The organism is Shewanella sp. BJSY2023SW001, assembly GCF_047314685.1.
GTDB classification, from domain to species: Bacteria; Pseudomonadota; Gammaproteobacteria; order Enterobacterales; family Shewanellaceae; genus Shewanella; species Shewanella indica.
The window spans coordinates 115343-169234 of record NZ_JBKORF010000036.1 but is presented as its reverse complement, the minus strand read 5'-3'; the positions used below and the strand labels follow the sequence as shown (position 1 = coordinate 169234).

Here is a 53892-nt window from a genome sequence, read left to right as displayed (position 1 = left end):
TTAGAACGATAGCGATTCCTCCCGTAGTCATTGTTGGTGAAAAGCTTCCTGATTTTATCAAGATTCCACTTAGAGACTCTTTCGAAAAATCCCACTTGTTTGGTCAGCCGCTTGTTATGGATGAGTTTATTAATCAGTTAAATATTCACATTCCTAAAAAGTATCATCCATTTAATGCTGATATGAAGTGGGGTACGAATGAGTTTAAAATTGTACTGAAGAACGAAGTAACTAATGATGAGAAAGAAGAGATTCAGCTTATATGTGAGTCTTTAGGTCATCAGGGGTTTGATTATATTTTCGAGGTCAATCCAGAGATTAGTGATTATCCAGGAGTAGTCGATTTCAATACTAACTCTAGACATAATCTTCAAATTATAGCTAGCGGTCTAATTCAAAATCAGTTTTCTCGAAATATTTNAGAGTTTTGGGTTGAAAATAGGAAGAATATTTTTAGTGGTAATGATGTAAATCGTAATAATATATATTTGCCTAATGATTTTTTGAGGGGCACTAAATGCTTCGTAGATGCTTCAGTATTTGAGCGCAGAAACTTGAGGGTATATTTATCTCTTTATGAGAAGATTGTTATAGCGCTGCCATTTAAATCTAAAGAAAGAGATTTTTATGGGATGTTTGGTATAAATCCACTTGAGTTAAAGGAGCTTATCACTAGAGGTAGGTTGCTTTTTGTTGTGCCACAGAATTTAGCAAGATACTCGCAAAGCCTATTGCAGGAAATTATAGAGGCAAACCCGAATTCAATAATATTCTCTAGACGATTGGCAGCAACAGCAATTCAGGGTATTCAAAAGAAGACTGGCATTGTTGGTTCCACGTTTTCAAGTGATGAACAATATGATTTTCTCTATTATTGTGCGAGGTCTAATAACGAAGGACTCAAGTTTTTAGCAAAGTCTCTTTCTGAACAATGGCAGTTTTCAGAGTATATGATAGATAAAGAAGGCGCTGCCTCTGTTTTTAGGGCCGGATTTTCTAATTTGGCTACTAAGCTATTTGAAGCTAAAGGAAAGGATTTATCCATTGAGCTTGCTACAGCCAGCTCTAGCTTTGAGTTTGCTCAAGGATTAAATGCACATCACTTTCCATTTGATTCCGAGCAGTATTCAGAGGTTGCGGCTTGCGAAGCTGTTAGCAGTCTTTATAGTGGAGTGATTGACAACTCTCAGTTTATTAGAGAGTCTGAAATTAGCATGCTCTTGGAGAATGTTTTAGCAATTAATAATGATATGAATGTACTAGAGCTGGATGATGCTCTTACTAGCAATAGCCTTAGAGCCATCCCTGATATATTGAAAGGTTACTCCAATTTAAGTAATGATGAGCTAAGTTTAAAATTGTATGAACTTAGAAAAGAGCTCATGCAAATAGAAAGAAATAGAGGAAATTTAGCAGCTTTAGATTTCACTGGAGCATTTTGGCCATTAGTAGCCGGAGCAGCCATGGAATACAATGGTGTTCCTGGTGGTGCTTATGTATCTCTTGGTGGCTGGTTGTTAAAGGCATTGTGCCATTATAGTGGTCAGTCAAAACTAGCTGATAATCCTATATTTACACGGTTATCTAGCATTAATCACAGAGTGTCTCAAGACGCTATTATCATTAAAAGGTGTCGAGACTCTATTGGGAAGTATTAATAATTTATTTCTGGTCTACGGGGGGAAGTTGGTTGGTGGAGACTAAAGAGCGTGGTTTAGAAATAGAGAATAAATTACATGATATTAAAAAAATACAGGACAGCCATATCTTTTTGATGTTTCACACTGATGCTAAACCCGCGAGGTGATCGCCAGCGTGTCAAAGGATTACCGCAGCCCAAAAACGTGGCTGGGCAGTGAAGATGAAAACGTGCTCAAGCTGCTATCTGAACTCATGGGAACGGTAGCCGAGCTGGCAACCATCTGTGCCAGTCATACCCACAGCACCAGCCCGGCACCGAATGAGGCTGGAGACTTCTCCGGCAAGGCGAGTGCAGCAGCCGCGCAAAAGGCCAGGCTAGACCCAATCACCAAGTAAACCATAGATCCGTCTTTACTCGATACCGGCTCAGCTCCCACCAGGAACCTGAGCCGTTTTTCATATCAGCACACAGCAAAGCCCCACCCAACAATCAAAACTGACGATGCTGCAGTACAGACGCGGCTGGCTATTCTGGCCACGTAAACCACCACCTACGCAATTCTACGTCACGAAATCCGCACTCTTCCTCACCCTCCTGCGCGGTTTGCACCTCAAAATTTTTTCAGTTTTGAATTTGTTCAGTTTATGGCGCCCCCAAGCGCAGACACTGGGCCGGGGAAAGGATCGGAGATCTGAAAAGATCGCGGTTAATTTCACTGTTTTACAGTTCTACTAGGTTGGATTGACCATGGGTGCAGGCGTAAAAGCCGCAGCAGCACGGGGTTTTGCGTGGATTCCGTAAGGGTATGAGAGAAAGCCAGAAAACGGTGGCCATACTAAAGCAGTTGATCAATAAGACATTAAAAGGATCCAGAACTGAAAAGGATGGATGTGGCAGCACCAGTAATTTCTCTGCTGCCACTTTGCTGCCATTCCTACTAAATTGGCAAAGAAAAAGGGTTAGCATTTCTGCTAACCCTTTGTTTTATTTGGTGGAGGCGGCGGGACTTGAACCCGCGTCCGAAAAACCTACGCTCAAGGCGCTACATGCTTAGTCTCTCTTTTATTTAACCGGTTGAACTCCGAAAGACAGGATTCCAAACGGTGAGCCTGGTACTGTTTCGCGGTTCACCCCCAGACAAGGTTCCCTCGCTAGCACTATGTAAGGTGACCATCAAATCCACTGCCCATGTGCGAGACCTGTGGTAGATGGCTAGCGGCCTTAAGCTGCTAGAGCGTAGTTATCGTCGTTTGCAACTATAACTGTGCGGCTTTTTACGAGGCCAACCGCCCCTCGGCATGCTCCCGGAGTTTCGCGAATCCCGTCGAATCCAGAATCGCCCCCGTGATGTATCGATTGTAACCCCTTTACCACCTGCTTACCAAGGCTTTAATTAGCAAAGGACAATCACTTGCTGGTTATCCGTACAATTGGCGTGCGAAATAACAGCAAATATCAGTTACTTGCTCTTCATGACCCGGGCTTTTTCGATAGCCCAGTCACGTTGTTTAATATCGTCGCGTTTATCGTGGGCTTTCTTGCCCTTACCCAAGCCTATCTCAACCTTGACCCAGGCCCCTTTACGCCAGTACATGGAGATGGGCACTATGGCGTAACCCTGCCTTTCAACCAAGCCGGCCAGACGGTCCAGTTCACGGCGATTAAGCAGCAGTTTACGCATGCGGGTTGGGTCGCAGACCACATGAGTCGATGCCGCGCTGAGTGGGGTGATATTACAGTTGTGCAGGAAGGCTTCGCCATTTTTCAGCATGACAAAGCTTTCCGACAGATTCACCTTGCCGGCGCGGATGGATTTGACCTCCCATCCCATTAGGGACAGACCGGCCTCGAATTTTTCATCGAAGCGATATTCAAAGGTCGCACGCTTGTTCCGGGCAATGGTTGCCGGAGCGTTTGCGGATTTTTTTGCATTCTTCTTAGCCATAGGCTGGCTATTATACGCAGCAGCAGCCAATTTGGAATTGGCCTGGAAGAATATTTTGAGTTGCGGGCAGTAGCTTAGGGTTTTGTTGCTGGCTTTTTGAGCGCTTACAGAGGTAGAACTCATTGCGATGGAACAAAGGATGCGTTTTTTGACCGGCATGCTAAAATCCGGGTCTGTTTTGAGTCAGCCAAGAGTATCAACCAACGGATGCCACAGATTTCCCGCAGTGTTCTGGTACGTTACAGTGCGATGCAGATGTACCAGCTAGTCAATGATGTCGAGTCCTATAAAGAGTTTCTCCCTGGTTGCGTTGGCGGCAAGGTGTTGGAGTTTGATGGCAAAACCATGCTGGCGTCGGTAGATATCAGTAAAGCCGGGATCAGCAAGACCTTTACCACCCGTAATCAGGTGGTGGAGGGTAAAAGTATTGAGCTGCAACTGGAGAATGGCCCTTTCAAGCATTTGACCGGTCATTGGTATTTTACCGAGTTGGCAGAAGATGCATGTAAGGTGGAGTTTGAGTTGAATTTTGAGTTCTCCAGCGCCTTGGTGGGTATGGCATTCGGCAAGGTATTCAAAGAGCTGGTTACCTCTATGGTTACGGCTTTTACTCAAAGGGCGAAGGAAGTATACAGTGGCAAGTGAACAGGAAAAATTCAGTGTCGATGTTATTTATGCCTTACCGACACAACAGAAAGTGATCAGTGTTTCCGTGACGCCGGGTACCAGTTTTATCGAGGCTGTGCGTCAGAGTAACATCCAGGCTTTTTTCCCTGAGATTGACTTGGAAACGGTGAAACTCGGCACCTTCAGCCGTCAGGTCAAACACGATGACGAAGTTGAACCCGGGCAGAGAATTGAAATCTATCGTCCTTTGATTGCCGACCCTAAAGAGGTACGCCGTAAGCGTGCCGAGAAGGCCGCGGAGGAAGGGCGGATCAATAAAGTGACCGGCGCCAAAATCAACTGAGTTACTTTGCTGAATCCAAGACATTAAAAAAGCGCCTGTTGGCGCTTTTTTAATGTCTTGGGTTCAAGTTTAGGCGTAAGCCATTACTTACGGTCCTGTTCGTGTTTATTCATCTTGGTTGGATCCTGCTCTTCAACCAAAGGTTTTTCATCGCCGCGTTGCTGTGGGATCTGCGGCGTCAGCTCAGGGCTGTTGGCCATTGGCAGGCTACTTTGTTCCAGCGGGGTATTGAATTCATTACTCAGTTCGTAATCCCCTGTGACCTTGGCCAATTGATCGCCACTAAAGTGCAGGATCAGTTCTTTATGGGTAATGCTGGCATCACGACCACTCTTGTAATGGTAAACATAGTACCAGGTATCATCCTTGAAGCTGTCCCGCAGTACAGGACGCCCAAGCACAAATTCCACCTGCTCCTTGGTCATGTCGATGCGTAGCTTTTCCACCTGCTGAGGCTCCATATAGTTGCCCTGTGGAATATCAGGCTTGTACACCAGCCAGTCAAAGACACTGCAGGCACTGAGTGAGAGGGTGAGCGCACTAACGCTCAGCAGGGTAAGACTTTGCTTTTTAATTGACATTGAATGTGCTACTTCATGAAAAACTGTCGGCCATAATACCCAAGCCCAGCCCGTGCTGACAAGGGCTATTGACTCGGCGCTTGAGGCTTCGACAACATAAAAGTGACTTGGTTCGTCTCGCTGTTGCAAAATTGTTGTTTTGGCTCAAATTAACCTCTGGAAAATAGAATAAATTCACGGGAGGGGCTTATTTTAGTCGCTTCGGACAAAATCGGTGCCAGATCGACTAACAAGAAATTTTGAACTCGCTTTACCGGCTTGCAATAAGCCTGCTGCAGCATTGAAAACCATTTGTATTTAAAAGACTTATTTTTAAATACGTTCAAAATTTCGGTTATCAAGGCCCATAAAGCTGGCTATACTGAAACTCCCGTGATAGGCCCAAGTAAAAGCTGCTTTGGGTCATTTAAATCATCCATGCCTTTTATCCCTGTATATAAGTGTGGCAAACAACAGCCTTCTATTGCTATTTGTTAAGGAGTCTCGATGGAACAGGCCGGCATCTTTACCTCAGTGCTCATGTTTTTGCTCGCTGCCGTGGTGTTGGTTCCACTTGGCAAGCGCTTTGGTATAGGCCCCATACTTTCTTACCTTGCCGCCGGTGTACTGCTTGGACCGGGCGGTATTGCTGTGGTTTCTGAGCCGGCAGCTGTGCTTCATTTTGCCGAGCTTGGGGTGATCCTCATGCTGTTTGTCATGGGGCTTGAATTGACTCCTGGCAAACTCTGGGAACTTCGCAGTGCCATATTCGGCCTCGGCAGTGGTCAGTTACTGCTGTCCTGGGCAGTGGTCAGCGCTTTGGCATTCGGTGTCGGGCTTTCCATCGAAGCCGCTATTATTGTTGGCGCAGCGCTATCCCTGTCTTCTACAGCATTTGCGGTGCAATTAATGAATGAGCAGCGACTGCTCACCACACCAGTAGGTCGTGACGCCTTTGGGGTGTTGCTGATGCAGGATCTGGCGGTGATCCCCATGATGCTGCTGATTGCCTATCTGTCGCCAAGCGGCGCCGATCCGGCTCATCATGCCGTGCCCTGGTATTGGACTTGTTTGGCGCTCTTGGGATTTTTGCTGGTGGGGAAATACCTGCTTCCCAAAGTATTGCAGTTGGTGGCGGCCAGTGGGGTGCGCGAAGTGCTGACGGCGTTTTCGTTATTGCTGGTGATGGGCAGCGCGGCGCTAATGGCCTGGCTAGGGCTTTCGGCCGGTATGGGGGCGTTTTTGGCCGGTATCATGCTGGCCAACTCGGGTTATCGCCATCAGCTTGAAACCGATATTGAGCCTTTCAAGGGCTTGCTTTTGGGGCTGTTTTTCATGGCTGTAGGCATGACCATGGATCTGGGCTTACTGCTGAAGGAGCCTTTGGCGTTGTTGGGGATCCTCTTTGGCATGCTGGCGGTGAAGACTTTGGTCCTTATGTTGCTTGGGAAGTTTAGACACCATACCTGGCGCAGTGCCATGGTGTTGGGGTTGATCTTGGCCGAAGGCGGTGAATTTGCTTTTGTACTACTTTCCCAGGCACAGTTGTCAGGGCTTTTATCTGAGAAAATCAGCCAGATGTTGGTATTGGCTATAGGCTTGTCGATGGCGATAACGCCTTATTTGCTGAAGTTGTTCAGGTTGCTTGGCAAACCGGTGGAAGCGAGCCGTTTACCTGATGTGATAGAAGGGTCAGAAAGTGAAGTGGTCATCGCCGGTTTTGGCCGTATGGGGCAGATCACCGGCCGTATTTTGGCATCCTCAGGGATCCCGTTTGTGGCGCTGGATAAAGATGCCCGTCATGTGGACGTGGTGCGCCAATTTGGTGGTGAAGTGTATTTTGGTGATGCCAAGCGGCTCGATATGCTGTTTTCGGCCGGTTTGCCCAAGGCGCGGGTGATCCTGGTAGCGGTCAACAATGTGGAAGATTCATTGCAGATAGTGACTCAGGTGAAGACGCACTTTCCTCATGTGGCCGTGGTCGCCAGGGCCCGTGACCGTAACCATGCCTATCGTTTGATGAGTCTTGGGGTGACGTCGGTATTTCGGGAAACCTTCGGTTCGGCCCTCAGTGCCAGTGAGAGTGTGTTGCAAACACTGGGACTCAGTCAGGTTCAAGCCAATGAGCGGGTGAAGATATTTGCTGAGCACGACAAGGCACAGGTTGAGGCCGGGGCCAAGCACAAGGACGATCTTAAGGCGCTTATTCGCTTGTCCAATAAGGGCAGGGCAGAGCTGGAGTCCTTGATGCGGGCTGATAAAGACAAGGGGCTATAATGGAAGGCACGAACAAGTCCTATGTGCGGTCTGGGGTGGCGTACTGACCGGCAAGCTAAGCTTTACAACAGAGACCACCGCGAGGAATTATTCGTATTTTTAAGCGTGGTCGAGTAAATGATAGTTTGTCTTAAGTTTCTTGCTTGGATGCTTGTTTTAAGTTTTGGGCAGTTTTTATTCGGCTTATGGTGAGTTTAGTTTAGTCAGGTTCTATACCCGATCATTACTGTCTCAAGCCTTATTGGGGTGACTGTTTCAAGCGCACGGTTGTAGTTTGGCGTGGATAAAGGGCTGATAGATATTAAAGAGGTACAAAAAATCCGATGACCAGAGGTCATCGGATTTGGACTTTTAACCACTTAGATTTAACGCTTGTCCAGTTCCACGAAGTCGCGGGAAGTCGCACCTGTGTAGAGCTGACGTGGACGGCTGATCTTGTGACCAGGCTGATCCAGCATCTCTTTCCAGTGGGCAATCCAGCCAACAGTACGAGCCAGGGCAAAGATAACGGTAAACATGGAGGTTGGAATACCAATCGCCTTCATGATGATACCTGAGTAGAAGTCGACGTTTGGATAGAGCTTTTTGGAGATGAAGTACTCATCTTCCAGGGCGATACGCTCAAGTTCCATGGCAACATCCAGCAGAGGGTCGTTAACTTTGAGTTCGGCCAGCACTTCGTGACAGGTTTCACGCATCACTTTAGCGCGTGGATCGAAGTTCTTGTAAACCCTGTGACCGAAGCCCATCAGACGGAAAGGATCATCCTTGTCTTTGGCGCGTTCGATAAACTCAGGGATGCGATCCACAGTACCGATTTCTTCCAGCATACGCAGACAAGCTTCGTTGGCACCACCATGGGCAGGACCCCACAGCGAAGCGATACCGGCAGCGATACAGGCAAATGGGTTAGCACCCGAAGAGCCCGCCAGACGCACGGTTGAGGTTGAAGCGTTCTGCTCGTGATCGGCGTGCAGGATAAAGATGCGATCCATGGCACGTTCCACAATCGGGTTCACCTTGTATTCTTCACAAGGTACAGCGAACATCATCGACAGGAAGTTACCGGCATAGCTCAGGTCGTTGCGTGGGTACACGAACGGCTGTCCTATGGAGTACTTGTAGCACATGGCGGCAATGGTTGGCATCTTGGAAACCAGGCGGAAGGCTGCAATTTCACGATGACGGGCATCGTTGACATCCAAAGAGTCCTGATAGAAAGAAGACAAAGCGCCTGTCACGCCACAAAGCATGGCCATTGGGTGAGCGTCACGACGGAAGCCTCTGAAGAAGGAGGCCAACTGCTCGTGCACCATGGTATGAGTTTTAACTGTGTAGGCGAATTTTTCATACTCTGCCTTACTTGGCAGCTCGCCGTACAACAGCAGGTAACAGAGATCCAGGTAGTCGGATTCTGTCGCCAGTTGATCTATCGGATAGCCACGGTGTAACAATACACCCTGCGCACCATCGATATAGGTAATTGCAGATTCACAGGAGGCCGTCGCGAGAAATCCTGGATCAAAGGTAAAGTAGCCTTTACTGCCGAGTTTACTGATATCGATTACGTCGAAACCAGCAGTTCCTTGTTTCACTGGCAGTTCAATCGAGTCGTTCCCTGGTAATTCCAATTTGGCTTTTAAATCAGCCATACCCCGTTCTCCTTACTTCATTCTTATGTGAGTGCGGCATGTCAAACGGCCATTACTTTACAGCCAATCCAGATCACATTTCAATTTAAATAAGCGTTTAAATTCGTTAGACCATGGTATAGGTAAGACCAATTTCCCTGATAACACCAGCACTTATCCTGTAAAAAGGGCAAAAAAACAAAATTTGGATAATGTGATGTTTGTATTTGACATTTACGACGAGTATACTTGCTGCGGCTCGCAAGAGCTACAAACGGCGGGCTTGGTTAGCATATCACTAATTAACTAATTTTGTGTGTTGTCAACAAGTTAGCTTTTTGTTTCAACCTTCTATTGTGAAACCCTTCTCTGTGACTTCAGTCACAGAACTGTGTAAGAGCAAAATCGGTTCACATAACAAAAAAAATGCTCAATGGAGCTGAGTGAGCAGAACGTGAAAAAGCAAAGACCTGTCCATTTAGATCTGCAGACCATTCGCTTCCCGGCGACTGCAATTGTGTCCATTCTGCACCGGGTATCCGGTGTGATCATGCTGTTCGCTGTTGGTATACTTCTCTGGTTGCTGAACGCCTCGCTGGCGTCGGCCGAGAGTTTCCAAGGCGTACAATCTCTGTTAGACAACTTCGTGGTGAAGTTTATCCTGTGGGGCATTCTGACCGCACTGGCTTATCATTTGCTGGGCGGCTTGCGTCACCTGGTAATGGATACCGGTCGTTGGGAAGAGCTACCTTCGGGTAAGGCATCGGCCAAGGCAGTATTTGTCCTGACCGCAGTGTTTTCTGTATTAGCGGGGATCTGGGTATGGTAACCAATGCAGCGAGTTTTGGACGCAGTGGTGTTCATGACTTCATCCTATTACGCGCAAGTGCCGTCATTCTGGCCGTTTACACTATATTCTTGGTCGGATTTGCAGCTTGCAGTTCACCTCTCACCTACGATGTCTGGCATGGGCTGTTTGCTTCACTGCCGATGAAAGTCTTTACTCTGCTGGCGCTTATTGCGCTGCTTATCCATGCCTGGATCGGTATTTGGCAGGTACTGACTGACTACGTCAAAAACGTAGCACTGCGTGGGGTTTTACAGTTTGTCTTTGTCGTGACCGCCTTTGCTTATCTGGCGTCGGGCATAGTAATAGTGTGGGGTGTTTAAGTGGCTATTCCAGTACGCGAGTTTGACGCTGTCGTGATTGGTGCCGGTGGTGCCGGCATGCGCGCAGCACTGCAGATTTCTCAAGAGGGCAAGAGCTGTGCGCTCCTGTCCAAGGTTTTTCCTACACGTTCTCACACGGTTTCGGCCCAGGGCGGGATCACTGTTGCTCTGGGTAATGCCCACGAGGACAACTGGGAACACCATATGTATGACACGGTAAAAGGTTCCGACTTTATCGGCGACCAGGATGCCATCGAGTACATGTGTCAGACCGGCCCTGAAGCGGTTATCGAGCTGGAGCAGATGGGTCTGCCATTCTCACGCTTTGAAAACGGCACTATTTATCAGCGTCCTTTCGGCGGTCAATCCAAGAATTTCGGTGGTGAGCAGGCGGCCCGTACCGCGGCTGCGGCTGACCGTACCGGCCACGCGCTGCTACACTGCCTGTATCAGCAGAACGTTAAGAACAAGACTCAGGTATTTTCCGAGTGGTATGCCCTGGATCTGGTTAAAAACGAAGACGGTGCCATCGTAGGTTGTACTGCAATCGAAATTGAAACCGGTGAAATCGTTTACTTCAAAGCCAAGGCCACTGTATTGGCTACCGGCGGTGCCGGTCGTATCTTTGCTTCTACTACCAATGCCCACATCAACACAGGTGATGGTGTTGGTATGGCTGCCCGTGCCGGGGTTCAGCTGCAGGACATGGAAATGTGGCAGTTCCACCCAACCGGGATTGCCGGTGCCGGTGTTCTGGTGACTGAAGGTTGTCGTGGTGAGGGTGGTTACCTGCTCAATAAAGACGGTGAACGCTTCATGGAGCGCTATGCGCCCAACGCCAAAGATCTGGCTTCACGCGACGTGGTTGCCCGTTCCATGATGACAGAGATTCGTGAAGGCCGTGGTTGTGAAGGTCCTATGGGCCCACACCTGAAGCTGAAGCTGGACCATCTGGGCAAAGAAACCCTGGAAGCGCGTCTACCTGGTGTATGTGAACTATCCCGTACCTTTGCTCACATAGATCCCGCCGATGGCCCAATTCCGGTTATCCCAACTTGTCACTATATGATGGGTGGTTTGCCAACCAAGGTATCCGGTCAGGTGATCCATAAGAACGCCGATGGTACTGAAGAAGATATCAAGGGTCTGTTCGCCGTGGGCGAAATTGCTTGTGTATCGGTTCACGGTGCTAACCGTTTGGGTGGTAACTCACTACTCGACTTGGTAGTGTTCGGTCGTGCAGCCGGTCAACATCTGGGTAAAGCGCTGGATGAAACCGCAGATCCCAAAGCTGCGACTGAAGCCGACATTCAGAAGTCTCTTGAGCGTCTGAATCGTTGGGAAAGCAATAAAGACGGTGAAGATCCAGCGGTTATCCGTAAAGATCTGCAGATGTGCATGCAACTGAACTTTTCGGTATTCCGTAGCGGTGATGCCATGGCCGAAGGCCTGAAAGAACTGCAGAAAATTCGTGAGCGTCTGGCCAATGCCAAGCTATCTGACAACTCCAGAGAGTTCAACACTCAGCGTATCGAGTGTTTGGAACTGGATAACCTGATGGCAACAGCTATCGCATCTGCTTACGCAGCCAACTTCCGTACCGAGAGCCGTGGTGCTCACAGCCGTGAAGACTTCCCTGAGCGTGATGACGCCAACTGGCTGTGTCACAGCCTGTTTGACCCAGTCAACGAAACCATGTCCACCCGTGAAGTGAACATGGCGCCCAAGACACGTGAAGCCTTCCCGCCGAAGAAGCGTACCTACTAAGGAGTTGCGAAGATGAAATTGGATATTGCAGTTTATCGCTACAATCCTGATGTAGACACTAAACCCTACATGCAGGATTACAGCCTGGAAGTGGCCGAAGGCACCGATATGATGGTATTGGATGCCCTGCTCAAGCTTAAAGAGCAGGACCCAAGCCTGTCTTTCCGTCGCTCTTGTCGCGAAGGGGTTTGTGGTTCCGACGGCATGAATATGAACGGTAAAAACGGTCTGGCCTGTATCACGCCTGTATCTGCATTCAAGGGCAAGAAGATTGAAATCCGTCCTCTGCCCGGTATGCCTGTGGTGCGTGATTTGGTGGTTGACCTGAGTCAGTTTTACAAGCAATACGAGAAGATCAAGCCGTACCTCATCAATGATGAGAAGAAGCCGGCCCGTGAACATCTGCAGTCACCGGAGGAGCGTGCTCACCTGGATGGTCTGTATGAATGTATCATGTGTGCTTGTTGTTCTACGGCTTGCCCGTCATTCTGGTGGAACCCGGATAAGTTTGTTGGCCCCAGTGGTCTGCTGCATGCCTATCGTTTCTTGATAGACAGCCGAGATACTGCGACCGAGGAGCGTCTGAGCGAGCTGGATGATGCATACAGCGTCTTCCGTTGCCACGGCATTATGAACTGTGTGGATGTTTGTCCGAAAGGCTTGAACCCAACCAAGGCCATCGGACACATCAAGTCCATGTTGCTGAAGCGGGCTGTATAAATGCAAGACGACGAGCTTAATCCAATAATTACATAGGCTCGTGGGGAGTCACTTTCTCTGGGCAGAAAGTGGCTCTTTTGTGTGTAAAGGACTACAAAAGGCCGTAACATCCGGATGTCCCAGGGGCGGCTGAGACCCTGCCAAGGCAGGGAAAATATGGCTAAGCACGTGTATCAAGTTTGAAAGGATAAGAAATGCACCAAGGCAGCATGAAAGCCTGGCTCGAATCATCTCACTTGAGTGGGGCGAACTCGACCTACGTTGAAGAGATGTATGAAGCCTACCAAGAAGACCCCACCTCGGTATCTGACGACTGGCGTGCGGTGTTTGAGCAACTCCCTCCCGTGAACGGTGCCTCTGCTGATGTACCCGAAGCTTCTCACTCCAAGATCCGTGACTATTTTCGCTCCCTCGCACAGGAAGGCCGCAGTAAAGGTACCAGCCGCGTGTCCGATCCTGATGTCGATGCCAAGCAGGTAAAAGTTCTGCAATTGATCAATGCCTACCGTTTCCGTGGTCACCAGAGTGCCAATCTGGACCCGTTGGAACTGTGGAAGCGCGACACAGTTGCCGAATTGGATCCGGCGTTCCACGGCTTGACCAGTGAGGACATGGAGCGGGAATTCAACACAGGTTCTTTTGCTTATGGCGGTGACACCCTGAAACTGGGTGAGCTGGTGAAGGCGCTCAAGGCGACCTATTGCGGCTCTATCGGCGCCGAATATATGCATATCACCGACACCGAAGAGAAACGTTGGATCCAGCAACGTCTCGAACCTTCACTGGGTAAGGGCAGCTATGATAAGGCAGTCAAGACCCGGATCCTTGAAGGATTGAATGCCGCCGAAGGCATGGAAAAGTATTTGGGTGCCAAATTCCCCGGCGCCAAGCGCTTCTCCCTCGAAGGGGGTGATGCACTGGTGCCTATGATGCGCGAAATTATCTATCGTGCCGGTGAAGCGGGTACCAAAGAGATAGTCGTGGGCATGGCTCACCGAGGCCGTCTTAACGTTTTGGTTAACATTCTGGGCAAGCGTCCTGCCGAACTCTTTGACGAGTTTGCCGGCAAGCATCATGAGACGCTGGGTTCAGGGGACGTTAAGTACCATCAGGGCTTCTCTTCCGATTTTGAAACACCCGGTGGCAATGTTCACCTGGCATTGGCGTTCAACCCCTCACACCTGGAAATCGTTAACCCGGTCGTGATGGGCTCGGTGCGCGCCAGATTGGATCGCCGCGGCAGTGAAGATGGCTTGCAGGTAATGCCAATTACCATTCATGGTGACTCGGCCATTGCCGGACAGGGCATTGTGCAAGAGACATTTAACATGTCTCAGACCCGCGGCTTTAAAGTCGGCGGCTCTATCCGCATCGTGGTCAATAACCAGGTGGGCTTTACCACCTCCAACCACCAGGATGTGCGTTCTACCGAATACTGTACCGATATCGCCAAAATGGTTCAGGCGCCAATTTTCCATGTTAATGCCGACGATCCTGAGGCCGTAGCTTTTGTCTCTCAGTTGGCCGTGGATTACCGCAACACCTTTAAGCGTGATGTGGTTATCGAATTGGTATGTTATCGCCGTCACGGCCACAACGAGGCCGATGAGCCCAGTGCGACTCAGCCACTGATGTACGCCAAGATCAAGAAGCACCCAACGCCACGTAAGATCTACGCCGACAAGTTGATTGCCGAGAACAGCATTGCGGCCGACGATGTTACCGCCATGATCAATAACTATCGTGATGCCCTGGATCAAGGGGATTGTGTGGTCAAAGAGTGGCGTCCAATGACGCTGCACACTGTGGACTGGACTCCTTATTTGAACCGCGAATGGGATGAGTCGTTTGAATCCGGTATGACGCTGGAGCGTCTGCAGAATCTGGCCGACAAGATAAGCTATGTACCTGAGAGTCATAAGCTGCACTCACGGGTTGCCAAGATATACAACGACCGCGTTGCGATGGCCAAAGGCGAGAAGCTGATGGACTGGGGCTTTGCCGAGACTCTGGCCTATGCCAGCATCCTCGAGGACAAGCAAAGAGTCAGGATCACCGGGCAGGACTCGGGTCGTGGCACCTTCTTCCATCGCCACGCCGTGCTGCACAACCAGAACGATGGTACGACTTACCTGCCGCTGCGCCATGTGGCGAAAGAACAGGGCCCTATCGACATCACCGACTCTGTGTTGTCTGAAGCCTCAGTGCTGGCGTTCGAGTACGGTTATGCCACAGCTGAGCCGGGTGGCCTGACTATCTGGGAAGCCCAATTCGGTGACTTTGCCAACTGTGCCCAGGTGGTTATTGACCAGTTCCTGTCATCCGGTGAGCAGAAGTGGGGCCGTCTGTGCGGTTTGACCATGTTGCTGCCACACGGCTATGAAGGTCAGGGGCCTGAGCACTCAAGTGCTCGTCTGGAGCGTTTCTTGCAGCTGTGCGCCAACCACAATATGCAGGTTTGTGTGCCTTCGACTCCGGCTCAGGTCTACCACATGCTGCGTCGTCAGGTGGTGCGTCCAATGCGTCGTCCGCTGGTGGTTATGTCTCCCAAGTCGCTGCTGCGTCATCCGCTGGCAGTGTCTTCCCTGGACGAGCTGGCCAACGGTCAATTCCAGAACGTTATCGGTGAAATCGATACTCTGGATGCCGCCAAGGTTGATCGCGTAGTGTTCTGTAGCGGTAAGGTTTACTACGAGCTGCTGGAGCGTCGCCGCAAAGAGAATATCGATAATGTCGCTTTGGTGCGGGTAGAGCAGTTGTATCCCTTCCCACACGAAGAGATGGCAGTCGCCCTGAAAGATTATCAGCATGTGACCGACTTTGTTTGGTGTCAGGAAGAGCCTCAGAACCAAGGTGCCTGGTATTGCAGCCAGCATCATTTCTGGGCAGCCATTCCAAAAGGTGCCCAGCTCAGCTACGCTGGCCGTGACGCCTCTGCAGCGCCGGCTTGTGGCTATCCTGAGTTGCATACGCATCAGCAGGAATCACTGATCACTAGCGCATTAAAACTGAAGTAATAGAAATTTATACAAAAAGGAAAGCTTTCCATGAGTATCGAAATCAAGGTACCTGTACTGCCCGAATCTGTTGCCGACGCGACTATCGCCACTTGGCACGTTAAGCCTGGTGAGCCGGTTTCCCGTGATCAGAACCTGGTTGATATTGAAACAGATAAAGTGGTGTTGGAAGTTGTAGCACCCGAAGATGGTCAGATCAGCGAACTGCTGTTCCAGGAAGGGGATACCGTCCTGGCCGAACAGGTTATCGCCAACTTCGTCGCCGGCGCTGTTGCCGGTCAGGAAGTGAGCAAAGAGCAGGCTGAAGCCGCAGCCCCTAAGGCTGAAGAAGCCGCGGCAGAAAACAACGATGCCCTGAGCCCATCAGTACGTCGCCTGATAGCCGAACACAACCTGGATGCCGCTAAAATCAAGGGCACAGGTGTGGGTGGCCGTATCACCAAAGAAGACGTGGAAGCCTTTGTTAAGTCAGGCTCTGCCAAGCCGGCTGCAGCTGCTGCCACAGCACCTGTGACCCTGGCGGGCGATCGCAGCGAGAAACGCGTACCTATGACGCGTCTGCGCAAGACTATCGCCACTCGTCTGCTGGAAGCCAAGAACTCCACCGCCATGCTGACCACCTTCAACGAGGTCAACATGAAGCCTATCATGGACATCCGTAAGAAGTATCAGGAAGTCTTTGAGAAGAAGCACGGCATCCGTCTTGGCTTTATGTCTTTCTACGTGAAAGCAGTAACCGAAGCGCTGAAGCGTTATCCAGAAGTCAACGCTTCTATCGATGGCAGCGACATCCTGTACCACAACTACTTCGATGTCAGCATCGCCGTTTCCACGCCTCGTGGCCTGGTAACGCCTGTGCTGCGCGACACAGATACCATGAGCCTGGCCGATATCGAGAAAGCGGTTCGCGAACTGGCTATTAAAGGTCGTGACGGCAAGCTGACAGTGGAAGATATGACAGGTGGTAACTTCACTGTGACCAACGGCGGTGTGTTTGGCTCTTTGATGTCGACGCCTATTCTGAACCTGCCACAGAGCGCAATCCTCGGCATGCATGCCATCAAGGACCGCCCAATGGCAGTCAATGGGCAGGTGGAAATCCTGCCCATGATGTACCTTGCTCTCTCATATGACCATCGCATCATTGATGGTCGTGAGTCAGTTGGCTTCCTGGTGACTATTAAGGATCTGCTGGAAGACCCAACTCGTCTGCTGCTGGACTTGTAAGCGCCGCCAGACAATAACCTCGTGACTGGCCCCTCGGGGCCGGTTGGATTTAAAACGTAGTATACGGATAGATCATCATGAATTTGCATGAGTATCAGGCAAAAGCCCTATTTGCCGAATATGGTTTACCAGTGTCAGAAGGCTATGCTTGTGACACAGCTCAGGAAGCTGTTGAAGCAGCCGGTCGCATTGGCGGAAACATGTGGGTAGTCAAGTGCCAGGTGCACGCTGGTGGCCGCGGTAAAGCAGGTGGCGTTAAAGTCACTGGCGATAAAGAAGAGATCAGAGCCTTTGCCGAACATTGGCTGGGCAAGAATCTGGTCACTTATCAGACTGATGAAAAAGGTCAGCCGGTTGCCAAGATCCTGGTTGAAAGCTGCACTGATATCGCCAACGAACTCTATCTGGGTGCCGTTGTCGACCGTGGCACTCGCCGCGTCGTGTTTATGGCTTCTACCGAAGGTGGTGTGGAAATCGAAAAGGTGGCCGAAGAGACCCCTGAGCTGATCCACAAAGCCATTATCGACCCTATCACAGGTCCTCAGCCTTTCCAGGCGCGTGACCTTGGCTTTAAGCTGGGTCTGAACCCAACTCAAATCAAGCAGTTCACCAAGATCTTTATGGGTCTGGCGACCATGTTCCTGGAGCATGACTTTGCCCTGCTGGAGATCAACCCTCTGGTGATCACCACAGAAGGCAACCTGCACTGCCTGGACGGCAAGATTGGCGTAGATGGTAACGCTCTGTTCCGTCAGCCAAAGATCAAAGACATGCATGATCCTTCACAAGACGACCCACGTGAAGCCCACGCAGCCAAGTTCGAACTGAACTATGTGGCTCTGGACGGTAACGTAGGTTGCATGGTAAACGGTGCCGGTCTGGCCATGGGTACCATGGATATCGTTAACCTGCATGGCGGCAAGCCAGCCAACTTCCTCGACGTAGGTGGCGGCGCGACCAAAGAACGTGTTGCCGAAGCCTTCAAGATCATTCTGTCTGACAGCAATGTGAAGGCCGTTCTGGTGAACATTTTCGGTGGTATCGTGCGTTGTGACATGATCGCCGAAGGTATTATCGGTGCAGTGAAAGAAGTCGGTGTGAAAGTGCCTGTGGTTGTGCGTCTGGAAGGTACCAACGCCGAGCTGGGCTCTAAAGTACTCGCCGAATCAGGTTTGGATATCATTGCTGCGACAAGTCTGACCGACGCTGCTCAGCAAGTAGTTAAAGCTGCGGAGGGCAAATAATGTCTGTTTTAATCAACAAAGATACCAAGGTTATCTGCCAGGGTTTCACCGGTGGTCAGGGGACTTTTCATTCTGAGCAGGCGATTGCCTACGGTACTCAGATGGTCGGCGGTGTGTCTCCTGGTAAAGGCGGCACCACTCACTTGGGCTTGCCAGTATTCAACACAGTGAAAGACGCTGTTGCCGCCACCGGCGCCACTGCATCTGTTATCTATGTTCCTGCGCCTTTCTGTAAAGATGCTATCCTGGAAGCCATAGATGGCGGTATCGAGCTTATCGTTTGTATTACCGAAGGTATTCCGACGCTGGATATGCTGCAGGTAAAAGTGAAGCTGGAAGAAACCGGCGTGCGCATGATAGGTCCTAACTGCCCAGGTGTTATCACCCCCGGCGAATGTAAAATAGGCATCATGCCAGGTCACATCCACAAGCCAGGTAAAGTGGGTATCGTTTCCCGCAGCGGTACTCTGACTTACGAAGCCGTTAAGCAGACTACTGACGAAGGTTTCGGCCAGTCTACCTGTGTGGGCATTGGTGGTGACCCGATCCCTGGTACCAACTTCATCGACGTACTGGAAATGTTCCAGAACGATCCTCAGACCGAGGCCATAGTGATGATAGGTGAAATCGGCGGTACTGCCGAAGAAGAAGCGGCGGCTTACATCAAGGCCAACGTTACCAAGCCAGTGGTCTCTTATATTGCCGGTGTGACTGCGCCAGCAGGTAAGCGTATGGGCCATGCAGGCGCCATCATTGCCGGTGGTAAGGGTACTGCTGCCGACAAGTTCGCCGCTCTGGAAGCAGCTGGCGTGACTACCGTACGCTCGCTGGCCGAAATCGGCAGCGCGCTGCGTGAGAAAACCGGCTGGTAAGCACAGTCGTTAAGCTCACAAAAGGCGCCGCGAGGCGCCTTTTTTATTGGCTGCTGTGATGAAGCTCTGATGCCTCCGGCTGGATATTTGATTGGGAAAAGGTTAGATTGGGGCTTGGCTATTCCTTCGGGGAGTCTTGGTGCATTAATGTGCTAAAAATATAAAAAATTCAAATTGTTATTAATCATCTCTCTTGGGGTTGTCGCTTTGTTGTTATCCGGAGCCGAGTAGTGGGCTGCGCCAAGACAGCCACTGACGCGGGTATCCGAGCCAACTCAGAGGGTTTGATTTCGTGTTAACACCATTTCAGCGCCGTATTGGTTCGCCCGATGCGGCGCTGAAGTGCAATTCGGGGGCGAAAGCGTTCGAAGATCAAGCTGAATTTGTCTGAAACGCCTGTCAGGCGATTTTCAGCGATTGGGTATTGGCGTCAACCCTCAATGGGGGAAGGGATGACCCGATGTGGGGCCGCTCAGGCGGCTTTTCTGAAAAGTAGAGGATTGCTGTGAGTACACAACCTAATATAGTAATTTCTGAAGTGGATATGGATCGCCTGGAGCGTTTGCTGGAGTCATTGCCGGCGAATGCCTTTCCCGGCCATCAAGCACTCGAGGCTGAACTGGAGCGGGCAGAAATCAGGCCATCCAAGGAGATGCCGGATAATGTAGTAACCATGAACTCTGAAGTCCGTTTTCGTATGTCTTCCTCAAATGAAGAGTTCACCTTGCGCCTGGTTTATCCAAAAGATGCCGATGGCAGCGCCGGTAAAATTTCGATTCTGGCACCTGTTGGCGGCGCCTTGTTGGGTTTGGCCCAGGGAGATGAAATCGAATGGCCGGGTCCCGGTGGTGGCATGGTGAAAGTGCGGATTGAAGAGATCATCTATCAACCGGAACGTTCTGGTGATTTTCACCGCTAGGCACCGGAGCCGGTAAGGCTTTGGATGGATATGAGAGTGATAGTTCTTCAGGTCACTCGGAATGTACCAACGACAGGGAAAGGAGATAAAGATGAAGCAGTACTTTGTCCACAATGGTTTTTCTGCCGGCAGCGGTAAATTACCGGCGGATCCACAGTTGATCAGTGAACATGATGCCGACAAGCTGATGCAGTTTGCCGGTCTGGAGCCCAAGCATGTGGGTAATCTGACGCCTCCGGCGCAGTTCGCCGAAGAGGGAGACTGGTTATTCCGGCTTTTCGCCAATAACCGTTTTCTTTGTTATGCGGACCCGATGCTTTTCAGTCATGCCTGCCCAAGGAAGAAGGGTGAGCCTTTGGCTTTGAATTGGTAATTTCAAGATTACCGACAATAAAAAACCAGCGCTTGGCGCTGGTTTTTTTAATTATCACTCTTGGCCGTGATCGCACTTGTCGTTGGTGCAGACGCCATAGAGGTAGAGGCTGTGATTGGTGAGCTTGATATTGTGTCGCATGGCAATTTCATGCTGACGACGCTCGATAAGGTCATCAGAAAACTCGATCACTTTGCCACAGCTCAGGCACACCAGGTGATCATGATGATGTTGGGTGGAGAGTTCAAATACGGCTTTGCCACTTTCGAAGTGGTGGCGGCTGACAATGCCGGCATCGTCAAACTGATTTAATACCCGATAAACAGTAGCCAAACCTATCTCTTCGCCGATATCCAGCAATTTCTTATATAAGTCTTCGGCACTGATATGCTGGTTTTCCGGTTCTTGCATCAGCTCCAGGATTTTGACTCGTGGCAGGGTGATTTTCAAACCCGCTTTCTTCAGCGCTTGATTTCCATCTGTCATGGCTAATCTCTTGATTGCAGAACCCTTGGTATTACACATAGGTTCGTCCGTGGATAATAGACCCCATTATATGTGTACTGTTCTAAAACTTAAACCTCTGATCCGGCTTTTGGTACTTCTGTGGGGTAACTTAGCTATAATCGGCATAATTTTGAATAAAAACAAGCAATTTAAGCATACATTTTGTATGGTTATACCAAGGCATAATTGCGCTGTTGAGTCGCTATTGGCAGGATGGCAGAAAAACAAAAGGATACCAGATGCATCGTCGAATCGTGATTTTAACCGGCGCCGGGATCTCTGCCGAGTCCGGTTTACGTACCTTCAGGGATCAAGATGGCCTGTGGGAAGAACATCATATCGAGGATGTGGCGACTCCTGAAGGTTATGAACGTGACCCTGAGCTGGTTGAACGTTTTTACAATGGTCGTTGGCAACAACTGCATTCGGGCAATATAGAACCCAACGCTGCTCATACGGCGCTCTCTCGCCTTGAGCAAGAGTTTGAGGGGGAGCTGCTTATTGTCACCCAAAACATAGACGATCTGCACGAGAGAGCAGGCTCCAGGCGCTTGCTGCATATGCACGGCGAGCTTTCCAAAGGGCGTTGTCCGCGCTCCCGGCAAACTTTTACATTGCACGAACCCTTCGGGCCTGAGAATACCTGCACTTGCTGTATTCCAGCTCAGCGTTTGCGGCCTCACGTGGTTTGGTTCGGTGAAATGCCTCTGGGAATGGATAGAATTCACGATGCGCTGGATCACTGCGATCTCTTCATTGCCATTGGCACCTCTGGCACTGTCTATCCCGCTGCCGGTTTTGTCGATAGCGCCAATCACCATGGTGCGCTCACCGTTGAGGTCAATCTGATGCCGGCAGACAGACACAGCCAGTTTCAGATCCATTTACAAGGAAAGGCCAGTGAGATGGTAGCGCCACTGGTGGAGCGTATTCTTGCGGGTCAGTCTATCTGTAACCAAACCGGGCATAACTGATGCCTGAGCCACGTACTATCGATGGTAACAGTCGCTTGGCGATCATAATGCGCGGTCTGCCGGGTAGCGGCAAATCCTACTGGGTTCGTCAGTTTATCCAGGAACTATCTGTAGAGCTTGTACAGTGTATTACTGAGAAGGGCCTTTGCTCAACCGACCGTTTCTTTTATCGAAATGACCGTTATTGTTTCGATGCTGCGCGTTTGGCGGAATTTCATCAACTCAATCTGAGTCGTTTCATCGAGGCATTGGCAACCGGGGTGCCTGTGGTTATCTGTGATAATACCAACATGGCGCTGTGGGAGTTCGCTGCCTATCAAGCGGCTGCGAAGGCCTTGGGTTACCGAGTGCATATTCAGCAGATTGGTGATGTGCGTTGCAAAACACATCTGCAAGAGTGTGCCGAGCGAAATAAACATGGTGTCAGTCTTAAATCCATTCAAAGAATGGCCAGCCAATTTCAGACAATTGAAAAATAACTTCTTGGCGGGAATTAAAATATCTGGTTTCAGAAATTGCAATATATCGGTATAAAATGGTTCTACTAAAGAAATAGCCGAGTTGACTTTTATTTAAAACAAAGACAGCCATTAATATTGTTTTTATTTTTAAGGTTGTTTTAATAATAACATTAGTGTTAATTTGTTTCCTTGTTATATCTTGTGTCTTTGCTCACTCTTTTATTTTATTTTTGGTCATAATATCTTCACGGGTCAGGATAGACCCATTAATCATTATTATAACTTTCGCTTGAGTTTCGGGAGTCGAGGTTGTTCGCCATAAAACAAAGGCTGAGCAAACAGTATGCCTGTGCTTGGGTAGGAGAGAAAGATGACCATATTTAAAAAGAAAAGAGTTGCTTTGATGGTGATGGCAATACTGCTTGCAGGCTGCAGTGATGGTGATGATGGCCGAGATGGTGCGCCTGGTGAGCCAGGTAAACCGGGGGAACCGGGAAAACCCGGGACGAATCCTCCAGTAACCCAATCGGTTGAAACCCAAGTTAAAGTGATTAATTATACTTTGGGTGAGGGGACAATTACCTACGAGTTTGAAGTGACGGATGAAAATGGTAATTTAATTAATGACCTTACCAATGTTCAGGCCAAAGTGGCTGCTTTGACTGCCAAAGGTTTTATTCTCAATCGGGATGAAAATCCAATTAATAATGTAGAGGACAATGTTCATGTCGGCGGCGCGGTAACTCAGGCAACAGAAGGTGCCAAGTTAACTCAAGTAGATGATGGACATTATATATTTGAAGCGCCGATGGCAGGTGTTAATGCTGCCACTGAAGGCATTGTTTGGCTGCGTGTTGGCGGTAATGATGCCATTGCCCGTTCAAAGGCATTGGTTGTCAATAAGCCGGAGGGTCAATTCAGTACTACCACTGAAGCCTGTTATGCCTGTCACGTGGACTACTCCCAGAGCCCACGTCGTCACGCCGGCTATGTGGCTGAAGGCATGGACGGTGAAGTAGATTTTATTGCCGGCTGTTTGGTTTGTCATGGCTCAGTCAGCAAAACAGTGACCAACGATGAGGGATTCTCTATCGGTGGTTATGCCAGCAATACCTTATCCAGGATAGGTCATATCAATCACAGGGAGTTCAGCAAAGACTTCAGCGTGCTCAACTGCAGCAGTTGTCATACAGATGCGCCTATTAACAGCAACTTTACCGGCCCTGGTTGTATCGATTGCCATGGTAAAGAAGGAACCCCGATAGGCGATATAGTGCCTTCAAATGGCCTGGATTTCCGTGAGCTGCATGAGCAGAAGGTGGGGATCACCAAGTTGCAAGCACTGCGAGCGGCTTACACAGTTGAACTTTCTACTCCTGAAACCGATGGTGCCGGTGGTTGGTGTTCTACCATCAGTGTCAAGGATAAAGAGGGTAATCTGGTCAATATCAGCAACAACTATAATGCCGAACCTTCCAATGCCGGTTATGTTGCCGCCAAGCCGATAGTCTATGCCGGCGCATATCTGCATGCCTATGACAACCATGGCCTGGTGGGCCGCCCGGGCACCCGTAATTCAGAAACCAAGACGGATAATGCCGATGGCACCCGCACTGTGTGTTATGCGGCGGCCAACATAGCCGCAGGGTATGAGAATGCCGGTTATATGTTCTCGGCGCGGGTGACTTTCTCCAGCGAAGGTTGGCAGCATTATGATGACAAGGTACGTGGTCAAACTCGCGATCGCATTCGTGCCAATGGCTATGACGGCTCCATGGGGGTCTCCTTCACAGCTTACTCAGATGTCGTCAATCCGGCCGATGGCAGCAAGATCTCCGGCTTTGATCGGCGTCAGGTGGTGGCCGACAGCAGCTGCATTACCTGTCATAACGATGTGACTGCCTTCCACAAGAACGGTGAGTTCGATAACGGTGGTAAGGGTTGTATTGCTTGTCACGGCAACGGAATGGCCCGTACCAGTGCCGATTATGGTGCCGGCTTCGGTCCCATGATCCACAGCTGGCACTGGGGTAAGGGGGCAACCGTCGGTGAAGTGGCTCAGGATGCCGATGGTAACTGGAGTCAGACAGGAAAAGCCAACGGCGCCGCAGCGATTGCACCGGCCAGCAGTTGTGTGGCCTGTCACCAGGATGGCCTGTCGCTGGCCGCTGTGCCCAACCAGTATATTCTGGAGCCCGGCAGCAAGATGACCAGCCCGGTCACCGCAAACTGTTATGCCTGCCACACCAGTGATTCAGCCAAGGCACACATGAGCCAGAACGGCGGTGATATCAGCGTGGATATTCCGGCGGTTGAGTGGTTCAAGCAGCCAAGTGCCGAATCCTGTGCGACTTGTCATGACACAGGCAGAACCTTTGGTATCGATAAGTACCATAAGTTCTAATTAGCGTTTTATTGAGTAAACATTCCCTGCAAGGCTTGGTTTACCTCAAGACAAAGCGGCTCATTTGAGCCGCTTTTTTTGCTGTCCTGAGTAGAGTTGAGGTGTAGCGGGCTCAGCCGTGACTGACGAAGGCGCTGTCATCTTGATTTTGCTTGCTCGTCAGTGCGGCCACTTCCAGCATGGCCCGGCTCAGGCAGCTCAGCTCTTCTGCGCTGATACCATAGGGCGGCATGATATAGATGAGTTTACCAAAGGGGCGGATCCACACGCCGCGGGCAACAAATTCGGCCTGCAGCGCGGCGGTATTGACCTGTCTGTGCATCTCCAGTACGCCGACGGCGCCAAGCACCCGTACTGCTTTGACTTCCGGCAGTGCTGCTGCCGGTGCCAGTTCCTGTTTAAGCTGAGTTTCAATGGCCTTGACCTGAGCTTGCCACTCACCGTTTGCCAGCAGGGCCAGGCTGGCGCGGGCAGCACTACAGGCCAGAGGATTGGCCATAAAGGTTGGCCCATGCATAAATACGCCGGCAGGGGAGCTGTCTATGCCGGCCGCCACTTTATCGCTGCACAGCGTCGCCGCCAGACTGATATAGCCGCCGGTGAGCGCCTTACCGACACACATGATGTCCGGCGCTATGTCGGCGTGTTCGCAGGCAAACAGCTTACCGGTGCGGCCAAAACCTGTGGCGATTTCATCCAGGATCAGCAGTACATCGTACTTGTCGCACAGGGCTCTTGCTGCCTTGAGATAGTCGGCGCTGTAAAACCACATGCCACCGGCACCTTGCATTATGGGTTCGAGGATCAGCGCGGCGGTTTGTTTGCCGTGTTCGGCCAGCATGGCCTCGAGTCCGGCGATGTCATCTGCTTTAGCGGCTTCACCGAAGGGTGTACTCGGCGCCGGGGCAAACAGTTGCCGGGCCACATTGTCACCAAACATGGTGTGCATGCCGCCCTCCGGGTCGCAGACGCTCATGGCGGCGAATGTGTCGCCATGGTAGCCCTGCTTGACCGTCATGATGCGGTTTTTTTCTGTCTTGTTTTGTCCTTGCCAGTATTGCAGTGCCATCTTCAGCGCCACCTCCACCGCAATGGAGCCTGAGTCAGCCAGGAACACCTTGGTCAATGGCTCCGGGGTAATAGTGATGAGTTGGCGACACAGTTCTATGGCGCTCTCATGGGTGATCCCTCCGAACATCACATGGCTCAGGCGTTTGAGTTGATCTTCCATGGCGCTGAGAATTGCCGGGTGGCTGTAACCATGGACGCAGGCCCACCAGGAACTGGTGCCGTCGATGAGCTCGCGACCATCCTCCAGCGTCAGGCGTACGCCCTTGGCGGCTTTGACCCCATAAACGGGTAGGGTGTGGCTCATGGAAGTGTAGGGATGCCAGATATGCTGACGGTCAAAACGATAATCTATGCTCATATATTAACCAAAGGTAAACCTGTGCAACTGGTTGGCGTTGACAGTGAGAGTGTCGCGGGTATGCTAACGAAAATAATTCAGGCCTTCAAGCAGCCAACTGAACCCGGAGCCCGATGGATTAATCGGCAAAATCGGCTTCAGCAACAAATAGATCAGACTCAGGTAACACAGAATATGTCCAATACAGAGCTGCGCCATGACTGGCGCCGCGAAGAGGTTGAAGCCCTCTTTGCCCTGCCGATGAATGATTTGTTGTTTCGTGCCCACAGCGTGCACAGAACCCATTTCAATCCCAATGAAGTTCAGGTCAGTCGTCTGTTGTCAATCAAGACGGGGGCCTGTCCGGAAGACTGTAAATATTGTCCCCAGAGCGCCCGCTACGACACAGGGTTGGAAAAAGAGCGTCTGCTGGAGATGGAAAAGGTACTGACAGAGGCCAGAAGTGCCAAGGCAGCCGGGGCGACCCGCTTCTGCATGGGAGCCGCCTGGCGTAACCCGCATGAGCGCGATATGCCTTATCTCAAGCAGATGGTGCAGGAGGTTAAATCCCTGGGAATGGAAACCTGTATGACTCTGGGTATGCTCAGCGAAAACCAGGCCAACGAACTGGCCGAAGCCGGGCTGGATTACTACAACCATAACTTGGATACCTCGCCGGAATACTATGGTGACATCATCACCACCCGCACCTATCAGCAGCGGTTGGACACCCTGGCCAATGTGCGCGCCGCCGGTATGAAGGTGTGCTCCGGCGGGATTGTCGGCATGGGCGAGCAGGCCACCGACAGGGCGGGTTTGCTGCAGCAGTTGGCCAATCTGGAGCAACATCCCGACTCTGTGCCTATCAATATGTTGGTCAAGGTGGCCGGTACGCCGCTGGATAGCCTGGACGACCTGGATCCACTGGAGTTTGTGCGCACCATAGCCGTGGCCAGAATCATGATGCCTTTGTCGCGGGTTCGCTTGTCGGCCGGGCGTGAAAATATGACAGATGAGCTGCAGGCCATGTGTTTCTTTGCCGGGGCCAACTCGATTTTCTATGGGTGCAAGCTGTTGACCACCGCCAACCCGGAAGAAAATGACGATATGAGCCTGTTCCGCCGTCTGGGATTGACCCCGGAGCAAGGCAAGGCCGCCACGGTCGAGGAAGAGGGCGCCGAAATAGCCCGCGTCGCGGCCAAGGCAGAGGCTATCAATAACAAGGCTCAGGGACAGTTTTACGACGCCGGAGCCCTGTAACTTGACCTCATTGCTGGACAAAATGGCCCACCGCCGTGAGGAGCTTGCGCGCGGCGGCTTGCTCAGGCAAAGGCGCTGCTTCGCTGCAGCGCCCGGCCGTGAGCGACTATTGCATCCTGTTGCCCATGCAACAGATAGTGGCAAACCATTGCTGGATTTTGCCGCCAATGATTATCTGGGCCTGGCCCGTCATCCCAAGGTCATCTCTGCGCTTGCCAAGGGGGCAACTCTCTATGGCTGCGGCAGCGGCGCTTCACCTCTGGTTTCAGGTTACAGCGAGGCGCATCTCAAGCTGGAACAAGGTCTGTGCCGGGCACTCGGTGCAGAAGCGGCGTTACTGTTCAGTTGTGGTTTTGCCGCCAACACTGCGCTGATGAAAACCCTGTTTAGCGCCGAAGATACAGTGATTGCCGACAAATTGGTGCACGCCTCCATGATAGATGGTCTGCGCGACTCAAAGGCCAAAATACGGCGTTTTGCCCATAACGATATGGCGGCCGCCACAACGCTTTTGGCCCGGCATCCCGGCAGCGCTGTGCTCACCGAAACCGTGTTCAGCATGGATGGCGACAGGGCGCCGCTTGGTAAATTGAGCCACTTGTGCCAAGAGCACGGCAGCCCGCTTATTCTCGATGATGCCCACGGCTTCGGCCTATTTGAGTCTTCACCCTTGCCGGTATTTGCCCGCTTGGTGACATTTGGCAAGGCGCTAGGTGGTCAGGGCGCGGCGATTGTGGGCTCGCAGGAATTGATAGACTATCTGGTGGCCAATGCCCGTGAATACATCTATTCCACCGCGCTGTCACCGGCCTGCTGTATGGGCGTGCACGGGGCTCTGGAGCTGATCCAGCAAGAGCCTTTGCTCGAGCGCCTCAACGCCAATATCGCTTTGTTTCGCCGCAGCTGCCAAGCGGCGGGGATCTCCTTGATGCCATCTGAGTCGCCAATTCAACCTCTGTTGGTGGGAGAGAGTGGCAGGTGTATGGCGCTGGCGGCAAGGCTTTTGGAACGCGGCTTCCTGGTGGGGGCGATTCGGCCACCCACAGTCCCCCAAGGCAGTGCCAGACTGCGTATTACCCTGAGCGCCGAGCACAGGGAGCAGGATATACTGGCCTTGGCCTCGGCACTGGCGGAGCTGATGGCATGAGCAACATGAGTCATGAGCCTCTGGCCAATCATACAGGCCTGGTGCAATCCGTGCCGCTTGGTGACGTCGCCGGGCGTTTTTCCAAGGCGGCAAGCGCTTATGGGCGCCACAATAAGGTGCAGCGTCTGACGGCCGAAGCCTTACTTGACTGGAACGATTGCCTACACTCAGGAAAACTGCTGGATATAGGTGCAGGTCCGGGCACGGCTTTTGCCACGCTCGGCCCCCAAAGCGTGACCGCCCTGGATATCGCCAGCGGAATGCTCAAGCAGCTGAAGGGAAACTTCCCCTATTATCAGGCTGTTTGTGGCGATGCCGAGCAGCTTCCCTTTGGCGACAACAGCTTTGATGCGGTTTATTCCAATCTGGCGCTGCAGTGGTGCGGCGATATTCCGGCCGCCTTGGCAGAGATTTTTCGGGTTATGCGCCCGGGCGGCTCGGCGCGCCTTGCCATAGTAGCCCGCGGCAGTTTGCCCGAATTACAGACGCTGGGGCTGCGAGTCAAGGCGTTTGCAGCCGAGGATATGTTGGCGCAAGCGCTGGGCCAGCATCCCTGGCAGAGCTTGCACACGCAAAGCCGCACCTTCCAGTGCCACTTTGCCAATCTCAGGGAATTGCTTTACTCCATCAAGGGGGTCGGCGCTTCAGTCGGCGCAGACAAAAACTCAGGCGCCGGGCTCAAGGGAAAGGGTTTTTGGCATACACTTAACGGGCAGGCCGAGGTCCTTAGAACGGACAAGGGATTGCCGCTGACATACAGGATAGTAATGGTTCAGGCTCGAAAATAACCATTGATGTTTTGGCTGTAGGGGTAGTTCAGCGATGATTTTTTTTGTAACAGGTACAGATACCGACAGTGGCAAGACTCAGGTCGGAGCCGCTCTGCTGCATAAGGCACGAGTCGAGCATGGCTTGAAAACCTTGGGGGTCAAACCTCTGGCCTCGGGTTGCCATAACACTCCTTACGGGCTGAGAAACCCGGACGCCCTGGCCTTGATGGATGAATCCACTCTGAAACTGCAGTACGACAAGGTAAATCCTTTCAGTTTTGAGCCGGCGATTGCCCCTCATATTGCTGCCGCCGATCTCGGCCTGGATATCAGCCCAGAGGCGGTACTGGCGGCGCTGGATTTTACCCAGTTTGCCATGGCTGATTTCTGCCTGATAGAAGGGGCCGGCGGTTGGCGTTTGCCTTTGGGGGAGGGGCGTTTCTTATCGGAAGCGGTGCAGGGACTGGCTCTGCCCGTGATTCTGGTGGTCGGAATGAAGCTTGGCTGTCTTAATCATGCGGTGTTGACCCAGGAGGTGATCCGCGCCGATGGACTTGAAATCGCCGGTTGGGTCGCCAACCGCGCCGAAGCCGATATGAGTCGCTTCGATGAAAACCTGGCCAGCCTTAAAGACTTGATGCAGGCGCCGCTGTTGGGAGTGGTGCCGCATCTGGCTCATCCCAGTGCCGAGGCCATGTCTCAGCACCTGGATTTGAGCCCTCTGCTGGCCAAAGCGCATGCTTGAGCCCTGGAGTTAAAAAGCAGCAAGGCCCCGTGGGGCCGAGGTTTTTTTAGCTCAATAGATTGGAAAGATCACTGCCTACAGGCACGGGGATCTCCTGCTCTACACCGCTGAACAGATAAGCTTCCTTATCTCCCAAAAGACTCAGTTTATTGTCCTTAAGCAACAGGGCGCTGCCTTCCTGGATGGCCAGTACCGGCGTCTTGGGATCGACACAAGTAAACTCAAGCAAGCGCTGGGCCCGGGTTTCACCATTATGCCCCGGCGTTTTGTAGTTGCTGTAATGCGGATTGATTTGCAGTGGCAGCAGGCCAAGGGCACTGAATGATGGCGGCTCTATAATAGGCATATCATTGGTGGTACGTATGCTGAGGCCGGCAATATTTGAGCCTGCACTCCAGCCGATATAGGGTTTGCCGGCGGCGACTTCCTCTTTGATCAGATGCAGCAGGTCGTAGCGGTACAACTCATGCAACAGGTGGAAGGTGTTGCCACCGCCAACCAGAATGCCGTCAGCATCGCGAATGGCCTGCTTGGGGTCGCCATGTTGATGGATAGAGGAGATATCCAGCCTCAATGGTGCCAGGCCATTAACCACGGCTTCCAGATAGTTGTCGTAGCTCATGCTGACACCGGCATAAGGGATAAATATCCACTTGCGGGCTTTTTCTGCCATGGGCTCAATATAGGGCAGGGCATGTTCCAGGTAGGGGGTATCGCCAGCGCGGGAGCTGCTGAGCAGCAGGGTATTTATTGTCATAATCGTCGCTGTCCTTCAGATTGATTTGCGTTGCTTGATGGTAACAAAAAGCCTTTACACTCAACAATCGCCACAGGTGCTTTTGGTCGCGTTAAAAAGCCGCACTCGGCAATTGATTAAGTTTGATTTAATCAACTCTACCTAGACTGCTTCCTCTGCGTAGCCGGGGCGTTTAGGCAGAAAGCTAAACAATAATTTACCTTTTTCCTCTTGAATTCCCGCCAAGTGGACATATTATGTCTGCAATGACGCAATTCCGGTACAAGGGTACCTTACAGGAGCTGATATGAAGCGTGTATTTCTATTGATTTTGACTAACCTTGCCATTCTGTTGGTGGCATCGATTGTCATGTCTATTTTGGGTGTCAATACTCAAACCATGGGTGGCTTGCTGGTATTTGCGGCGATCTTCGGTTTTGGTGGCGCCTTTATCAGTTTGGCGATTTCCAAATGGATGGCCAAGAAAACTATGGGTTGTGAGGTGATCACTCAGCCCCGTGATAACACAGAGCGTTGGTTGCTCGAGACCGTAGCCCGTCAGGCGCAGCAGGCCGGGATTAAGATGCCGGAAGTGGCTATTTACCAATCGCCTGAACTGAACGCCTTTGCTACAGGCCCAAGTAAAAACAACTCTCTGGTAGCCGTGAGTACAGGCTTGCTTTACGGTATGAGCGCCGATGAAGTCGAAGCCGTACTGGCGCACGAAGTCAGCCACGTGGCCAACGGTGACATGGTGACACTGACCCTGATCCAGGGCGTGGTGAACACCTTTGTTATCTTCGCCGCCCGCGTGGTTGCCGGTATCGTCAACAACTTTGTTGCCAGCAACGATGAAGAGGGTGAAGGCTTGGGCACTATCGCTTACATGGCTGTGGTATTTGTGCTGGATATGCTGTTTGGTATTCTGGCATCCATTGTGGTGGCATACTTCTCCCGCATTCGTGAGTTCCGCGCCGACGAAGGTGCCGCTCGCCTTGCCGGTAAGAACAAGATGATTGCGGCCCTTGAACGTCTGCGTACCGGGCCGGAAACCGGTGCCATGCCGGCCAATATGTCGGCCTTCGGTATCAATGGCAAGCGTTCAATGACTGAACTCTTTATGAGTCACCCACCGCTTGAAAAGCGTATTGAAGCGCTGAGAAACCGCTAATAATTCAGCGATACTTTCTCTAAAGGAGACCTGTTGGTCTCCTTTTTTATGCGCTTGAAACGCTTATTGATACAGATGTTTATAGGTAAACAAAATGTAAAATTCCGTAATTAACCGATGGTTACATGATTCAGCGCACATTTTGCTTTTGCGCAAGTTGTTAAAGTGGCGGCGACTCAGAATTAGTTTGCCAATTGGCAAAAGCTTGGCTAAGTTAATCCAAGTCGTGCTATTTACTGATAGTGAGACAAAGGTCATACCTGACATAAGAACCTTTGCTCGACTGTCATCATCGGAGGATATTATTGTGAGCAAGAAACTCTTAAGTGTGTTGTTCGGTGCCGGTTTGGCCGCGCTGGCCATGTCACCATCTGCTTTTGCAGAAGATCAGAAACTGTCAGATTTCCACGCGGATATGGGTGGCTGTGAAAGCTGTCATGCCGATGGTTCCCCTTCAGCTGATGGCGCCTATGAATTTGAACAGTGTCAGAGCTGTCACGGTTCGCTGGCAGAAATGGACGCGGTACACAAGCCACACGATGGCGCTTTGATGTGTGCTGACTGCCACGCTCCCCATGACATGAACGTAGGTCAGAAGCCTACCTGCGATAGCTGCCACGATGACGGCCGTACTTCGGAAAGCACTCTGAAGTAAGCGCATATCGCACGAATGACAACGCCGGCTTGATGCCGGCGTTATTGTTTCTGGCTTGTGCTTATCTCTGGCTCTGTGTGGTGAGCCCATATCACTGTCAGTCTTTATCCAGCGGCGTTGTTGGCAGATATTTATTGCCGGAAAACATAGCTGAAATAATACCGGGCTGACGCTTACGCTCGGCGTGGATCACCGCGGCTATATGCAGCAATACCAAGAGAAGTAACAGATATACGCTGTAGACATGGACTTTCCCTGCCAAGCCTTTGGCGCCCTTAATCGCTGCAGCCTTGTCTGGATTAACGCCTGTGTCATCGTAGGGTTTGAGACTGGCAGGTTCAACCCCATCCGCGGCGATATATTCCTGAACCATGCCGCCCAGTGGTGGATAGAAGATGTCAGTACCGGCTCGCACTAAACCTGTCACCATGATCAGGGTCAGCAGACCAAACAGAGCGATAACCGCCAGTTTGCCTGCCGGATTATGGCCGAGATATTGTGGATTTTCGCCTTTCTTGAGGGCTGCGCGATAGCCTGCCAATTCCCCTTTCTTTGGGAGTAGTTTACCTAGACGCGCCTTGATGGGGCCGAATAATCCCCACAACAATCTGAATGCCAGGTTGATGGCAAAGGCATAACCTATCCAGACGTGCAGTGTCTTTAAGCCGATTTTCGCATCGAGACCACTGATCCCAAAGTTAGATTTGAACATCATTATCCCGCCGATGGTCATCATCAGCAGCACCAAAAGTAGGTTTATCCAATGAAAAAGGCGAGTGGGAAGATCCCAGGCCTTATAGCGAGACAGGCGCACTTCGCCCGCAGTATTTGTTTCCATGTTTGATCCCCCAGATCTGTTTTACCCCTTTATGTTAATGCCTGGGGCGGCGCTTGTTCAGTTAACTCTTATTCATTTTGAGTTTTTTGGCAGAGATCTGTACTTCCGTTTCAAGCAGCTGTCTGATTTGATGCTTATGTTTCGTTAATGCAAATTTCGCGGGTGTTTAGCTGAGGGCAACCTATGTTCAAGGTGATGCACTGGCTGGTGGTTTCCAGAACTGCTCTGTTGACCGAGCTGATGAATATCCCTTGGCCGCAGGAGTTTCTGATACGCTTGTCCTGCTTATCTCCCGATAGATGGACACTGATGTGATGTCGACACTCTGTTGCTGGATTTGGTTACAGTGGCGTTGGCCTTGGGCTATAAGATTCTTAAACAGGTCGCCAGGAGTCGCGGTCGCAAAGTGGTATCCCCAAAAGGGTGGAGTATGAATGCCTGCTGTTGCCGTCTGCGGTCAAGAACCATCTTTAGCGGGTATTTCGCAAACTGAATTTAAGCAACCGGGCCCAGGTGATGACCTGGGCCCAGCGTCACTTGATGGCCGCTGTGGCCGAGAGTTAGGGAAGGTGCGAATAAGTCCTCGCGGCACTCTGGCTTACACAGCAATTGGCGTTCAAGGCATCTGACTGAAGGCATGCCGGGGCCTGTCGAAGTCGGATAACGTAGAGAGCCGGTTGCTGTGAAAGCCCCAAAGGGCGTGGCTTACAGGCCTGCCTGCTGTGTTATGCTTCTTGCAAAGGACTAGGGCCATTTGCTGCGAACCACGCCTTGCATCCAGGCCTGTAAGCCGACGCAGAGCACGCATGGGACTTGTTCGCACCTTCCTTAACCCAGCCAGGCCTTGGCTTTGGCTGGTTCGGTGAGCTTGAGTGACACAGTATCTATTGCCGCCGGTTTGATAGGCAGCAGGCCTGTCATCAGCTCATCACGGCGGAAGAAGTGCAACTCCAGACTATCGCCGGGCTCATATTGTTGCAGTTCATTTTCAAATTGAGCGCCGACCTGCAGACCATTGGCGGCGATTAGCAAATCCTGAGCCGCGAGCCCGGCGCTGTGAGCCGCGCTGCCGTTGGTCACACTTACAATCCTTAATCCCAGGGCTTCAGCCTTGTAGCGGGCTCCCAAGCCGATTTTTTGCCCCTCAACATCCCCGCCGCCCTGATCCTGAGCGCCTTGGGCACTGCGAAGCTGCATCTCGATTCCGAATTGCGCCAGCAGGGGCGCCAGTGGCAACTCTTGGGTATTATCCAGAAAGGCAAATTCTGCGCTGGCATCCCGGCCAAGCAGCTCCTCATAGAGGCGGCGATGGGAGTCATCTTCAGTGCCTATCCCCTGGCTGCCAAAGGCCTGCCACAGCTTTTGCATCAGGTTATCCAGTGTGTATTTTCCCTGGGTTTCCAGTCTCAGAGTCAAGTCCAGATACAGGGCAAACAAAGCTCCCTTGGTGTAATAGCTGACGATGGCGTTGGCGGCGTTTTCATCCTGTTTGTAGAACTTGGTCCAGGCGTTGAAGCTTGATTCTGTCAGGCTCTGCAACTGCCTGCCCGGCATGCGATATACCCGGGTCATGGTCTGGGATAGCATCTCCAGATATTGCTCACTGGAAACCCTGTTGGCTCTGAGTGTCATCAGGTCATCATAGTAGGAAGTGATGCCTTCATAAGCCCACAGCTGACGGGTGTAGCTCTCGGCTTCCAGCGCGTAGGGAATAAAGCTGGCCGGCTTAATGCGTTTGACGTTCCAGCTGTGGAAGTATTCGTGACTGCAGAGCGACAGATAAGTGCGGTAATCCTTATTGACCGGCATCTCCATACTCAGCGGCAGATCTTTGCGGGAGCAGTGCAGGGCGGTGGAGGCTCTGTGTTCCAGCCCTCCAAAGCCATTGCCCAATACCTGAGTCATAAACAGGTAGCGCTCAAACGGCGCTTCACCGAAGAGGCGGATTTGGCTCTCGCAAATAGCCTTGAGATCGTCAAGCAGCCTGGGCATGTGGCAGCGGTGACGCCCTGTCAGTATCACATCATGGCGCACGCCACAGGCCTCAAAGCTGCCGTGGGTAAAAGTGCCCATCTCCACCGGATGGTCGATAAGCTCATCATAGTTGGCGGCGCTGAAACGGCCGAACTGCCACTCTTCACCTTCGATTCGACTCAGGGTTGTTGCCAGTTGCCAGTTGGCTTCCTCTTTGGGAGGCAGAATTTCCAGCTCCAGCGGCTCAAGCTCTTTGCCGGCCACCGCAAGAAAGACGCTGCTGCCGTTGAAAAAGCCGTGGGTCTGATCCAGGTGGGCGCTGCGCACCGACATATCCCAGGCATAAACCGAGTAGCGCAGTTGCAGTGATTCGGCATTGGAATTTATCTGCCAGCGCTGCTTGTCGAGCTGAGTAATGCTGAGTGGACGCTCCAGCTCATCAAAGGCTTGAATATCTATGATATTGCGACAAAAATCGCGAACCATGTAGCTGCCTGGGATCCAGCATGGCAACCAAAGTTCCTGTCTCGGGGCCGGAGCCTGAATGGTGATTTTGACCTCGAACAGGTGAGCGTGTGGATCTATGGGGCAAATCTGATAACTGATCATCTGATATCCGTATGAATCGTTGGCGAGTGCCGGGAGCCAAATTGGTTCATCTCCGGCTGAGCATGGCGACAATGCTGCCAAAAAAGCCAGGCCGCGGCAATTACTTGCCGAGTTTTAACAGGCTTGGGGGGCAAATCGCCGCGGCCGATTACATCTCTGGGCCGAATGGTATTATACTGCCAAGAACACAGTGATTTGGCCCTTGGGCCGAGTCTGAACCGATACACCGGAGAGTGGCAAAATGGCCGAAGAAACCATATTCAGCAAAATTATTCGCCGTGAAATACCCACGGACATACTGTATCAGGACGAGTTGGTGACTGCCTTTCGGGATATCAATCCCAAGGCTCCCACCCATCTGCTGATAGTGCCCAATCATCTGATCCCCACAGTCAATGACGCCAAGGCCTCCGACGAGCAGGCCATAGGCCGTATGGTGACAGTGGCCGCCAAGTTGGCCGCCGAAGCCGGGATCGCGAAGGACGGCTATCGTTTAATCATTAACTGTAATGAGCATGGCGGCCAGGAAGTGTTCCACATCCACATGCATCTGCTTGGCGGTAAAGCCTTGGGGCCTATGGTGAGTTCAGCGTCATGAAAGTCAATCCGGAGTTTTTCCCGCTGACGACCCTGGCGAGCCGTTTTGTCAACCAGTTGGCCCAGTGCCGTCGCCTCGGGCTCAAGGTGCATGAGGGCAGTGAACACCATGTACTGATAGAGTTGCCTTACAGCACCGAGCTGGTGGGTTACCCTGAAACCGGAGTTATCCATGGTGGGGTTATCACCACTTTGATGGATACTGCCAGTGGCTGCGCCGTGGTTTGTGCCATCAAGGACAAATACGGTTCGCTGGAGATCTCGCCGACTCTGGATCTGCGGGTCGACTATATGAAGCCCGCCGAGCCCCACAAGCCGGTGTATGGTTTTGCCGAGTGTTATAAGTTGTCATCCAGCGTCGCGTTTACCCGGGCCATCGCCTATCAGGACAGCATAGACGACCCCATCGCCCATGCGGTTGGCTCCTTTATGCGGATAAGCCCTGAAATGATTGGGGACACTTTCCGTAAGGCACTGATGGGTGAGGAGACGAAATGACAGATCCCAAGGCATCCCTGGATGTAAAAAGCATAGTTGCCAAAGTGACAGAAACCAATGATTTCAGTCATTTACTTGAGCATGTTCCCTACGCCCGCTTTATTGGCATGTTGGTAGAACGGTTTGGCGATGAGCTGGTGTTTCGCTTGCCGGCCAAAGATGACAACATAGGTAACCCGGTACTGCCGGCCATTCATGGCGGCGTGATAGCCGGGTTTATGGAGATGTCGGCCATCATCCAGCTTATGGTGTTTATGCAAACCAGTAAGGTGCCTAAGGTGGTTGATTTTTCCATCGACTACTTACGTGCCGGTTATCATAAGGATAGTTTCGCCGAGTGCCGAATAACCCGTCAGGGACGGCGAGTGGCCAATGTCAATATCGACTGCTGGCAGACCAACCGCAAGCAGCTGATTGCAACCGCCCGGGCACACTTTTTGATTGATTGAGAATAAGGGATTGGCAGATGAAAAAAGTCTTGGTAATAGCAGCAACCCTGCTGGCTCTGGCAGGCTGCGCCAACCATACGGCCGGGGTGTATGCCAGCTCGACCGGTGAAAGTCGCATCGACAACAGCAGCTTTGCCCGCTCGGTGAGTGTCGGTGACTTGATGGCAAGAGGCGAGGGCGGCTTGCTCAGAGGCACTGCCACCATCAGCAGCAAAGTCGCTACCGATATGCGTGTTCAGTACAAATTCACCTGGTATGACGCCAGCGGTTATACCCTGGATGATGAAGGTGTGTCCTGGAAGTCGGTCAAGCTGCATGGTAAACAGCAGTTGCAGGTGAGCGCCGTGGCGCCGAATCCGACTGCCAGTCGTTTTGAGATCTATGTGCGCGAGGCCTTTTCAAACTAAAAGTTGCAACCTCGGCACCACTGCCGCCCGAACCATTATTCCAGTTGATGCTCAACGAACGGGACTATTGGTGTGGGCGGTTTTTTATCCCCCCAGATACAATTTGGCAACCTGGCTCACTTTTGTTGGTAACTCGTGTATACTGGCCCTCGCCAAGGGGTGTTTACCGCATTGCGGTTGACTGAGATGTCGTATGACGAACCCTTAGAACCTGATCCGGCTAGTACCGGCGTAGGAATGGGCCACAATTCGTGCACTTTCAACTCGCTTTCTTATTGCCGGATCTCAAACTGTGAATATTTGAGGTCCTATGTCCAAGTTTACCGTACCTACTCTGCTCGCCAGTACCATTCAGATGCTGCTGTGGGCACCCGTTCATGCCGCCGATAATCCCGGCGTTGAAAAGCAAGATGAGCAACAAGCCATGGAAGTGATAGTCGTCAGCGGCGACTTTCGTGGCCTGACGCTGGAGAAGATGCCCTCCAGCGTGACTGTTATCGACGAGCAGCGCATTGAAGATCAAGGCGCCGAGCATTTCGAAGATATGCTGGGTAACGTAGCCAACTTCAACTGGTCAGGTGCCAGCTCCCGGCCAAGATACTTCCAGATCCGCGGGGTCGGTGAGCAGGAGCAATACCAGGGAGCGCCCAACTCCTCTGTGGGCTTTATTATCGATGATATCGATCTCTCCGGGCTGGGCAGCGTTTCCAGCCTGTACGATCTGCAGCAGTTTGAAGTGCTGCGTGGCCCTCAGGGCACCCGCTATGGCGCCAATGCCCTGGCCGGTCTTATCTATCTCAAGAGCAATGATCCCACAGACGTATTCGAGCACGGCGCCGAAGTCTCGCTCGGTAATGATAATCTGCAAACCTTCAGCGGCTTCAGTTCCGGCCCAGTGACAGATTCCGGCAAGCTGCTCTATCGTGTGGCGCTGCAGCAACACAAGCAGAACGGTTATCGCGACAACCTGTATCTGGGCCGTGACGATACCAATGAGCGTGATGAATTCAGCGGCCGTATCAAGCTGCGCTGGTACGCCACCGACAAGTTGCAGGCAGACTTCACTCTACTGCACGCCGATTTTGACAATGGTTATGATGCCTGGACTCTGGACAATAACGGCTTCGATACCATTACCGATGCGCCGGGCGTCGACAAACAGCGCACCACGGGTTCCAGCCTCAAGCTGAGTTATACCGGCTTTGAGGCTTTTGAGCTGGTGTCCCTGTCAAGCTATGCCGCCACAGATCATCACCACGGTTACGACGGTGACTGGGCCAACCCGGATTACTGGGCCGGAAAAGAGTGCGGCGGCGCACCCTGTGAGTACGATTACACCTGGGATAAGCGTGGCGAGCGGCGCACTCTGTCACAGGAGTTCAGATTCAGCTCCAACGAGGCCGGGCGGATTTTCGGCGGCAGCACCGACTGGCTGGCCGGGCTCTATTTTATGGATCTCGATGAGGACAATGATCTCTACTCTGAATACAACGGCGGGCCGGATGAAGTGCTGACTTCCCGCTACAGCGCCAGTAACTATGCGGTGTTTGCCCAGTTGGACTCAGATCTGGGGGCGGGCTACAGCCTGTCTATCGGTGCTCGTATCGAGCGACGTGAGAGTGACTACAGCGACAGCAATGGTGATGCCTTTAGCCCATCGGAAAACATGTGGGGCGGCCATATCGCCCTATCCAAGGCGCTGGCTGAACACCATGAAGCCTATGTTCGGATAGCTAGAGGCTACAAGGCCGGTGGTTTTAATATGACGCTGCCCCAGGAGCTGGCCGACAAGAAAGAGTTCGATACCGAAATCCTCTACAACTATGAACTGGGGCTGAAATCCAGCTGGGCCGATGGCTTGCTGGATACCCGTCTGGCACTGTTCTTTATGGACAGGGAAGATCAGCAGGTAGCGGCCTCACTGCAGGATCCTGTCGATCCCCAGCGCTTTATTCTGTTCACCGAAAACGCCGGCAGCTCCAATAACTATGGCGCCGAGCTGGAAGCCAACTGGTATCCCACAGATTCACTGCAGTTCTACACCAGCCTTGGGTATCTGCAGACAGAATACGGTGATTACCTGTATCAGGATAAATATGGCAACCCTGTGGATCTCAGCGGCCGGGAACTGGCCCACTCGCCGAGATGGACCTATAGTCTCGGCATGACCTGGCGCAATGACATGGGCTGGTTTGCCAACCTCAACAGCAGTGGCAAGAGTGCGTTCTACTACTCAGACAGCAATGATTCCCGCTCTGAAGACTATCAAGTGGTCAACGCCAAGCTGGGCTATGAGGCAGACAAGTGGTCGGTTTACCTCTGGGGCCGCAACCTGTTCGATGAAAAATACGGCGTGCGCGGTTTCTACTTCGGCAATGAGCCGGATCAAAACTGGGCCGAGAAGCAATATATCCGCTACGGGGACCCACGCCAGATTGGTGTGACCTTCAACGTCAAATTTATCTGATGGCATAAGCCGTTGTCGGCCGGGGCGTGTTGCAGCGCCCCGGTTCATTACAGGAGATGTAAAATGAAGTTAACTGCCGAAATCAGCATGTATCCGCTCCACGATGAGTATCTGGAACCTATTCAATGGTTTATCAAGCGCCTGGACAGTTATGCCAACATAGAGAGAACCACCAATGCCATGGCGACTCAGGTGTGCGGTGATTATGCCGAGGTGATGGCCATGCTGGCCACCGAGATGCAGGCAGCGCACGAGAAATTTGGCAAGGCGGTGTTTGTCTGTAAATTTATCGGTGGTGAGCTGAACTTGGGCCACAGGGAATAACCCATGAGTGAATTCTGGCACTGGCTCGCCGAGGCCGGCTCTCAGGCCCAGGGCATGGGCGCCTGGGAAGCGGTAGCCGTGGTATTGGCCTTGGCCTATCTGCTGCTGGCCATGAAAGCCAATATCTGGTGTTGGGCGGCAGCCTTTGCCAGCACCGCCATCTACACTGTGCTGTTCTGGAAAGTCGCGCTGCTGATGGAGTCAGTGCTCAACGTCTATTACATGGCGATGGCGCTGTACGGATACTGGCTCTGGCGCCGGGGTGGGGAAAACCATCAAGGAGTGGCCGTGACCTCCTGGCCCTGGCAGCGGCACCTGGTACTGATTCTGTTGACTGGGTTGGTGTCTCTGTTTGTCGGTCATATGATGGCGACTTTCACTCAGGCAGCCTTCCCCTACCTGGATGCGGCAACCAGCTGTTTTGCTGTGATGACGACTTTTCTGGTGGCGCGCAAAGTGCTGGAAAACTGGCTCTATTGGGTGGTTATCGATCTGGTGTCCATCTATCTCTATTTAAGCAAGGGCTTGATGTTGACCTCACTCTTGTTTGTGCTCTACGTGGGGATGGCGGTAGCCGGATACTTTATCTGGCGCGCCAGAGCCCAGGAATCCCGCGGTCGCGACTCCTCACAGCTTGAAAGCGGCGCGGCATGAAAGGCAAACCGCTGACAGAACTTGAGGCCAGTCTGGGTGAAGGTTTGAGCTGCGAGCTCAACGCCGCCCTCAAGCGGCTACAGTTGTGGCCGCTTGAGGGGGCCAAGCCGCTCACCCTTGGGCTAAGCAACCAAAACTGGCTCTTGCAAGCCAGCAGCGAGTTATTGGTGCTGAGAGTCAATTCCCCGGGCTCAGACCGTATCTGCGACAGAAACAACGAACTGGCATGTTGGCGGGTTGCCGAGAAGGCGAATTTGGCACCAGGGCTGATTTGGGTCAGCGCTGACAAGGGGTTATATCTGAGCCGCTTTATCGAACAAGCGCCGCAAGCCAACTGGCAGCAGTTACTCGCATCCAAAGGCGCGGCCGAGATCGCAAGCGCGGCTCATAATGCCTTTGTTAATCGCAACAGCTTCTCTGGCCTGCCTGAGCGCAAACATGATTCTAAGCATGATTCTAAACATGAGTCTAAACATGAGCCTAAACATGAAGTTGGCTCAGGCGCTGTATTGGGAGCCAGGCAAGGCAAATCACCTCAGGCCTTACTGCTGGAGTTGCTGCTGGGGCTGAGGGCATTGCCGGCCCCCAAGCTCGAAATCAGTGTTGCCGAGCAGTGGCGCATCTATCTGGAGCGGCTCGATGACATGGCACTGAGCCGGGGGCAGCCTTCAAGCTGGCAACAGCGGCTCATGCAACTTCATTCGGCCCAAGGGTTATTCGAGCAGTGCAACACTCGGCTGGAGGCCTGCCTGCTGAGGCTGCAGTATTGTCACAGGGATCTCAATCCTCATAATTTGCTGCTGGCCGAGAATGGACTCAAGTGCGTCGATTTTGAATATGCCTGCGCTTCCCACCCGCTGTTTGAGTTGGCCGGGGTGCTGTCATCCCATCAACTGAGCGCCGAGGGGCAGCAGTGGCTCATTTATCACTATCTTGAGCAGCATCCACATTTAACCGACGATGCCCACCTGGCCGTGGCTGCAGCCGTCGATGTCTACTGGCTGTTTGCCTGCTGCTGGGCCTTGCAGATGGCCTGGGACAATCAGCAGCAGTCTTATCTCGACTGGTTTGATGACTTCTGGCATCTTGTAAAGCATCAATGAGTCAGGCAGGGAAGCGGTCGCCTGGCCTTAGCCAACTTAAAGTATTTAATGGATGAAACGCATTGTTATTGCCCTGGCGCTGCTTATTGCGCTCAGTGCCTGCTCCACCAAGGTCAGCTATTATTTCCTCGATTGGGCCATAGAGTGGCAGCTGGAAGATTATGTCACTCTCGACCGGCAACAGGAGCAGGCGTTTGACGCTATTCTCGACCCTTTTCTCGCCTGGCATCGCAGCCAGGAGTTACCCAGATACAGTGCCCAGTTAAAAACGCTGCAAACCGAGCTTGCCGATGGCACTTTAACGCCACAGAGTTGGCGTCGTCATGTGGATACGGCAAGAGATCACTGGTTTCGGCTGTTTGCCCAGGTGTTTGACGATCTTTTGCCCCTTATCGCTTCTTTGAGTGACCAACAGGTCGCCCAGGTGATTGCCAAACTGGAGGCCGATGAGCAGGAGCTGGTGGATGAATACAAGGACAAGAACCAGGAACAACTGATTGAAGATGCGGATGAACGGCTGGAGGAGCTGTTTGCCGATTGGCTGGGGCGTTTGAGTGAGCAGCAAAAGGCCCTGATCCATGAGCACAACAGCCGCCGACTGGCGACCCTGGATATGTGGCTCGAGTATCGTCACGAGTGGCTCCGGCAGTTCAAACAAGCCTTGCTGCAACGCAGTGATTCTGACTTGTTGGCGCAGCGCTTGCGGCTGCTGATAACAACGCCCGATGAGCTCAAGTCAGATGTGCACAAGCAGAAATTGGCGCAGAACACTGAAAACTTCGGCATGCTGTTATTGCAATTGCACCAGAGCCTGAGTGAGCGCCAGCAAAAACACTTCAAGCGTAAGCTGGGCAACTTGATTGACGATCTGGATGAACTGAGTCAGGCATCGCCTTGAGTTGGCACAGCCCTGAGCTTATGAGGCAGACATAGCCCTGAGCTTATGAGGCAGACATAACCCTGAGCTTATGTGGTCGTAAAGCGGGTCTTTGGTCTGTAGAACGGGCATTGGACCATTTGCCCGCGAACCACGCCTTGCATCCAGGCCCGTAAGCGGACGCAGAGCAGGCATGGGACTTGTTTGCAGCTTCCTAAAGTAAAGACTGAAATAAAATCGTTTATTGTCGGGTCAACTGCAACATGACAGGAATACTCCCCGAATAAGGAGGTTTTCATGCAAGCCATCATTCAAACCTATGCGGCATTTTTCAAATCCCTGCGCCACTTCGATGGCCTGGCACCTTTGGCGCTGCGGCTCTATCTGGCGCCGGTGCTGGTGCAGGCCGGTTACAACAAACTCAGCCACTTCAGTGACACTGCGGCCTGGTTCGGTAATCCGGACTGGGGGCTGGGCTTGCCCATGCCTGAAGTGATGGTGGCGCTGGCCGCCGGGACCGAATTTTTTGGTGGCTTGCTGCTTCTGCTCGGGTTGGCCACTCGGCTGGTGGCTATCCCCATGAGTATTACCATGTTGGTGGCGGCCTTCAGTGTGCACTGGTCCAACGGCTGGCTGGCGATTGCCGACCCCTCATCCTGGCTCGCAAACGACAGGGTGATGGCTTCGGTGGAGAAGCTTGAGCGGGCCAAGGGGATACTGCAGCAACACGGCAATTACGACTGGCTTACCAGTTCGGGTAACCTGGTGATCCTCAACAACGGCATTGAGTTTGCGGCCACCTATTTCATTATGCTGTTGGTATTGCTGTTTATGGGCGGCGGCCGTTACACCAGTGTGGACTATTTTATTGGCCGTAAATGGCTGCCCAAAACCGCTAACGTCGGCTGATTGTTGCTGAGTCCCGGTTTTTTAACTCTGGCGATCCGGGGCGGATTTGGTATCCTGTGAAGTCATTGATATCTCAGCTGAGGATCGCGCATTGGACGCACTTACTCTTCTTCTTACCCGACAATCATGTCCACGACTGCAGGCTCCGGCGCCGAATGAGGCGCAACTGAAAATTATCCTGGATGCCGCGGCCAGAGTACCGGATCACGGTGGCCTGACGCCCTGGGAATTTATTATTGCTACCGGCGAAGGACTCAATCGCCTGGCGGATATTTTTGTGGCGGCTGCAACAGCAGATGGTGCCGACGAGGGATTTATCAACAAGGCTGCCGGTATGCCGCTCAGGGCGCCTATGGTGATAACCGTGGTTGCCAAGACCAAAGATCATCCCAAGGTGCCTGAGCTGGAGCAGCAATTGGCAGCCGGCTGCGCCGTAATGGCGATGCAGCAGGCCGCATTTGCCCAGGGACTTGGCGGAATATGGCGCACAGGTGCCTTTGCCTTTGACTCTACTGTCAATACGGCGCTGGGGCTTGATGGCAGCGATCAGATAGTGGGCTTTCTCTATCTGGGCACCCCTGTGGTTGAAGCGCCGCTCAAAGCCACCAAAGAGGGCAGCGCCTTTGCCCGCTATCTCTGATTGCTGCAGGACACTTAATGGCGGAGAATTTGCCATGAGCTAAGCTCATGGCATCAAGCTATTACATTCAGTTGCCTGTGACCGCAACCCCCACTTCCAGGCGTTCAAACCAGTCGAGAAACTCCGGTATCTGCTCGCCCCTGAATATCCGTCCGTGCTGCGGACATAAATAGTCCAGCTCCAGTTCTCTCACTCTGGCTATCCAGTCCTGTTTGGCGCGGTTGGAGGGCATCCATCTTTGATGAAAAAAGCGCATCTTCTCGGTATGACGGCCAAAGTCATCGACAAACAGCCCGGCATCCGTGTCTTCCAGTGCCGCACCTATATCGCCTGACATAAGTATCTTGCCGACAGGGTCGTAGACATGAAAATTGCCGGAAGCGTGCAGATAATGCGCCGGAATAAACTGCACCTCTACGCCATCGAGCGTCAGCTTGCCACCTTGATCTTTAATGGCCTGGTATTGGATATGCTCCATCCCGAAATGGCGGATGAAACCTTCCCAAATCCAGGGTGCGTGCAGCTGGGCCTGCTCCAGCGTCTGATCCCACAGCCCCAGGGAGGAGATGATATCGGGATCCTGATGGGAGGCGAATAGATGGGTGAGTTGCTCTATGGGGATGTGACAAACCACATTGGCCAGCATGGGGGCAAATAGCTCTATACCACCCGGGTCCATCAGCAAAGCCTGCTCGGCAGTGACCAACATATATTGATTGGTGTCTATGATGCCGTCGGGTTTGTCCGGATCCCGGCCAAAATAGATCCATTTGTGGCTATGGGTTTCCAACAAGAGTTGGCTCTTCATCCCTGTACTCCCTTATTGTTCAAGTAATTGAATCGCCTTATCTACCTGAGTGCGGATCGCGCCGGCAGCAGCATCGACCCGGTTGGCAACATGGTTGAAAGTGGCCTGATCGGCGGGTTTTATCCGGCAGGCTTCGATGCGGCACAGCGAGGCCAGTACTTTAGCGGTTTTCAGCTGCTGGCAGAGTTCTTCCAATTGCAATTCAATGTCCAGGCTCAGGCGTTTGCACTGCTGCTCAAGGGCCGTAAAGTGTTGGCTGTTCTTCTCCAGCGCCGGCATGATGCTGTCGCCATAACGGGCTTTGCGGGCTTTCTCCCTGGCGCGGGCAAATTGCAGCATCGCCTGGCGGACTCTGGTCTGCTCGCTGGTCAGGCGGCTGATGGTCTGCGCCAGATAATTGATTTTCGCGGCTGAGTGGGTGGTGAAATGCGCCAGTTCGTCGATGGAGTGGGTCAGCGCCTTGAAGCCCAGTGCCATGCTGCCGGCACGAATCGATGCCGCCTGGGCATTGCTGGCGATGATATTGATCTCTTTGCAGTGGCCCTGAGTCTTTTCCAGTTCGGCGGCTATGATGGCGGCACGAACATAGAACTGACGCGTTGGTTGACGTTCTGATCCCATAATTCACTGTTTTACAGTCATAATCCTGTTTGAGAGTATAGAAGATAATTCACTTCCCAACCGGCACGAGCCGATTTTTCCCGTCAATGGATTCAAGCCATAACTCAAGCGCTTGAATTTGCACCTTGTTTAGCTTGAAGAACCGCTTTGAGAATAGATACTTAGTGTTGTAACCATATGAATTAAAAGTTTTATTTTGATTGTCAGCCTAAATCGAATGCTCTAGTATCCGCAACTATCAGAACCAGCCCCTGCTTTATTCTAGTGGGGGCTTTTTAGGTTGTGGCTTTGTCAGTACGCAGGCAACAACAGCCGCAGCATTTCAGAGAGGATACCCATTTGGTTTCGCTGTTAAATGATGAACTATTGGACAGGATTGCCGATGCACTTACAGACAGGGGATACATAGTGCTTGAGGATGTGCTGCCGGAGACATTGAGCCGCGCGTTGCTGGATAAGGTTAACCACTCGCCGGTAGAGAGTTTTCGCTGGGCTGAAATCGGCCGTGGCAATGAGCGTGTTCGCGAACAGGAGATACGTTCAGACAGGATCCGCTGGTTGCATGAAGCACAGCAACCGGATGCCGACTATTTGGAGTATATGGCCTACTTGCGTCATGGGCTTAACCAGCGCCTGTTTATGGGGCTATTCGATTATGAAAGCCATTACGCCTTTTATCGCCCTGGTACTTTTTACCGTAAACACTTAGATGCGCTGCGGGGCAGTCGCAACCGGATCTTGACCACGGTATTTTTTTTGAACCCCGATTGGCAACAGGGTGATGGCGGTGAGCTGATGCTCTATGAAGAGGACGACGCTTTGCTTGAGCAGATCCCGCCGAGAATGGGCACTCTGGTGATCTTCCTGAGCGAGCGTTTCCCCCATGAAGTACTGCCAACCCATAAAGATCGCGCCAGCATAGCCGGTTGGTTTCGGGTAGCCGGTAGCTATGAACTACCATAAATAACACTACTGGCATGTTGCCTCTGGGCGGTATTTTTGAGCACAAGCTAAATCCAGGGGCATCAGGCTTATGCAGTAGCTTCAGCTAACACTCGGTGAGCGCAGAATCTCTTCATCTACCCAATGGAGCAGTTTTTTGATGGCTTTGGATAGCACTTGGTTCTGGCGCACTATATATCCCAGGCTGGCCGAGGGGAAACTGGGCAGTGGCGTCATGCAGGACTGTAGGTTGAGTTTGGGATGCAGGGCAAAGTCCGGCACTATGGCAATACCGAAACCGGCTTCGGCCCAGTCTATTTGGGCATCCACGCTGCCCACTTCCATGATGCGATATTCCGGTAGTTTGAGCTCGGGAAGCGCCGGGTCAATCAGATCCCGGGTGCGGGTATCATGTCCCAGCAGTATCAAGGTAGGTGCTTCCTGCGGGCTTGGGACTTTACCCTTCTGCCAGGTCTTGAGATCATTGCCCAAGGCGTACCATTTTACTTGTTTCAGCTCGGTAAAATGCAGCGGCTGACTCTCTTTTTGCGCCATAACAAAGCCGAGATCGGCCTTGGCACTTTTTACCAGGTCTGCTGCCTGGGAGGATGTGGTGTTCAGCAACGTCAGGTCGATGCCGGGGAATTCGGTTTTGAACGACTGAAAAGGGCCTATCAGCAGCCATCTGGAAATGATATCGCTGGCGGCTATGGTCATGGTGCCCTGGCACAGATCATTGATGGCGTTGAGATCGGCCTGGCAGCTTTGCAGCTCCATCAGGGTGTTGTGTGCACTCCTTAACAAGCGCTCACCGGCTTGGGTCAGCCGAAATGGATTACGCTCAATCAGCTTTACCCGGGTGGTTTGCTCCAACTGCTTGATATGCAAGCTGACATTGGGTTGAGTCATATGCAGCTCATTGGCTGCCTTGCCGAAGTGTTCCAGGCGGGCCAGGGTGACAAAGGTCTTAAGCCAATGGAGTTCGAGCATAGCAGCCTCTTTAAGGGTTTTTTAAACGGTACTTTTGACGTTTGAGGGGCAGGCGCTTTATGGTTGGCGGCTTGGTCATGGCAATTGCCCACTATCTTCGATTCCGATGCAAAATATCCTGATATGGATTTCTTATCAAGCTTATAATGATTATTAATTTTTCTTATTCATGCCGTGGTCATAGGATAGACAGGTTTTTGTTTAGGAGAACTGGAAATGTCGTCTATTGTTGTAGTTGGTGCAAACTGGGGTGATGAAGGTAAAGGCCGTATCGTGGACTATCTGGCAGATAGCGCGGCGGCGAGTATACGTTTTCAGGGCGGCAACAATGCCGGCCACACAGTTGTGAATGACTTTGGTACATTCAAACTGCATCAACTGCCTAGCGGCGTATTCAATCCAAGTTGTTTGGCGGTATTGGGTCCCGGCATGGTGATAAGCCCGGCGCCACTTTCCGAAGAGATTGCCGAGGTGAAAGCCGCCGGCGTCAATGTCAATCTGTGCATTTCCGACCGGGCGACTCTGTGCCTGCCAATCCACGCCATTGAAGATACTCTGGAAGAAGAGCGTCTCGGTGACGGCGCTTATGGTTCTACCCGCCAGGGCATTGCCCCGGCTTACGGTGACCGGGTAATGAAAAAAGGCATTCTGGTGGGTTGGTTGAAGCAGCCTGAAGTACTGCGTGAACGTATCCAGTTTATGCTGGACTGGAAACTGCCGCAGCTTAAGGCGCTGTATCCCTCTTTTGAATTTTCGCAAACCGCAGAAGAGATGACCGCCTGGTTGCTGGAAGTGTCTGCCCCTTGGCGTGATGCCATCTGCAACGTGAGTGAGCCGCTGAAAGCGCTGCAGGCAAAAGATCAAAACCTGCTGTTTGAAGCCCAGTTGGGCGCGGGTCGTGATCTGGTTTACGGTGAATACCCTTGGACCACTTCTTCCAACGTGACCGCTGCTTATGCCGGTCTTGGCAGTGGTTTACCGGCACTGCGCCCCGAGCGGGTGATTGCGGTAGCCAAGTCCTTCAGCTCCTCCGTTGGAACCGGCACCTTGATCACCGCCATGGAAGAGCAGGACAACTTCCGCGAAGCCGCCAATGAGTACGGCGCGGTAACCGGGCGTCCCCGTGATATGGGCTATTTCGATGCTGTGGCCACCCGCAACGGTGTCGAGCTGCAGGCGGCGACCGAAGTGGCGCTGACCAAGCTGGATTGTTTGAGTGGGATGCAGGATCTGAAAATCTGCATCGATTATCAGGGCGATCACAGCGAAAACCCGATTTGGCCACAAACCTCTGCTTTGGCGCCTGTTTATGAGCAGATGGAAGGCTGGAGCGAAGACATCACGGCTTGCCGCACCTTTGAGAGCCTGCCACTGGCGGCACAAAAGTACGTGCAGCGGGTTGAAGAGCTGATGGGTGTTCCGGTGAAAATGATCTCTGTTGGCCCAGAGCGGGCGCAGATGATCCTGCGTTAACAAGGTTGCCTGTTTATGCCCAAGTCTCTCCGTGTGTGACATAGTTTAGGGAGGCTTGGGCATCATAGTATTTGTTAATTGACCGAGCTTTATTTGGGTCATTGTGCTTTCTTTGCTGTTAGCTATTTCCCCTCCGCATTTCAATTTATTGCCGTGCCCTTTGAACTGACCTGCTGTTATCATTGGCTTTGATTTTTACAGTCGTTTTGAAAGAAACCATTTGTTAACATTTAATCTGGTTTAATGATTTATTCATGTTAGTCTGGTATTTAAACAAGCGTTAAATCATTATCTTGCATTATTAGGGAGGCAAATCATGGGACTGGAAGCATGCTTGACCGGAGAACATGTGATCCTCGAACCTTTGAGTCAGGATCATCTGCCGGCGCTGTCGTTGGCGGTTGCCGATGGTGAGTTGTGGCGCTTGTGGTACACCAACGTGCCGCATCCGGATGAGATGAAGGACTATATCCAGCAGGCTTTGGACAGTGAGCAGCGCGGTGAAGCCTTGGCCTTTGCAGTACGTAGCCGAGACAGCGGTGCAATCGTTGGATGTACCCGCATTTGCAACTGGGATCAAGCCAACCGACGGCTGGAGATTGGGTATACCTGGTATGCCAAGAGCGTGCAGCGCAGCGCCATCAATACCGAAACCAAACTGTTGTTGCTGGAGTACGCCTTCGAGACCCTGGATGTGATGGCGGTGGAGTTCAGAACCCATTTTCACAACCAGGCTTCGCGGGAGGCCATCACCCGCCTGGGGGCCAAGCAAGATGGCATCTTACGCAATCACAGACTGCTCAAGGACGGCAGCGTCAGGGATACAGTGGTTTATTCCATCATTGACAGCGAATGGCCAGAGGTGAAGCAAGGCCTCAAGGACAGGCTGGCATTTTACAGTGATCAGTACCGTGTCGAACTCGCACAGTGAGTAAGCGCCACTTAGGACAATATTGAATCGAAGGGAAACCATTCATGCTAAAGCAAGTTATTCGGGCACAGTCACAGGATGCCGAGATTATCTCACCGCTGTTTGATGAGTATCGTCAGTTTTATGGTTATCCCAGCGAGCCCGAACTGGCGTTAAGCTTTATCAGCCAAAGGCTTAAGCGGGATGAATCCGTGATATTTTATCTGCCGGATGAGCAAAACCAGGCTTTGGGGTTTGTGCAGCTCTATCCCGGCTTTTCTTCGCTGCGGGCGGCGCAGCTGCTGATTCTCAATGATATTTATGTTACTCAACATGCCAGGTGTGTCGGCATAGGTCGTGCGCTGCTCGATGCCGCGCTGAATTATGCCAAAGCGCAGGGCATTGATGAGTTGATCCTCGAAACCCTGCGTAATAACGTCAGGGCGCAGGCGCTCTATGAGTCCATTGGTTTTGTCCGGGACAATGAATTTTTCCATTACAGTCTGACTCTAAAACCTTGAAATTCATCAGGCACTAAAGTAGCTTGCCTTCATCGATATCAAGAGGATCACCAAGATGTCCCCAAAAACTGCTTTGTCTGTCGTCGCTGTTATCGGCTTGTTTTCCAGTGCCAATGTGCTCGCCGGCCCCGCCGAGGAGGCCTTTAGCGCCGAGTTGCAACAATGCGCCGCCTATTATCAGATAAGTTCTGAAGCCATAGGGGCAATGAATGCACCTCAGATGGCTGCCGTTGGAGATAGACTCAAGCAATCTGCCAAGGATGCCGAAGCTTTAGCCGCCCAGTACAGTTCGGCGCAAGATGCCGAGAAAGGCGTGGCAGCAGCCCGTGCCGAAATGCTGGAAACCATGGGCAACAGCAAGAGTTTGGGCGGTTTGATGAGCCAATACAAAGACAGCTGTAAAACCATCTTGGCCGAGCCGCAAAAGCGCCTCGACTACTGGATAATGGCTAACATGTGATGCAATAAAATGCGGCCGCCGCCTGTCTCTTTGTCCAAGGAAGGGAGGCAATATGCTTTTGAGTCTGTTACTGGCCGCTTTTATCATCTTGCTCGCGCTCGCGATTGAGTCCTGGCCCAGGATCCGCTCCTATGCCCGCGAACGCCGGCAAGGCGGCCTGTGGTCACTGGAAAACCATAGCCGCGCCAGCGGGCGTGAACAGCAAGGATGCTTTGCGGATCTCAGTTTCACACCTTTCCTGCTTACTGCCAGTCTGGCCTTGATAGCCTGCGCATTTGAGTTGATGCCGGAAACTTATGTATTTGGTTTAATACTCTTTATTGTTCTCAACCTACTGCTGTTGATGGTCTGGCATCTCTATGCCAGACTGCTTGGCGGGCAAAAAAGTGGCCAGAGCCTGTTGCCGCCGCTGCTTTACGGCCTCGCGGCCCTGTTTGCCTGGATAGGGGCTATGCCGTAAGTCAAGCCGTAAGTCAGGCCCTAAGCCCGATTCCTAGGCAAGAATTCATGAGCCCGGCCCGAATTACACCAAGAAGCATTGCATCGGCCTCAAGCTGTTTGAGGGCATCACAGCATTGGTTCTCGGGCGCTGAAATGTCAGCTTACAATTAGCTTGCGGCCCGGCGCTGGAATTTGGCATTAAATAGGGAACTTGCACCTTTATCCAAGGTTCAAAGCTGCAGACAATAACAAGGAGTGGTTGAGCGCCTGTCGCAATACCCACAAGAGCAATGATAAAGCTTCAACAACTTTGCAAAACCTATCAGATGGGCGACGCCTGTGTGCGAGCGCTCGATGAAGTCAGTTTCGACATTCAAGCCAATGAATTTGTGGCCATTATGGGGCCTTCAGGTTCAGGCAAGTCGACGCTGATGAATATCATCGGCTGCCTGGATAAACCCAGCAGTGGCAGTTACCTGCTCAATGGCGAAGAGGTGGGACAACTGGATGACGATGCCTTGTCTGCGGTGCGTAACCGCCAGATAGGTTTCGTATTCCAGAGTTTTCACCTCTTGCCGCGACTCACGGCGCTGCAAAATGTGATGCTGCCGCTGCGATACAGCCCAGAAGGGCAGGGCGATGAAACCCACGCCATAGAATTGCTGAGGCGTGTCGGACTGGGAGAGCGACTGGATCACAGGCCCAACCAACTCTCCGGCGGTCAGCGTCAGCGGGTGGCGATAGCTCGCTCCCTGGTCAATCGCCCGGCCATTTTACTGGCCGATGAGCCCACCGGGGCGCTGGACAGCAAGACTTCGCTTGAGATCATGGCGCTGTTTACCGAGCTGCATGCCGCAGGGCAAACCATTATTCTGGTGACCCACGAAGAGGAAGTGGCCGCTTACGCCCAGCGGGTTATCCGTATGCGTGATGGTTGCCTGCAAAGTGACAGGAGGGCTAATGCGGCCTGATTCTCTTTTACTTTTGAGCCTGGCGGTCTCTGGCCTGACTTTTTCAAGCTTGGCTGTTTCAGAAATCGCGATACCGGCGGCGGCCGGCTCGTCTTCTTCGATAGCTTCTCCATTGGAGCCTTTAACGGACAAGGGAGCGGATGCCAAGTCGCCGCCTGCCGCGCAGCTGCTACTGACAGGTAAAGTCAGTTCCGCCAAGTCGCAGACCTTCAGCGTCCCCAAGGCCGGTGATGCCTGGCGCTATCAAATTCAGTGGATGTTACCCGAGGGCTCTTTGGTCTCTCCCGGGCAAGTGGTGGTGGTGTTTGACAAGAGTCAGGTGGCCAACCAGATAGAACAGTTGGAAGCCAGCATGCTCAGGGTGTCGGCGCAGGAGCAAAGCCAGACCATAGAGCTCAAATCCAAGGTATTGCAAGCCAGGTTCGAGCTGAAAAAGCAGTTACTGGAGCAGGAAAAGGCGCAACTGGTGGCGGCCGTGCCGGCAGATTTTATCGCTGCCAAGGAGTACGCCGACAATCAGTTCAAGCTGCTGCAGCTAAATGCCGAGGTGACCAAGGCCAAGCAGGCACTGGCCGAAGCTCTGGATACCGAGAAGGCGACCCTGGCACAGCTGAAGATTGACAAGGAAAAGGCGGCGCTCGAGTTGGCCCAGGCCTTCAAGGACTTGGACAGCCTGGAGCTGAAAGCCGAAATCGCCGGCCCTTTGCTGCTTGGACGGGAGCCTTGGAGCAATAAAAAATTCGAGGTGGGAGATACGGTGCAAGTGGGGCGACAAATCGCCACTGTGCCTGCTATGGAAGATCTGGAAGTGATCGCCTGGGTCAATGAGGTGGATGT

The 53892-nt window shown here is 52.2% G+C and carries 54 protein-coding genes, 1 other RNA gene and 1 riboswitch (1 of these 56 running past the window's edge); of the genes, 43 read left to right on the top strand and 12 right to left on the bottom strand.

What is annotated here, in order from left to right:
- The first annotated feature begins 1815 nt into the window (after positions 1-1815).
- Complete coding sequence (locus tag ACMHXH_RS08955) at positions 1816-2037, top strand: hypothetical protein (protein WP_202932952.1); 222 nt, start codon at positions 1816-1818, stop codon at positions 2035-2037.
- Between the two features lie 594 nt (positions 2038-2631).
- On the opposite strand, the gene ssrA is transcribed toward ACMHXH_RS08955, so the two are convergent.
- Positions 2632-2986, bottom strand: a transfer-messenger RNA (tmRNA) gene (gene ssrA, locus ACMHXH_RS08950).
- Between the two features lie 115 nt (positions 2987-3101).
- On the bottom strand, positions 3102-3587 hold the full coding sequence (gene smpB / locus ACMHXH_RS08945; RefSeq protein ID WP_025009743.1) for an SsrA-binding protein SmpB: 486 nt from the start codon (positions 3585-3587) through the stop codon (positions 3102-3104).
- A 207-nt stretch (positions 3588-3794) separates the two neighbouring features.
- On the opposite strand from smpB, the gene ACMHXH_RS08940 reads away from it, so the two are divergent.
- Positions 3795-4232 (top strand): SRPBCC family protein, encoded by a 438-nt coding sequence (locus tag ACMHXH_RS08940; RefSeq protein ID WP_039032716.1) that lies wholly within the window; start codon positions 3795-3797, stop codon positions 4230-4232.
- On the top strand, positions 4222-4557 hold the full coding sequence (locus ACMHXH_RS08935) for an RnfH family protein (protein WP_039032717.1): 336 nt from the start codon (positions 4222-4224) through the stop codon (positions 4555-4557). The genes ACMHXH_RS08940 and ACMHXH_RS08935 overlap by 11 nt, the downstream gene beginning before the upstream one ends.
- 83 nt (positions 4558-4640) lie before the next feature.
- Here the strand turns inward: ACMHXH_RS08935 and ACMHXH_RS08930 are convergent, their stop codons facing one another.
- Positions 4641-5138: an outer membrane protein assembly factor BamE gene (locus ACMHXH_RS08930; protein WP_039032718.1), complete on the bottom strand. Its 498-nt coding sequence runs from the start codon at positions 5136-5138 to the stop codon at positions 4641-4643.
- Between the two features lie 486 nt (positions 5139-5624).
- Between ACMHXH_RS08930 and ACMHXH_RS08925 the strand changes: the two genes are divergently transcribed.
- On the top strand, positions 5625-7394 hold the full coding sequence (locus tag ACMHXH_RS08925) for a monovalent cation:proton antiporter-2 (CPA2) family protein (RefSeq protein WP_039032719.1): 1770 nt from the start codon (positions 5625-5627) through the stop codon (positions 7392-7394).
- Between the two features lie 365 nt (positions 7395-7759).
- On the opposite strand, the gene ACMHXH_RS08920 is transcribed toward ACMHXH_RS08925, so the two are convergent.
- Positions 7760-9046 (bottom strand): citrate synthase, encoded by a 1287-nt coding sequence (locus tag ACMHXH_RS08920; RefSeq protein ID WP_039032720.1) that lies wholly within the window; start codon positions 9044-9046, stop codon positions 7760-7762.
- A 412-nt stretch (positions 9047-9458) separates the two neighbouring features.
- On the opposite strand from ACMHXH_RS08920, the gene sdhC reads away from it, so the two are divergent.
- The 10 genes from sdhC (at position 9459) to ACMHXH_RS08870 (ending at position 20334) form a co-directional block, all read left to right on the top strand.
- Positions 9459-9854 (top strand): succinate dehydrogenase cytochrome b556 subunit, encoded by a 396-nt coding sequence (gene sdhC, locus ACMHXH_RS08915; RefSeq protein ID WP_025011017.1) that lies wholly within the window; start codon positions 9459-9461, stop codon positions 9852-9854.
- Entirely contained in the window at positions 9848-10195 is a 348-nt protein-coding gene (gene sdhD / locus ACMHXH_RS08910; protein ID WP_025011016.1) for a succinate dehydrogenase, hydrophobic membrane anchor protein, read from the top strand. Before sdhC ends, sdhD begins: the two co-directional genes overlap by 7 nt.
- Positions 10196-11962: a succinate dehydrogenase flavoprotein subunit gene (gene sdhA, locus ACMHXH_RS08905; protein ID WP_071477404.1), complete on the top strand. Its 1767-nt coding sequence runs from the start codon at positions 10196-10198 to the stop codon at positions 11960-11962.
- Between the two features lie 12 nt (positions 11963-11974).
- On the top strand, positions 11975-12682 hold the full coding sequence (locus tag ACMHXH_RS08900; protein WP_039032724.1) for a succinate dehydrogenase iron-sulfur subunit: 708 nt from the start codon (positions 11975-11977) through the stop codon (positions 12680-12682).
- 194 nt (positions 12683-12876) lie between these two features.
- Entirely contained in the window at positions 12877-15699 is a 2823-nt protein-coding gene (gene sucA, locus ACMHXH_RS08895; RefSeq protein ID WP_039032725.1) for a 2-oxoglutarate dehydrogenase E1 component, read from the top strand.
- A gap of 30 nt (positions 15700-15729) precedes the next feature.
- Positions 15730-16926: a 2-oxoglutarate dehydrogenase complex dihydrolipoyllysine-residue succinyltransferase gene (odhB, locus tag ACMHXH_RS08890; RefSeq protein WP_039032726.1), complete on the top strand. Its 1197-nt coding sequence runs from the start codon at positions 15730-15732 to the stop codon at positions 16924-16926.
- Between the two features lie 77 nt (positions 16927-17003).
- On the top strand, positions 17004-18170 hold the full coding sequence (gene sucC / locus ACMHXH_RS08885) for an ADP-forming succinate--CoA ligase subunit beta (RefSeq protein WP_039032727.1): 1167 nt from the start codon (positions 17004-17006) through the stop codon (positions 18168-18170).
- On the top strand, positions 18170-19042 hold the full coding sequence (gene sucD, locus ACMHXH_RS08880) for a succinate--CoA ligase subunit alpha (protein ID WP_025011011.1): 873 nt from the start codon (positions 18170-18172) through the stop codon (positions 19040-19042). The genes sucC and sucD overlap by 1 nt, the downstream gene beginning before the upstream one ends.
- Positions 19043-19547: 505 nt before the next feature.
- On the top strand, positions 19548-19961 hold the full coding sequence (gene rnk, locus ACMHXH_RS08875; RefSeq protein WP_039032728.1) for a nucleoside diphosphate kinase regulator: 414 nt from the start codon (positions 19548-19550) through the stop codon (positions 19959-19961).
- 91 nt (positions 19962-20052) lie between these two features.
- Positions 20053-20334: a hypothetical protein gene (locus ACMHXH_RS08870; RefSeq protein WP_039032729.1), complete on the top strand. Its 282-nt coding sequence runs from the start codon at positions 20053-20055 to the stop codon at positions 20332-20334.
- Positions 20335-20388: 54 nt separating this feature from the next.
- On the opposite strand, the gene fur is transcribed toward ACMHXH_RS08870, so the two are convergent.
- Complete coding sequence (fur, locus tag ACMHXH_RS08865; protein WP_025011008.1) at positions 20389-20820, bottom strand: ferric iron uptake transcriptional regulator; 432 nt, start codon at positions 20818-20820, stop codon at positions 20389-20391.
- Positions 20821-21080: 260 nt separating this feature from the next.
- Here fur and cobB point away from each other — a divergent pair, with 260 nt between their 5' ends.
- The 3 genes from cobB (at position 21081) to ACMHXH_RS08850 (ending at position 24680) form a co-directional block, all read left to right on the top strand.
- The gene (gene cobB / locus ACMHXH_RS08860) at positions 21081-21815 is read left to right on the top strand and encodes a Sir2 family NAD+-dependent deacetylase (RefSeq protein WP_039032730.1); all 735 of its coding nucleotides are present in this window, start codon (positions 21081-21083) and stop codon (positions 21813-21815) included.
- On the top strand, positions 21815-22294 hold the full coding sequence (locus ACMHXH_RS08855) for an AAA family ATPase (protein WP_039032731.1): 480 nt from the start codon (positions 21815-21817) through the stop codon (positions 22292-22294). The genes cobB and ACMHXH_RS08855 overlap by 1 nt, the downstream gene beginning before the upstream one ends.
- 352 nt (positions 22295-22646) lie before the next feature.
- Positions 22647-24680, top strand: coding sequence for a multiheme c-type cytochrome (locus ACMHXH_RS08850; RefSeq protein ID WP_335911603.1), 2034 nt, complete (start codon positions 22647-22649; stop codon positions 24678-24680).
- Positions 24681-24792: 112 nt separating this feature from the next.
- Here ACMHXH_RS08850 and bioA read toward each other — a convergent pair whose 3' ends face one another.
- The gene (gene bioA, locus ACMHXH_RS08845; protein WP_335911601.1) at positions 24793-26109 is read right to left on the bottom strand and encodes an adenosylmethionine--8-amino-7-oxononanoate transaminase; all 1317 of its coding nucleotides are present in this window, start codon (positions 26107-26109) and stop codon (positions 24793-24795) included.
- Positions 26110-26283: 174 nt separating this feature from the next.
- On the opposite strand from bioA, the gene bioB reads away from it, so the two are divergent.
- Genes bioB through bioD form a run of 4 tightly spaced genes read left to right on the top strand, consistent with a single transcriptional unit; the run spans position 26284 to position 30010 of the window.
- Positions 26284-27348: a biotin synthase BioB gene (gene bioB / locus ACMHXH_RS08840; RefSeq protein WP_039032871.1), complete on the top strand. Its 1065-nt coding sequence runs from the start codon at positions 26284-26286 to the stop codon at positions 27346-27348.
- Position 27349: 1 nt separating this feature from the next.
- Positions 27350-28495: an aminotransferase class I/II-fold pyridoxal phosphate-dependent enzyme gene (locus ACMHXH_RS08835; RefSeq protein ID WP_093983148.1), complete on the top strand. Its 1146-nt coding sequence runs from the start codon at positions 27350-27352 to the stop codon at positions 28493-28495.
- Positions 28492-29283 (top strand): methyltransferase domain-containing protein, encoded by a 792-nt coding sequence (locus ACMHXH_RS08830; protein ID WP_093983147.1) that lies wholly within the window; start codon positions 28492-28494, stop codon positions 29281-29283. Before ACMHXH_RS08835 ends, ACMHXH_RS08830 begins: the two co-directional genes overlap by 4 nt.
- A gap of 37 nt (positions 29284-29320) precedes the next feature.
- The gene (gene bioD / locus ACMHXH_RS08825; protein WP_039032872.1) at positions 29321-30010 is read left to right on the top strand and encodes a dethiobiotin synthase; all 690 of its coding nucleotides are present in this window, start codon (positions 29321-29323) and stop codon (positions 30008-30010) included.
- Positions 30011-30056: 46 nt separating this feature from the next.
- Here the strand turns inward: bioD and pepE are convergent, their stop codons facing one another.
- Positions 30057-30767 (bottom strand): dipeptidase PepE, encoded by a 711-nt coding sequence (gene pepE / locus ACMHXH_RS08820; RefSeq protein WP_039032736.1) that lies wholly within the window; start codon positions 30765-30767, stop codon positions 30057-30059.
- 286 nt (positions 30768-31053) lie between these two features.
- Between pepE and htpX the strand changes: the two genes are divergently transcribed.
- Both htpX and cctA read left to right on the top strand, forming a co-directional pair.
- Positions 31054-31917 (top strand): protease HtpX, encoded by an 864-nt coding sequence (htpX, locus tag ACMHXH_RS08815; protein ID WP_071475976.1) that lies wholly within the window; start codon positions 31054-31056, stop codon positions 31915-31917.
- A gap of 307 nt (positions 31918-32224) precedes the next feature.
- Positions 32225-32572, top strand: coding sequence for a tetraheme c-type cytochrome CctA (cctA, locus tag ACMHXH_RS08810; RefSeq protein WP_039032738.1), 348 nt, complete (start codon positions 32225-32227; stop codon positions 32570-32572).
- A 97-nt stretch (positions 32573-32669) separates the two neighbouring features.
- On the opposite strand, the gene ACMHXH_RS08805 is transcribed toward cctA, so the two are convergent.
- Positions 32670-33410 (bottom strand): cytochrome b/b6 domain-containing protein, encoded by a 741-nt coding sequence (locus ACMHXH_RS08805; protein ID WP_039032739.1) that lies wholly within the window; start codon positions 33408-33410, stop codon positions 32670-32672.
- A 183-nt stretch (positions 33411-33593) separates the two neighbouring features.
- Between ACMHXH_RS08805 and ACMHXH_RS08800 the strand changes: the two genes are divergently transcribed.
- Positions 33594-33725, top strand: a complete 132-nt coding sequence (locus ACMHXH_RS08800; protein ID WP_256213880.1) for a hypothetical protein — start codon at positions 33594-33596, stop codon at positions 33723-33725.
- 513 nt (positions 33726-34238) lie between these two features.
- On the opposite strand, the gene ACMHXH_RS08795 is transcribed toward ACMHXH_RS08800, so the two are convergent.
- Positions 34239-35993 carry a PDZ domain-containing protein gene (locus ACMHXH_RS08795; RefSeq protein ID WP_335911597.1) on the bottom strand — a complete coding sequence of 585 codons (1755 nt, stop codon included), beginning with the start codon at positions 35991-35993 and terminating at the stop codon, positions 34239-34241.
- Between the two features lie 241 nt (positions 35994-36234).
- On the opposite strand from ACMHXH_RS08795, the gene hinT reads away from it, so the two are divergent.
- The 11 genes from hinT (at position 36235) to ACMHXH_RS08740 (ending at position 44918) form a co-directional block, all read left to right on the top strand.
- On the top strand, positions 36235-36591 hold the full coding sequence (hinT, locus tag ACMHXH_RS08790; RefSeq protein WP_335911595.1) for a purine nucleoside phosphoramidase: 357 nt from the start codon (positions 36235-36237) through the stop codon (positions 36589-36591).
- The gene (locus ACMHXH_RS08785) at positions 36588-37088 is read left to right on the top strand and encodes a PaaI family thioesterase (RefSeq protein WP_039032742.1); all 501 of its coding nucleotides are present in this window, start codon (positions 36588-36590) and stop codon (positions 37086-37088) included. Before hinT ends, ACMHXH_RS08785 begins: the two co-directional genes overlap by 4 nt.
- Positions 37085-37537, top strand: coding sequence for a PaaI family thioesterase (locus ACMHXH_RS08780; RefSeq protein ID WP_039032743.1), 453 nt, complete (start codon positions 37085-37087; stop codon positions 37535-37537). Before ACMHXH_RS08785 ends, ACMHXH_RS08780 begins: the two co-directional genes overlap by 4 nt.
- Before the next feature lie 17 nt (positions 37538-37554).
- Positions 37555-37944, top strand: a complete 390-nt coding sequence (locus ACMHXH_RS08775) for a YcfL family protein (protein WP_039032744.1) — start codon at positions 37555-37557, stop codon at positions 37942-37944.
- Between the two features lie 145 nt (positions 37945-38089).
- Positions 38090-38199: riboswitch (TPP riboswitch) on the top strand.
- Positions 38200-38254: 55 nt separating this feature from the next.
- On the top strand, positions 38255-40411 hold the full coding sequence (locus ACMHXH_RS08770) for a TonB-dependent receptor (protein WP_144361928.1): 2157 nt from the start codon (positions 38255-38257) through the stop codon (positions 40409-40411).
- A gap of 63 nt (positions 40412-40474) precedes the next feature.
- Entirely contained in the window at positions 40475-40735 is a 261-nt protein-coding gene (locus ACMHXH_RS08765; RefSeq protein WP_025011199.1) for a hypothetical protein, read from the top strand.
- A gap of 3 nt (positions 40736-40738) precedes the next feature.
- A complete protein-coding gene (gene pnuC / locus ACMHXH_RS08760; protein ID WP_025011200.1) occupies positions 40739-41389 on the top strand; it encodes a nicotinamide riboside transporter PnuC in 651 nt (216 codons plus the stop codon).
- A complete protein-coding gene (locus ACMHXH_RS08755; RefSeq protein ID WP_335911592.1) occupies positions 41386-42492 on the top strand; it encodes a phosphotransferase in 1107 nt (368 codons plus the stop codon). Before pnuC ends, ACMHXH_RS08755 begins: the two co-directional genes overlap by 4 nt.
- 52 nt (positions 42493-42544) lie before the next feature.
- Positions 42545-43390 carry a DUF6279 family lipoprotein gene (locus tag ACMHXH_RS08750; protein ID WP_335911590.1) on the top strand — a complete coding sequence of 282 codons (846 nt, stop codon included), beginning with the start codon at positions 42545-42547 and terminating at the stop codon, positions 43388-43390.
- 276 nt (positions 43391-43666) lie between these two features.
- The gene (locus ACMHXH_RS08745; protein ID WP_052247890.1) at positions 43667-44278 is read left to right on the top strand and encodes a DoxX family protein; all 612 of its coding nucleotides are present in this window, start codon (positions 43667-43669) and stop codon (positions 44276-44278) included.
- Positions 44279-44369: 91 nt separating this feature from the next.
- Complete coding sequence (locus ACMHXH_RS08740) at positions 44370-44918, top strand: NAD(P)H nitroreductase (protein WP_165564888.1); 549 nt, start codon at positions 44370-44372, stop codon at positions 44916-44918.
- 67 nt (positions 44919-44985) lie between these two features.
- Here the strand turns inward: ACMHXH_RS08740 and ACMHXH_RS08735 are convergent, their stop codons facing one another.
- The gene (locus ACMHXH_RS08735) at positions 44986-45726 is read right to left on the bottom strand and encodes an MBL fold metallo-hydrolase (RefSeq protein WP_039032748.1); all 741 of its coding nucleotides are present in this window, start codon (positions 45724-45726) and stop codon (positions 44986-44988) included.
- 12 nt (positions 45727-45738) lie between these two features.
- Positions 45739-46347 carry a chemotaxis protein gene (locus ACMHXH_RS08730; protein WP_335911587.1) on the bottom strand — a complete coding sequence of 203 codons (609 nt, stop codon included), beginning with the start codon at positions 46345-46347 and terminating at the stop codon, positions 45739-45741.
- Between the two features lie 339 nt (positions 46348-46686).
- Between ACMHXH_RS08730 and ACMHXH_RS08725 the strand changes: the two genes are divergently transcribed.
- Positions 46687-47310 (top strand): 2OG-Fe(II) oxygenase, encoded by a 624-nt coding sequence (locus tag ACMHXH_RS08725; RefSeq protein ID WP_319619973.1) that lies wholly within the window; start codon positions 46687-46689, stop codon positions 47308-47310.
- Positions 47311-47391: 81 nt separating this feature from the next.
- Here the strand turns inward: ACMHXH_RS08725 and ACMHXH_RS08720 are convergent, their stop codons facing one another.
- Complete coding sequence (locus ACMHXH_RS08720) at positions 47392-48279, bottom strand: LysR family transcriptional regulator (protein ID WP_039032751.1); 888 nt, start codon at positions 48277-48279, stop codon at positions 47392-47394.
- Between the two features lie 216 nt (positions 48280-48495).
- On the opposite strand from ACMHXH_RS08720, the gene ACMHXH_RS08715 reads away from it, so the two are divergent.
- The 7 genes from ACMHXH_RS08715 to ACMHXH_RS08685 all read left to right on the top strand — a co-directional run.
- Positions 48496-49752, top strand: a complete 1257-nt coding sequence (locus ACMHXH_RS08715; protein ID WP_039032752.1) for an adenylosuccinate synthetase — start codon at positions 48496-48498, stop codon at positions 49750-49752.
- Positions 49753-50068: 316 nt separating this feature from the next.
- Positions 50069-50683 (top strand): GNAT family N-acetyltransferase, encoded by a 615-nt coding sequence (locus ACMHXH_RS08710; RefSeq protein ID WP_101095022.1) that lies wholly within the window; start codon positions 50069-50071, stop codon positions 50681-50683.
- A 44-nt stretch (positions 50684-50727) separates the two neighbouring features.
- On the top strand, positions 50728-51183 hold the full coding sequence (locus ACMHXH_RS08705; RefSeq protein WP_071475971.1) for a GNAT family N-acetyltransferase: 456 nt from the start codon (positions 50728-50730) through the stop codon (positions 51181-51183).
- A 55-nt stretch (positions 51184-51238) separates the two neighbouring features.
- A complete protein-coding gene (locus ACMHXH_RS08700; protein WP_335911585.1) occupies positions 51239-51643 on the top strand; it encodes a hypothetical protein in 405 nt (134 codons plus the stop codon).
- A gap of 52 nt (positions 51644-51695) precedes the next feature.
- Complete coding sequence (locus ACMHXH_RS08695) at positions 51696-52103, top strand: hypothetical protein (protein WP_233962463.1); 408 nt, start codon at positions 51696-51698, stop codon at positions 52101-52103.
- A gap of 271 nt (positions 52104-52374) precedes the next feature.
- Positions 52375-53055: an ABC transporter ATP-binding protein gene (locus tag ACMHXH_RS08690; RefSeq protein ID WP_025887136.1), complete on the top strand. Its 681-nt coding sequence runs from the start codon at positions 52375-52377 to the stop codon at positions 53053-53055.
- Positions 53045-53892, top strand: the 5' portion of a protein-coding gene (locus tag ACMHXH_RS08685) for an HlyD family secretion protein (RefSeq protein ID WP_082014192.1). 229 nt of this gene lie beyond the right edge of the window; the window shows 848 of its 1077 coding nt (coding positions 1-848); the start codon lies at positions 53045-53047; its stop codon lies beyond the right edge, outside the window. Before ACMHXH_RS08690 ends, ACMHXH_RS08685 begins: the two co-directional genes overlap by 11 nt.

Excerpts from the sequence above, each read along its gene's own strand:
- smpB (WP_025009743.1), bottom strand. The coding sequence starts at position 3,587 with ATGGCTAAGAAGAATGCAAAAAAATCCGCAAACGCTCCGGCAACCATT.
- ACMHXH_RS08940 (WP_039032716.1), top strand. The coding sequence starts at position 3,795 with ATGCCACAGATTTCCCGCAGTGTTCTGGTACGTTACAGTGCGATGCAG.
- ACMHXH_RS08930 (WP_039032718.1), bottom strand. The coding sequence starts at position 5,138 with ATGTCAATTAAAAAGCAAAGTCTTACCCTGCTGAGCGTTAGTGCGCTC.
- ACMHXH_RS08925 (WP_039032719.1), top strand. The coding sequence starts at position 5,625 with ATGGAACAGGCCGGCATCTTTACCTCAGTGCTCATGTTTTTGCTCGCT.
- ACMHXH_RS08920 (WP_039032720.1), bottom strand. The coding sequence starts at position 9,046 with ATGGCTGATTTAAAAGCCAAATTGGAATTACCAGGGAACGACTCGATT.
- sdhC (WP_025011017.1), top strand. The coding sequence starts at position 9,459 with ATGGAGCTGAGTGAGCAGAACGTGAAAAAGCAAAGACCTGTCCATTTA.
- sdhD (WP_025011016.1), top strand. The coding sequence starts at position 9,848 with ATGGTAACCAATGCAGCGAGTTTTGGACGCAGTGGTGTTCATGACTTC.
- ACMHXH_RS08900 (WP_039032724.1), top strand. The coding sequence starts at position 11,975 with ATGAAATTGGATATTGCAGTTTATCGCTACAATCCTGATGTAGACACT.
- sucA (WP_039032725.1), top strand. The coding sequence starts at position 12,877 with ATGCACCAAGGCAGCATGAAAGCCTGGCTCGAATCATCTCACTTGAGT.
- odhB (WP_039032726.1), top strand. The coding sequence starts at position 15,730 with ATGAGTATCGAAATCAAGGTACCTGTACTGCCCGAATCTGTTGCCGAC.
- sucC (WP_039032727.1), top strand. The coding sequence starts at position 17,004 with ATGAATTTGCATGAGTATCAGGCAAAAGCCCTATTTGCCGAATATGGT.
- sucD (WP_025011011.1), top strand. The coding sequence starts at position 18,170 with ATGTCTGTTTTAATCAACAAAGATACCAAGGTTATCTGCCAGGGTTTC.
- ACMHXH_RS08870 (WP_039032729.1), top strand. The coding sequence starts at position 20,053 with ATGAAGCAGTACTTTGTCCACAATGGTTTTTCTGCCGGCAGCGGTAAA.
- fur (WP_025011008.1), bottom strand. The coding sequence starts at position 20,820 with ATGACAGATGGAAATCAAGCGCTGAAGAAAGCGGGTTTGAAAATCACC.
- cobB (WP_039032730.1), top strand. The coding sequence starts at position 21,081 with ATGCATCGTCGAATCGTGATTTTAACCGGCGCCGGGATCTCTGCCGAG.
- ACMHXH_RS08855 (WP_039032731.1), top strand. The coding sequence starts at position 21,815 with ATGCCTGAGCCACGTACTATCGATGGTAACAGTCGCTTGGCGATCATA.
- ACMHXH_RS08850 (WP_335911603.1), top strand. The coding sequence starts at position 22,647 with ATGACCATATTTAAAAAGAAAAGAGTTGCTTTGATGGTGATGGCAATA.
- bioA (WP_335911601.1), bottom strand. The coding sequence starts at position 26,109 with ATGAGCATAGATTATCGTTTTGACCGTCAGCATATCTGGCATCCCTAC.
- bioB (WP_039032871.1), top strand. The coding sequence starts at position 26,284 with ATGTCCAATACAGAGCTGCGCCATGACTGGCGCCGCGAAGAGGTTGAA.
- ACMHXH_RS08830 (WP_093983147.1), top strand. The coding sequence starts at position 28,492 with ATGAGCAACATGAGTCATGAGCCTCTGGCCAATCATACAGGCCTGGTG.
- pepE (WP_039032736.1), bottom strand. The coding sequence starts at position 30,767 with ATGACAATAAATACCCTGCTGCTCAGCAGCTCCCGCGCTGGCGATACC.
- htpX (WP_071475976.1), top strand. The coding sequence starts at position 31,054 with ATGAAGCGTGTATTTCTATTGATTTTGACTAACCTTGCCATTCTGTTG.
- ACMHXH_RS08805 (WP_039032739.1), bottom strand. The coding sequence starts at position 33,410 with ATGGAAACAAATACTGCGGGCGAAGTGCGCCTGTCTCGCTATAAGGCC.
- ACMHXH_RS08800 (WP_256213880.1), top strand. The coding sequence starts at position 33,594 with ATGTTCAAGGTGATGCACTGGCTGGTGGTTTCCAGAACTGCTCTGTTG.
- ACMHXH_RS08795 (WP_335911597.1), bottom strand. The coding sequence starts at position 35,993 with ATGATCAGTTATCAGATTTGCCCCATAGATCCACACGCTCACCTGTTC.
- hinT (WP_335911595.1), top strand. The coding sequence starts at position 36,235 with ATGGCCGAAGAAACCATATTCAGCAAAATTATTCGCCGTGAAATACCC.
- ACMHXH_RS08785 (WP_039032742.1), top strand. The coding sequence starts at position 36,588 with ATGAAAGTCAATCCGGAGTTTTTCCCGCTGACGACCCTGGCGAGCCGT.
- ACMHXH_RS08780 (WP_039032743.1), top strand. The coding sequence starts at position 37,085 with ATGACAGATCCCAAGGCATCCCTGGATGTAAAAAGCATAGTTGCCAAA.
- ACMHXH_RS08775 (WP_039032744.1), top strand. The coding sequence starts at position 37,555 with ATGAAAAAAGTCTTGGTAATAGCAGCAACCCTGCTGGCTCTGGCAGGC.
- ACMHXH_RS08770 (WP_144361928.1), top strand. The coding sequence starts at position 38,255 with ATGTCCAAGTTTACCGTACCTACTCTGCTCGCCAGTACCATTCAGATG.
- ACMHXH_RS08765 (WP_025011199.1), top strand. The coding sequence starts at position 40,475 with ATGAAGTTAACTGCCGAAATCAGCATGTATCCGCTCCACGATGAGTAT.
- pnuC (WP_025011200.1), top strand. The coding sequence starts at position 40,739 with ATGAGTGAATTCTGGCACTGGCTCGCCGAGGCCGGCTCTCAGGCCCAG.
- ACMHXH_RS08755 (WP_335911592.1), top strand. The coding sequence starts at position 41,386 with ATGAAAGGCAAACCGCTGACAGAACTTGAGGCCAGTCTGGGTGAAGGT.
- ACMHXH_RS08750 (WP_335911590.1), top strand. The coding sequence starts at position 42,545 with ATGAAACGCATTGTTATTGCCCTGGCGCTGCTTATTGCGCTCAGTGCC.
- ACMHXH_RS08745 (WP_052247890.1), top strand. The coding sequence starts at position 43,667 with ATGCAAGCCATCATTCAAACCTATGCGGCATTTTTCAAATCCCTGCGC.
- ACMHXH_RS08735 (WP_039032748.1), bottom strand. The coding sequence starts at position 45,726 with ATGAAGAGCCAACTCTTGTTGGAAACCCATAGCCACAAATGGATCTAT.
- ACMHXH_RS08730 (WP_335911587.1), bottom strand. The coding sequence starts at position 46,347 with ATGGGATCAGAACGTCAACCAACGCGTCAGTTCTATGTTCGTGCCGCC.
- ACMHXH_RS08720 (WP_039032751.1), bottom strand. The coding sequence starts at position 48,279 with ATGCTCGAACTCCATTGGCTTAAGACCTTTGTCACCCTGGCCCGCCTG.
- ACMHXH_RS08715 (WP_039032752.1), top strand. The coding sequence starts at position 48,496 with ATGTCGTCTATTGTTGTAGTTGGTGCAAACTGGGGTGATGAAGGTAAA.
- ACMHXH_RS08710 (WP_101095022.1), top strand. The coding sequence starts at position 50,069 with ATGGGACTGGAAGCATGCTTGACCGGAGAACATGTGATCCTCGAACCT.
- ACMHXH_RS08705 (WP_071475971.1), top strand. The coding sequence starts at position 50,728 with ATGCTAAAGCAAGTTATTCGGGCACAGTCACAGGATGCCGAGATTATC.
- ACMHXH_RS08700 (WP_335911585.1), top strand. The coding sequence starts at position 51,239 with ATGTCCCCAAAAACTGCTTTGTCTGTCGTCGCTGTTATCGGCTTGTTT.
- ACMHXH_RS08695 (WP_233962463.1), top strand. The coding sequence starts at position 51,696 with ATGCTTTTGAGTCTGTTACTGGCCGCTTTTATCATCTTGCTCGCGCTC.
- ACMHXH_RS08690 (WP_025887136.1), top strand. The coding sequence starts at position 52,375 with ATGATAAAGCTTCAACAACTTTGCAAAACCTATCAGATGGGCGACGCC.